Raw genomic sequence first — 40,650 nt, 5'->3', positions numbered from 1 at the left:
CGCATGGACGAACTCCGTGCGGAAGTCGGCATCGAACCCTTCGACGAGTACGTCGCCAAGTTCTCCATGGCGTGACGCCCGTTTCCCGTCGCGTCCGGTGGATCACTGCCCGGGCTCACCTGCCGCGGGCAATGATCCGCCGGACAGGACCTAGGCAGCGGCTCGATCGCGGGCAACTGCGGATCCTTCGGCACCCTCGTCCCCGGTAAGCGTGTTCTCTACGATCTGTCCATGACCTCTGAGTTGGACGTCGCGTTCGGATCGTTGGACGGCACTGCGCTAACGGGGACGCTGACGGTGCCCGAGCGCACGGCGGTGGGTGTGGCTGTCCTCGTGCACGGTGCCGGGGTGACCCGGCAGGAGGGCGGGTTCTTCACCCGGCTCGCCGCCGGGCTCGCCCGCGAGGGCGTGCAATGCCTTCGGTTCGACCTGCGTGCGCACGGCGCGAGCGGTGGCCGGGCCGAGGAGGTGACGATCGCGGGAGTCGCCAACGACATCCGGGCCGCGAGCGATCACCTGCGCACCGAGGCGGGCGTGGACCGGCCGGTGCACGTGATCGCGGCCTCGTTCTCCGGCGGGGCCGCCGCGCTCCACGCGGCCTACCGGCCGCAGGACGTCGACCGTCTGGTGCTGCTCAATCCGCGTCTGGACTACCGGGAGCGGTACGTCACCAGCCGCCCGTACTTCGACGCCGACTACATCACCGCGTCCGCCGCCCGAGACCTGGACGAGCGCGGATACACGGAGAAGTCACCGTGGGAGCTGGGCCGGGCCCTGCACAACGAGGTGTTCTACCTCGACCCGGACGTCTACCTGCGCCAAGTCCGGGTGCCAACCCTGCTCGTGCATGGGACGAAGGACACGTTCGTGCCGGTGGAGTCCTCCCGCCGCTACCTCCCGGTGTTCGGAGGGCCGGCCGAGCTGATGGAGCTGGACGGAGCGCAGCACGGCTTCGCCGTGCATGAGGATCCGCAGTACGCAGATCCGCAGACCCAGGTGTGGCAGGCCGCTGTGATCGAGAGGGTCTGCGGCTTCCTCGCCGGTTAGACCGGCAGGGCGGTCAGGGCCCGGCGCAGCTCACGTACGGCGGGCCGCCGTGAGTGAGGGCGGAGGTCCCCGGCGGTGCGCCGTAGTTCGCCGAGCGCCTGGCCGAAGCCGGGGACCGCGGCGAGCTGGAGTGCGGACAGCCCGGTGGCAGCGGCGTCATCGGGCTGTCCGGCGGCGGCCAGGGCCCCGGCGAGGTGGGCGGTGAAGAAGGCCCGATCGCGCGTGGCGAACGCGCCCTCGGCCAGGTGCTGGCGGAGCAGGGTGACTGCTTGTTGGGGCTGTCCGGCTTCGCGGTGGCAGATCGCGCTCTGGGCCATCAGCCGGTTCTCGCGGTACCCGGCGCACAGCGGGCCGGTGCAGGTCGCCGGCTCGGCCGGGGCCGCGGCGGCGAGGGCATCGTGGGCCTGGTCGAGGGTGCGGGCGACGGAGTGGGGCGGGGCGCCGGTGAGCGCGAGTGCGCGGGCTTCTTGCTGGAGGGCTTCGGCGCGGGCGCGCGGGGGGAGCCTCCAGGGTCCTTGGGCGGCGGCGTGGGCGAGGTCGAGCATGCGGGCCGCATCGCTGCGATCGGCGGCCTGGGCTTTGCGGAGCAGCACGTAGGCGTGCATCGGACCGTCGCCCGTGATGCTGGCCCACTCGATGGCCCGGTCGTGGAAGTACAGGGTGACCTGGGGCGGCGCTCCGGCGTCGCGGTGCAGGAACGCGGTGAACTCGGCGGCGCGGGCGCCGACCATGAGCAGCTCGCGGCGGACGGACGAGCGGGTGTCCCGAGCGAGTTCGTCGATGACGGCGAGAAGCTCCAGCGCGGTGGGCAGCGCCTGGCGCGGTCCGGTGCGTCCGTCGCTGCGCGCGGCTTCGTCCAGCGCGGAGCGCAGATGGCCGACCAGGGCGTGGTCGCTGTAGCGGCGGGCGTTGGCGAGAGCGGCGGCGAGCCGGCCCTGGCCGGTGGGGCCCAGGAGCGGCGCCGCGCCCACGACGAAGCCACCGAGGAAGGAACGTCGGCGCATGGACTCCTCCTCCTGGTCGACGCAGTCCTTCCCCACGGCGGGAGGAATGAAGCCGAGCTCGGCGAGCGGCACCCCGAACATCGACTCCAGGACGCGCCGGGTCATCTTCCGCTTGGGCCAACCGGGGTCAGCCAACTCCCACCGGCGGACTTGTCGCACGGTGATAGTCGTGGGTTCCCCGAGCAGCGCCGAGTGGGCCTCGTAGGCGTCGGCGACATCGCTCTGGCTGTGCCAGCCCAAGAGCCGACGAGCATCGGCGAACTTGCTGTTTCCCGGTCGGGACATGCCTACCCCCGGTCGCGGACCTCGCGGAGTACGGCGGCCGTGAGATCGCGGCCACCCAGAGTGAGAACCCTGACGTTACTCCCGTCAAATGTCCTGTGATACGTCCTCGTTGCTTCCCGCGGGCGAACCTACGGTCCTCAGTACGGCCCACCCACTCCCGTGCGACAGCCACCCCAAGGACCACGCCATGAGTCGTCCCGCCTACCCGCCGCCTGAGCCGGGCACCATCCGCAGCACTCCCGGTCCCTGGGACCTGAACATGATCGCGGCGCACGGCCCGATCACCGCCGCAGAGCAGTGGTTCGTCGCCGAGCACGCGGTCACCGGGCGAGCCGGCCGTACGGCGGTCGAAGTCGGCTGCGGGACCGGACGCTTCGCGCACTGGCTCCACCACGCGCACGGCTACCACGTGACCGGACTCGACCTCTCGCCCCACAACCTGCGCCTCGCCCGGGTCCGTGGGCAGGGGACCGGCCTGTCGTACGCGGCCCACGACGCCGAGACGGGCCCGCCCCCCGGGCTCCCCGTCGACGGAGTGGACCTCGTGGTCGCCCGCATGACCACGCGCTACCTGTGCGACCCCGAACGGCTGCTGCGCCAGGTCCGCGATCGGTGGCTTCGCCCCGGAGGATCTCTCTACCTCCAAGTGCTGGCGAGGCCGTTCCCCGGCGAACTCCAAGGCTGGGCGATACCCGAGAACCTGCCTGCCTATATGGACGGCTGGGCCGGCCGGCAGCGCATGGACGAAGGCGCCCGCGCCCATCTCGTGCTCCGCACGTCCCCCCGCTGAGCCACCGGACCAAGGACACAGCATGAACAGTCCCGCCTCGAAGAACCTCCGACCTCTCCGATCGGCGGCCACCCGCCGCGCCATGGCCGACCGTCAGCTCCCTCGCTGGCTCCGCGAGGGCGCGGTGGCCGTCGAAGACGGCGGACGTCGAGGCGTCGTCCAGTTCATCGGCGAGTGGGAGGATCCCGCCACCCACAGCATCAACCCGTGCGCGATCTTCCTGCGCCCCGAGGGCGGCGGAGTGGAGTGGATCGTCGCCGACCACGTCACCCTCACCCAGGGCTGAAAACCCCCAGACCCCCGCCCCGTTCCGGGGCGGGCGAGTGGACCCGCAGGCGACCAGCCCCAAGGCCCGCTCCAGCACCGGTGCGGACGGTTGGTCGTCCGTACCGTCCGCAACCGCAACACATGAAGAAGGAGAAAACCGTGGAGCAGTCCAAGTCCGCAGCCGCCAGTCCCGCGACGCCGGCCGAGGCGATGGAAGAGGTCGCCGAAGCCGTGGTAGTCGCCCAGGACGTCTTCGACGAGGAGTAGCCGCCCCTCGAACACCCTGAGCCGGGCGTCCCTCCCCTGTCTGTCTCCCCACGGGGCCGGGGGAGGGGCGCCTGCCCTCACCTTTCACACCCTTGCCGTCTGGAGGTCCCAAGGTGATTCACGTGTTCGTCGGGCCGACGCTCGCGAAGACCGAGCCGCAGCTCGCCGTGCCCGGCGTGCGGGTACGGCCGCCGGTCCGGCACGGCGACCTGTTCGACAGCGCCCTGCGCAGCGGCGACACGGTGGTTCTCATCGACGGCGTCTACCACCAGGCGCTGGCCTTGCGGCACAAGGAGATCCTGGCCGCCATGGGCCGGGGTATCTCCGTGATGGGCGCGGCGAGCATCGGCGCGCTGCGGGCGGCCGAGCTCGCGCCGTTCGGGATGCTCGGCGTCGGCACCATCTACACCTCCTACGTGCGCGGAGAGATCGATGGCGACGACGAGGTGGCGGTCGGGCAAGCCCCCGACGGGCAGTGGGGCGCGCTGACCTGGCCCGTCGTCAACCTCCGGCAGGTCCTGCACCTGGCCCAGGCCGCCCACGTACTCGACGAAGAGCGGGCCACTCAGCTCCTGGAGGCGTTGCGCGCGGTCTACTACCCGCAGCGCACCACGGCCGCGGTGTGGGCCGTGTGCCGCCGCCTGGGCGAGACAGACTTCGCCGCCTGGCTGGCCGGACGCCTCGACCAGAACCGGCACTTCGGCGACCTCAAACGCGCCGACGCCCTCACCGCGTTACACATCGCGCTGATCGGGTGGGCGCAGCCGGCCGAGACCCGGCCTGCTCCGGCGCTCTGGGAGACGACGTACTTCCGGCGTTGGTCCAACGCCTTCACCCGTACCGCCGTCGACGGGCTGGAGCTGGCCACGGAAGACCGCCTGGTCTACCAGCAGGTCTTCGACCCGCACTTCCGTACGAGGTGGACGGCCTATCTTGAGCACCGCTCCCTGAACTCGGCCGACGGGCCCAGTTTGCCGCTCGCCGTGCGCCTGGCCCAGCTCACGGGCGGGGACGTGCCCGCCCATCAGGTCTTTCACCCGCCGCTCGATCTGCGGGACGAAGCGAGCGTGGCCCTGCTGCTGGAAGGCGAGAGCGGCCAGGACCGCAAGGCGGTCGCCCGGTACGCCGCTGCCCTCGGGCGGATGCACCGCAGCCGGCCCGGCTTCTCCACCGACGCGGTGCGCGACCACCTCACCCGCCAGATCCTGCTGCGGGTGTGGCAGTGCCCACGAGCGGACTTCGACGCGGAGGCATCCGCGCGCGGCCTCGGCTGCGGTGCCCGCGCGGTCGAGGCGGCCAAGCGGATCGTCCCGGGCTTTCTGGAAGAGAGCAGCGAGAGGATGGAGGCCCGTCATGCGTGTTGACGAGCTGGTGGCGCTGCCGGGCACCGTGCGCGCCCGGACGCCCGAGCAGACGTGGGCGGCGGTGGCCGGGCTGCTGCCCGAGTTCGGGATCACCCGCCTCGCCGACCTCACCGGCCTTGACTGCATCGGGCTACCGGTCTGGACGGCGATCCGGCCCGCCTCCCTGACCCTTAGCACCTCCCAGGGCAAGGGCGCATCCCCGCTGCTGGCGAAGCTGTCGGCGGTCATGGAGGCCATCGAGCTGTGGCACCTTGAGCAGCCCCTGCCGATTGCGGCACGAGGCCCGTCTGTCGAGGTCGCCCCCCACTGCCCTGTGGCCGCGCTGCCGATGACCGTCCCCTACCCGGACCACACCCTGCGCCAGATGGTGTGGGAGTGGACATCGGGCACGGGCCTGGTGAGCGGACAGGAACAGCTGCTCCCGGCCGACCTCGTCCGATGCCGGGCCCGCAGGTCCGATTGGAGCCCGGACCTGCTGCGCGCCACTAGCACCGGCCTGGCCTGCGGGAACACGCGGGACGAGGCGCTATTGCACGCCCTGTTCGAGGTGGTGGAGCGCGACGTGCTGTACCGCGAGGAGGCGGACGGCGGATCCTGGCGCACCTTCATCGCACCCGGTACGGTCCAGGACCAACACGCCGTTGAGGTTCTCGACAAGCTCGCGGCCGCGAGCATGTCGCTGGAGATCGCGATGGTCAACGGCCCGTACGGGCTGCCGGTGTGCGTGGCCTACCTGTGGTCGGAAGACCTCCCAGTGGTCTTCGCGGGCGGCGGCTGCCACAGCGTTCCGGAGATCGCCCTGACCCGGGCGCTGACGGAAGCCGCGCAGTCCCGGCTGACCGCGATCTCCGGGACCCGCGACGACCTCACCAGCGCCCCCAGCAGCACCGGCACCCCGGCCTTCCGCCCCGCACGGACTTCCGGGCTCGTGCCGTGGCCGGACGCGACCGGCCACTCCGCCGCGGCCGTCGGCGGCTTCGCCGTCCAGGCCGCCGACCTGGCCGTGGAGATCGCCCACGCCACCGGGCACGAACCGGTCGCCCTGGACCTCTCCCACACGAACAGCCCGGTCCACGCCGTGAAGGTCGTCTGCCCCGGCACCCGCTCCCGGATCAGGAGGTCGATGTCCCGATGAACACCACCACCCCGGCGGTGCTTGGCGGGTGTTCCGCCCAGTACGACGCCTTCCACACCGCCCGCGCCCATACCGATCTCGTCGCCCGCCTCTACGCGAAGGCGATGGGGGAGGACTACCCGGCCGAGACCGCGGCCTCCAGCTCCTGCGACTGGCCCCTGCTCGGGCTGATGACAGCGCGCCTGCGGATGCGGCCCGGCCAGCTCCTCGTGGACGCCGGCTGCGGGAGCGGAGGTATCGGCCTGTGGCTGGCCCGCGCCCTTGCCCTGCGCTTGGAAGGCTTCGACCTCTCCCCGGTCGCCGTCGCGCAGGCCGCTGGCCGCCGCGCCCACTTCCTCGGCTCCGCCGACCGGGCCGCCTTCCGTGTAGCGGAGCTGGAGCACACCGGCCTGCCCGGCGGCCATGCCCATGGCATCGTGTGCGTGGACGCCCTCGGCACCGCCACCGACCGGACCGCCGCGGTGCGCGAACTCGGCCGGGTCCTCGCCCCGGGCGGCCGACTCCTCCTGACCCGCTCGACGAGGCGCGGCACCGACCCCACCTGGCACCAGCAGGCCCATGCGGCCGGGCTCATGGTGGAGCACGTGGACGAGCGCCCCGCCGAGCCGGCCATGTGGGACCGCCTCTACAAGCTGTGGATCGCCCACGCCGACGACCTGCGACGCGAACTCGGCGAAGTCCAGACCGAACGGATGCTCCGCGAGGCGCACCAGGTGCTGCCCAAGCTTCCCGGCCGCCGCGCCGTCCTGCTGACCCTAAGGCGCCCCGCACACGATCCCGCCGCATCCGGTACGGCCGATACGATGACCGCGCCCCGCCCTCTCGGCGGACGGCCCCCGTTCCACGAGGAGATCCCGCAGTGAGCCAGCACCGTTCCCTCCGCGCAGCGGTGCTCTCCGCCGGGTCCTGGGGCACTGCCGTCGCCAAGATCATGGCCGACGCCGGTACCGACGTCATCGTGCACGCTCGTCGCAGCGAGATCGCCGACACGATCAACACCGAGCACCGCAACCCCGGCTACTTCCCGGACATCGAGCTGCCCTTCGCTGTGAAGGCCACCACCGACCCGGCCGCCGCCCTGGACGGCGCGGACTTCCTCGTGCTGTCCATCCCCGCCCAGTCCCTGCGGACCAGCCTCGCCGCATGGGCGCCGCACATCGGGCCCGACACGGTGATCGTGTCGCTGATGAAGGGCATCGAGGCCGGTACCGGTCTACGGGCGAGCCAGGTCATCACCGACGTGACCGGCCTACCGGTGGAGCGGGTCGCGGTCCTGTCGGGCCCGAACCTGGCAGCCGAGATCATGGCGGGCCAGCCCGCCGCCGCCACCATCGCCTGCCCCGACGAAACCGCCGCCCGCCGCTTCCAAACGGCCTGCCACACCCCGTACTTCCGGCCCTACACCAGCACCGACGTCATCGGCTGCGAGCTCGGCGGCGCCGTGAAGAACGTCATCGCCCTCGCGGTCGGCATCGCCTCAGGCATGGGCCTCGGAGACAACTCGACCTCGCTGCTCATCACCCGCGGGCTGGCCGAGGCAACCCGCCTGGCCACGGCGATGGGCGCCGAGCCTGCTACCCTCGCGGGCCTGGCCGGCGTGGGCGACCTGGTCGCCACCTGTTCCTCCCCGCTCTCACGCAACCGCACCTTCGGCACCCACCTCGGCCACGGCCTGAGCGTCGCGGAGGCGACGGCCGCCACCAGGCAGACCACCGAAGGCGTCAAGAGCGCGGAGGCGATCCTCGCCATGGCCCGCGCCCACGACGTCGAGATGCCGATCACGGACGTCATGGCCGACCTGCTGAACGAGAAGATCACGCTCGACGAGGCCGCCGCCGCGCTGATGCAGCGGCCCGCCAAGCCCGAGCGCTGACCCCCGGGCGCCCCGCCCGCAGGGCCGGCCCCCCAACACCTTCACCCTCCCAACCCGGAGGCTCCCCCATGCACGGATCCGTGCTGTCCGCTGCCCAGATCGCCGTCACCGTCGCCCTCGTGGCGTGGATGATCTCGGGATTCACCCGCCTGCCCGGCCGCTTGCTGCGCTGGAAAATGTTCTGCCGGGGCAACTTCATCATCGTCACCCTCACCGGAACCAAGGACGGCCGCACCGAACCGGTCAGCGCCTACAGCCACCTGACCCCTGGCTCCTTCCTCCTCGGTCCGCCCCAGCTCGTAGCGATCGTCAACCATCTCGTCCGCAGCGGCCGGTACGACCGGATCGACGGGCACGGCCGGCTCCTGTCCGAATGGGGCGAGCAGCGGGTGGAGGTGAGCAACAGCCGTGTCGTGGTTCTTTGACGCTCTCGCCTCCGGCTTCCAGCGCCCCACCAACCCCGGACATCTCCAGCAGTTCCGCATCGTCTTCGGCACCGTCCTCGCCCTGCGGTTCGCCCTCTCCATCGGCCAAGGCGGCTGGGACCGACTCGTCCCCGGCTCCCTGAGCCTCCACCTGACCGAGCAGCGCTTCGGTCCCACCCGGACCCGTCTCCTCGCCAGCGCCTACCGGCCCATGCTGATCATCCGCACAGCCGCCGCCGTCACCCTGGCCGCCGGTCTCGCACCGAGGGCCTCACTCCTGCTGGTCCTGGCCGGAGCCGCCATGGAAATGCTCTACCTCAAGAGCCCCAACTCGATCCACTACACCCTGCTGACCGGAGCCGCCCTCCTGGCCGCCGGAGACCTCGGCCACGGCCTGCACATCGCGCACGCCCCCAGCACCGCCAACACCTGGGCGCAGTGCCTCCTCGTCCTGATCACCACCGACATCTACTGGAACTCCGCCTGGCAGAAGACACGCTCGCGCCAGTTCCGCACCGGCCTCTACCTCGCCCAATGGATCCACACCTACACCCAGGTCAAAGACCAGCTGCCCTACCGGCACGAGCACGCAATCCCCGGCTTCGTCCGCCGCCACATGGGCAACCTCACCCACCGCGACATCCGCATCTGGCGACTGCTGGCAACCACCGTCATCGCAGCGGAAATCGCGCTACCCGCCGCGCTGCTCTTCCCCAGGACGACGCCGTACGCCGCCGCCGCGGGCATCGCGATGCACATCGCCTTCACCTGCCTCAAGCCCCGGCAGCTCATCACCTTCTCCGGCCTCACCACCGGCACCTACTTCGCCTTCACAGCCTGAGAACACCCCACAGCGGCACCACTGAAAGGCGACCAGCGCCCTGGCCGCCTCAGGCTTTGAACCGGGGGTCAGCCGGTCATGCCGAGCGCGTTCTCGGGACTGCAGAACGGACACGGCTCCACACCTTCCGTGATCAGCCGCCGGGCCTCATCACGGCTGATCGCCTTCCCGTAGTCGTCGAAGGTGCAACTGCCGATGTGGACGTTCAGCGGCTTCGGGCGGTGGGCGGTCCGTATCGACGTCACTGTCCACTCCGGCCGAGCCGCCACCACGGACGGCGGCGGGGGCTGACGGGACGCGGGCTGCCGAGGTCCGGCCCGGTGGGAGGAGGCGGCGGCCAGCTGTGCCTCCAGGTCGCGGATGGCCTGATCGGCCTGGCGCTGCTGCCAGCCGAGCCAGGCCCGCACAGCACGCCACTGCTGCAGCCGGGCCTCCAGCTCGCTCACGACGACCGCGCACCCAGGACTGGCTCCCGCACCGCATCCAGGCCGGCCTCCGCCGCCTGCTGCAGCTCCACTCGGCCCGCAGTGCTCCAAGCGCGCTGCTCCCAGTACGGGTGGGCGCTGATCAGGCAGGAGAGACGGATCAGCGGCGTCAGCCCGACGGTGACCGATCCTCGTAGGAGCGGGCTGCTGCGGATACATGTGAGCACCCCGGATCCCAGTCCGGGGTGCTCACATGCGAGGCGTCACCATCGTCGTATCCGCCCTCTCCAGGGCCTCGGTGAACATCCGCGAAGACGAGAACCTGTACGTCCGGCTGGCCGGGGGTTCGACGGAGCCGGCAGGGGCCGCTGGACCGGAACAGATCAGAGTTGCGCGCCGCCGCCGCCAGGGCAGCGGGCTCACGCCCTCGGATTTCGATGGTCACCAGGCCCTCATCGTTCATGCCCGGTGAACGCCGCCCGTCCGACGTAGGTGGTTCCTCCGGGCGGCGATTTACACCAACGAGCGTCGCACCAGCTGCGGCTTACCCGTTTCGCGGGTTCAGAACGGGCATTCCGCGATCTCCCAGGGGTCGAGGGTCTGGACCGTCTTGGGTGCCGACCGCGCGCATTCCGGGGTGCAGTAGTCCGGTGGTACCTGCAAGTCGAAGCCGCGCCATCGCAGATCCTGCCCGCACGCTCGACAGGCGCTCGCAAAGTTGCGGATGCTCCGGTACTCGGATCGTGCGACGGCCAGGAGCCGCATTTCCTCCCGCTCGATCGCGTGGCGCATGTCCATCGCGGCTGTCTCCTCCATGAACATGTCGTCGATGTCCGACGGGTCCATGTAGGCCGCGTGCACGAACGCGTCACGTACCGCGTTGAATGCCCCCCCGGGCGGTGGCTGCCCGGATCAGCACGTCCGCTTCCGGCTGCCGCCCCGACGCTCCAGGGCGTCGTCAACGTCCACGCGGTCATCTGTGCCGAGATCGATGGCCATGCTGACCAGGGCTTGCGTGTCGCATCGGGCGACGTGGTACTCGCAGTAATCGATGATGCGCTCCAAGGTCGGCCGCTCGTGGCAGCCGGGCTTGCGGCAGAGCTCTTCGATCCCACCGGTCAGCATCCTGATGAGGAACCGCCGGCGACGGCTGGCAACGACAGCCTCGTCCAGCGGATCCAGGTACTCGACCCTCAGCTCATCCTTGGGCCCGTACGCGGAGAGGGCCCCAGCCAGCGCGAGTACGGAGGTGAAGGGAATGGCGCCGCCGACGATGTCCGACTCGAAGAGGTCGGGCACGTAGTCGGTGAAGATGTCCTCGCCCCAGTCGACTTCCGCCGCCGGCTTGGTTGCGCACTCCGCCAGCAGCGTGCCCAAGGGGAAGGACGGCCGATCAGTCGGCCTGGAAGCGGCCTCCAGCCGCAGAGCGGCGGTGTACCGCAACCCGGTTGCTTCCTGCACCGCGCGTGCAGCCGCCTTGCGCTTCTTTTCCTGCGTCACGATCTTCCTCACCAGGCACGCCCACGCCCATGCCGCAGCAAGGTCACAACGGATCCGTCGACTGCACGCGAGTCCGTGACCCTTGACCGCGGCCGGTGCGTGGGGGGCTGATCCGGCTGAGGTACTGGCAGGCGTGGTCTGCCACCTCAGACCCTAGCGGATTAGACGCTTCCGGTACCCGTACGCGACCGAGGGCCGGAGGGGGCGCGTGCCTTGGCGCGGTGCTGGGCGCCCAGTACGCGGCGACGCTCACCGGCGGACCCGACGAGTACCGGGCACGCATCTACGCCGTTGCCTTCCAGAACGCGCTGGCCGGAGACCTTGACCTGCTCCTGCGGCTCTGGACGACCTGGCGCTGACCGTCATGGCCGAGGCCAAGGAGAGCCGGCCCGCCGCTCGGAGAAGAGCACCGCACGCCCCGTGCAGCGCGGCCTGCGTGGCTAGTGGCCGCGGTCGCCCCTGGCGGAGCACGCATCAGGTCGAGGCGATCACGTCGCGGCGGACCTAACCTATCGGAGACCAAGATCTCTAAAAGGTGGATTAAGGGGAGTTCTTGCAGGTCAGGAGCTGTGTCGCTTTGACTTGGTGGGGGCAGGCGAAGGAATTTTGAAAGCCCGATCACCGAAGTTGACTCGGGTGGTGGGGTCCGAAGTGCCTGTTCTGTCAGGTTCGCGAGCTCGGGAGCCGGCTGGGTGCATACGGATGAGGCCGGGACCTCGGGGGAGGTTCCGGCCTCGGCGGGAGAGTTCGGGTTGAGGGGTTGGCCGTTCAGTCGTGGTTCGGGTCGAGCCTGTCGGTGGGGGCTTGCTCGGAGGTGGGGGAGGTTTCTGGCTCGGGGTCGGGAATCGTGCGGGTGGCTCCGGTGTCCAGCTCGAAGTGGAATCGGCCGTGCATGTTGATGTGGCCGAACAGGAGCGTGGAGAGCTGGGCGATATCGGTGTCCAGGACGGTGTGGCCTTGGGCGCGGAGCTTGTCGACGATCATCTGGATGTAGATCGTGTTGAAGAGGGCCACGGCGTTGAGGACGAGGCCGAGGGCGCCGAGTTGTTCTTCCAGGCCGGGGAGGTATTCCGGGTACGGACCGTCGACGGCGTGGCAGATGCGCTTGGCGAGTCGCTGGCGGGCCTCATGCAGGGCACTTTGGGCTTCGATCTGGCGACGGAACTCAGGGTTGTCGAACAGGCGGAGTAGGTGGCGTGATTTCGCGATCCGCCCGACGTCGGCGATCGCCATCCCGAGTCGGGTGGGCCGGCCGTCGCGGGTGAGGATACGCAGGGCGGTGTGTGCGCTGATGACTCCTTGGCGGATGGAGCCGATGACGCGCAGGATTTCGTCCCAGTGTTCGGTGATCCGGGCCAGGTCGATGCGTCGCCGCGTCGCGTCCTGCAGGGGGCCGTAGTCTGCCGATCCCTCGGTGCGCCACAGCTTGATGGAGGTCAGCTGCTTCGGGGTGGGCTGGTAGGAGTAGCCGGAGAGAGTCAGGAGGCCGAAGACGAGGTCCTCGTGCGTTCCGGGTTTGGCGACGATGGCGTCTGCTGCGGGGGCGGGGCTGGTTTCGGGCTCGTCGTTTCGGCCGCGCCGGCGCGCGGTGAGGGTGTCGAGTGCTTCCAGGGCGGCGCTCGGGCTTCCGCTGACCAGGCGGCCGGAGAGCTGGATGGCCCGCTCGGTGATCACGGTCATCCAGGTCACCTCCGTCTCGCCGCGCGGGGCGATGCGCAGGTTGGTGGAGCCGGGAGGGATGACGAAGCGCAGGCCGTCGACGATGGCGAGTCGTCGTCCCTCGTTCCACAGGCTGGTAACGGAATACTCGGCCTGCTTCTCCAGCATCAGGGTGTTGAAGGCATCGATAGTCTCGGGGCGGAAGTAGGTGCGGTTGACCAGGTCGAGCCGGGCGAGGGTCAAGGTCTCCCGCACCCCTTCCCGTTCTTCCTCCGCGACGGCTTGGAGTCCCAGGTTCGAGCCGAGTCCGACCATGACGGCAGCGAGGGAGAGGTCGAACTCCGTGAACGGGGAGGGACTGCCGTTGAGGGTGGTGAACGCCTTGGCACCGCCGGTTCGGCTGAGGACCTCCACCACCACCTGGGACAGTTCTACGCGGGGGAGCATCTTGTTCACCTGCCGGTACAGCCTGGCCAGGCTCGCAGGCACGCCCGGCGTCTTGCGCAGGGCCAAGGTGCCGTCGTCGAGCTGCACCTTGTAGCCCTCGGGCACGCGCGAGGCGACATCGGTGAGTTCTGCGTGCAGGGTCTTGCGGGCCTCTGCCAGGTACGGCTCGGGGCTCCCGGGCAGACCGAGACTGGTGAGCAGGGCAGGGCGGGCTTCCTCCCAGGCCTCACCAGAAATTAGAGCCGCGCGTAGGTCCCCCCAGCGCGAGGCGCCGACGGCAAAAATGTTCCGCTGGCACAGCTGATGGTGGAAGGTCTCCAGCACGCAGAAGGCGTACGCCTTCGTGTCCACGGTGTCGGAAGTCGGATCCGGGTCACTTTGCACCAGACCCTTCCATGAGCCGGTCAGCAGCGTGGTGTCGATGTCGCCGAGCCGGAGGTCCTCGCGGTCGAGGAGGTCGGGCAGGGACCACAGTGCCGTCAGCGCCGGCTGGCCCGCGGGGGTGGCACCGAAGGGCACTCTGTCGACGAGTACCGGGATGAGGGAGCGCAGGGCCGGGTACCGCTCCAGCATCTTGGCGCGGCGACCGGCGTGGGTGTCGGAGCCGGGAGAGGGCGTGTTCGCGGCCAGGATCTCGGCCGCCGCCTCGACGGTGTACCGGCTGGCGAACCCCTCGATGAGAGCCCGCATGGAGTACGTGTCGGTGTGAGGGTCGGTGATCTCTCCGGTCTCGGGGTCGACCTGTTCCTTCACCGCGTTCAGCACGGCGAGCATGACCTGCGCGACCAAGGCGCCTGCCGGGGCGAACGTCGGGTAGGCGGCGATGATGTCGTTGTCGGCCAGCCGTTTGGGGCGGTTGAGGAACTGCTGGGTGATCAGTTTGTCGAGCATGTCCATCGCGTCGTCCAGGGCGTGCTTCTCCATGTCCTTGATCGCTGCCAGAACGGCGGCCCGCTTGCCGCTCTGGTTTGCAAGTCGGGACACCCGCTCGGTCATGGCGTGGGTTGCCAGCTGCGCCAGCTTGCGATCGGGGACAGCGGAGACATCCACATCGACGAACCCGAGACCCATGATCGCGTCCACACGAGACAGCGCCTTCTCAAACGCCGACCACGACGGTTCCGCGACCCCGCGGCGCAGCTGCTCCAGTCCGCTGATGCCCTTTCCGGCGGAGACCTTCATCAGTCCGTCGATCACCCTGATCTGCTCAGCGGTCAACTTCCCACACAGCGTCTTCGACAGCTTCTCATCGACCTGGTCACGGACCTTCACCACCTTTGCCCGCAGAGTTGTGTAGCTGGGCAGGAGGACCTGCTCCTTGCGCAGCCTCTCCACCGCAAAGACCATCAGAGCTGTCGGGCCGTCCGTCGTGATCTTCAGGTGGGCTTCCAGCTGCTCGACGAGCCAAGCCTTGCCAGCCGAGTACGAAGTCCATCCGTACTCCTCCGCGATCTCTCGGGCATGTACTCGAACCTGCTCGCGGTTCTGCCCATAGAGCCTGATCGCGGCCAGCGGATCCTCTGTCATGCCGAGCTGCTCGGCCACACGCAGGACCAGCTCCTCGGGGACTCTGTCCAGGTCGGTCTCGAAGCGGCCGAGGAACCGCACCACCGCCACCAGCACGCCGAACCCGAGCCGGCTATGCGCCCCCCGCTTCTTCCCGACCAGCTTGAGGTCCTCCTCGTCGAGACGGAGACGCCCCCACTCCCTCTCCCACATCCCGCCGACGAACGACGGGTATCCGACGCTCTGTTCCTGCTGTACCTCTGCGGACTCCACTGCCTCTCCTCCGAAGATCGGATTACAACGCAGGGCAGCCTCAGGCCCCCGATCCGGCCGGGTCAAACCACCTTCTCGGGCACCGAGGGCCTTAATCCGGGTTTTCGAGATCTTGGTCGTGGAGGCTTGTTCGGCAGCCACCGTTCGAGTGGCCCGTGTACGGTGCGAACCCCTTGGCGATCTAGCGTCCTCGCCCATGGACAACGTGTGGATCCAGCCGGGCGGCAGCGCCGACCCCGGTTACACCGACCAACAGCTCGAACACGCGAGAGCCCTCGCCGAGCAGGACCTTCAGGCGTCACGGACACAACTCGCGGCCCGCTTCGGCCTCGGCTCCATCTGCACCGAAATCGTCGAGCAATCCGCCCTGAGCGGGATCAACGCCCTTGAGCCGCTGGCGAAGCAACTCGGCTACTCCGCACACACCCTCGACAAGTACCGCCGCGTGACGACGGCGGCAGCCGACTCGCTTCGTGAGCGCCTCATCACATCGCCCATCGTCGTCCCGTGGAAGTGCGTGACCACGGCCTGCATCACCGACCTCGCCGAGCGCGCCCACCGCGTCGGGCTGCTGCTGGGCCGACTGGGCAGCGCGGAACGGGCAGGGTGGCCGACCGTGCTGGACGCCGCGGAGTACTGCCGGGCCCTGGGCCTGGCAGACGGATCAGCCGACACCCCAGAGCAGACCCCCAGCGCGATCGTCGCCCAGCTCGACCGCGACGACGTCCGCGAGGCCGTACTCGCCGAACTGACCAAGACCCCGACCGCGGCCCTGGCCGTACTCCAGGCCCCAGCCGTACGCGAGGTCCTCCAAGACCAGGACGTCGCCCGGTACGTGCGCGAGCAGATGCGCCCGGTACCCGACCCGGACGAGGACCTGCTCAACAAGCTGATCGGCGCCGACACACGCGATCCGCGCGCCGACTGGACCATCCGCTACTTCGACCTGGCCCACAAGTGCCGAGAGATCCTCCTCCTCGGCCCCGACGACTTCCTGGACATCGACGACCCCGATGTCTGGGAGTCCGTCGAGTCCTTCCGAGAGTCCGTCACCTCCTGGGCCGACCGCGTCCTGCAAAAGCGCCCCCACAAGATCCGCCTCGTCACCGGAAAGTAGGCAACCCATGCCCATCCCCACCAGGTCCGCCGGCCGCTACCCCAACGCCGTCCGCGACGTACTCGACCGCGAAGCCCTCCGCTCCATCCGTGAGGGCGGCACTGACACAGAACAGCTCGCCCGGATGCAGGGAACAGTCCACACGAACATCAAGGTGCTCTCCCCGGAGTACCGCCCGGTGGTCGACCGCATGGTGAAATCCCTGTGCACCACCTCGTTCCACAAAGTCCGAAAGGAACTGCTCCTCGCAGCCCTGGCCGGCCCGGCCGGCCCGATCCCGACCGGCGTCCCGACCGAGGCCCCCGGCTGCGGAACCGGCACGGCGGCCCCTGGCTGCGGAGCTGGCACGCCCGACCCTGACGGCGTCGCGGTGCCCGGCCCGCGGGCCGTCGGAGCCGACGACGAACAAGTCGTGGCGAAGGTCCTGATCGGCGAAGGCGGTGAGATCACCGAAAAGACCGCTCGCCAGCTCGTCATCGAGGACACCGACCGCATCTTCGAGGTTCTCCCCCCGCTCGCCGAGCGCTGCTACATGGAAGCCGACCGGCTCGACCATGTGGCGAAGGAAGCCTCCGAGGAGGCCAAAGCACAACGCAACCGCGGCGCCCGCATCCTCGCCCTGTTCAAGCGGTACGACCGGCTGCTCGTCGCCATCGACACCCGCCCCGGCATCTTCACCCTCGCCGACTACCTCGCCGACGTCGGCCCGGAGAACCTCGGCCTGGACGAGGACGACGCCGAACTCATCCGGTACGCGAGCGCCCTGTGACCGAGTCCGGGTGGCACAAGGAGATCAAGGGCTGGGGAGTGGAAACCGAGATCCGGATCGGGAACCGGCGGGCCGACTGCTACCTCCGCTGCGGCAAGCGGGCCGAAGCGCAGTCCAGGGGCCTCCCATCCGCAGAGGTCATGGCCCGGGAGGCGCACACAGACCTGTGGATCCTGAACTGCAGGGCAGCCCACCGAACCAACCGCCTCCCGGTGTGGGAAGACCCCGATCTCGGCGGCCTCTTCCGCTGGGACCACTCCTGGCAGGGTTTCGCTGTCGCCAAGCGTCCGGTCTACCTCAACCTGGAACTGAACATCCACACAGGCGAAGGCCGTTTCCTGAAGGTGACGGCCTGGACCTTCGACGGCTATCGCACAGTGGGTACTGGCCAGGTCCACACCGCCGCGGCCATGCGGTCCTGGATGCGCTACGACATCCCCCTCGCCGCCGAAAGGCCAACGGTGCGGTGACCCAGCCCCCGCGCCTTCCCGACGCGCAAAACAAGCACCGACCCGGCCAGAAGGAGGCTGGCCCCGTGCACCGCACGGTGGCGGTCGAACTGGACGGCATCCTCAGGCATGTCCCTGCCGACTATCACCGCACCGGCCCCCTTGCCGGGCGCATGCTGACAGCTCGGGTCTTCCACGCCGAGTCCCCGTTCGGCGATTGCCCGGTACCCGTGGCCATGCCGCTTCACCGGCCGACCGAGCGGACCGATCCACGGCTGATCGTCGTGGACGATCAGACCACGCGGTGGGTCATGGGCTTCAACGTTCAGCACGGACAGCGCGCCTACCGCATCACGGACTTCTATCCGCTGTGAACTCAAGCCCGGGGCCTCCGCCGAACACGACAGGGGCCCGGGCGCGAAGCTGTGCAGCCTCAACAACGTGAACGCCGCGCACGGCGGCCGCAAGGTGACGCAGTCGAGGGCTGGCTCAGGCGGGGTCCGCTACGAGTTCATGGACGCGACCGTCAACCTGAACGGCCGGCTCGGCTCGGTCGAGCTGGTCCCCTCACCGGCGACGTCGCGCGCCTCCCACTGAGACGTCGAGGACGTCCTGGAGCGGGGCGTCAGCCCTTCGTAGTCGGCCCGTCGTTGTAGGCGCAGACGGTTTCGGATACAGGTGTGTACCCCGGATCCCAGTCCGGGGTACACACCTGCGTGGGGCCCGGATCGAGGTATCCGCCTTGTCCGGGGGCCCGGTGAACATCCGCGTAGACGAGAACCTCTACGTCCGGCTCGCCGGGGGTCCGACGGAGCCGGCAGGGGCCGCTGGACAGGAACAGGTCCGAGATGCGGCGGGAGGCTTCGAGGGCGGCCTTCTCGTGGCCCTGGATCTCGATCGTGATCACGTTCTCGTCGCTCATGACCGAGCAACCCCCTCGTCGTGTGTCCCATTCCGCGTACGGGGCAGGTCCACCCCATCGAGTGCCACCGAGAACGTGCCAGGACGGCCGCCCCCGCCGCCGGACACTGCATTCTTCGACATCGGGGCGGGTTGTTGCGGCAGGCTGTGCCGAGGACCCGAACCCTGGAGTGTGCCGTGACCTCTGAGCTGGACCTCATCTGTGATGGCTGCCGTAGGCCCATTGCCGACGACGACGGATACCTGTGGGTGGACACGGCAGAGGTCCGCCGCACCGAAGAGGCTGTCCGCGCGTGGGAGGAAGAGCGCACGGACCGCGCTGATGGATCGCGCATCGTGGTGCGCACCGGATGGACCCGGGCGCACCACCGCACCACCGCACCGCACCGGTGCGCTCGGACCCGGTGCGATGGTGCGGTTACCGGTGCGTTCCGGGTGCTGGCTACGTAGGCGGCTTACAGGAACGGTTGTTGCTGGGTTCGGGGAACGGCCGCGGTCGTCTGGTGCGGAGAATGTCGGCGAGAAACAGGAACACTGTGTTCAGTGCGTGTCAGGCGACGGTAGCTGGCAGCGTCGCGAGCCGGCCGACACCGTCGCCCCTGAGACGGATCAGGAGAGCACCCACTGGGGTGGGTGTGCCGGGTCGGCCGGGCAGGTGAAGACGTGGAGGTCTCGGTCACGGCCGAAGTGGAGCCGGGTGGGCTGGGCGACAGATTGGCCGCCTCGGATCGAGGCCATCCCCTCTTGGGACGGATCCCGGTCTTCCAGGGGCATCCAGCTGTGCGAGTTGGGGTCCATCTCGTCGCCCCCAGCTGTCAGCAAGAGCCGCATCGGGGCCTTACAGGACGCGCACGCGATGTCCAGCGGCCCCGTCGACGCCCAGCTGGGAAAGCCTCCGACCCGCCATCCGGGCGGGATCGAGAGGGCGCCCTGGTAGTTCGGGGCGTCCCTGCCGCCTTCCGCGGTCTGGGCATCGTCCCAGGCGTCGATGCGGGCGATCAGAGCCGCAGGCAGCGTGTCGTCCTCCGCCCACGGATAGGTGTCCACCTCCTCGGGGTGCACGACACAAGGTTCGGGGAGTTCGTGCTCCCACAGGAGCGGTGGCACTTCAGGTGCGGCAGAAAGGAAGCAGCCCGTGCTCTCCGTCTGCGCGGCCAGCCTCCACCGCAGGAGGTATCTGCGCTCCAGTTGCGGGCTGTGGGTGCGCGGACAGCGGAAGAGCTGCACCAGGTCGGCGCCGCCGGGACCGGCGGCCAGCCCGGGGACGTCCCGGCAGAAGAATTGGGCGAGCCCCACGAAGGGCATCGGCCCGTCCTCATCCGGGCTGCCGGCGCCGGGCCACGGGCGGCTTCGAGGCCACACGCCCGCGGACCGGGCGGCGCGGATCTCTTCTGGTGCGTACCCCTCGGTCTCGGGCTCGTGCGGCTCGCGGCAGACCGGCCACGGCTCGTCGCTCGGCCACAGCAGCGGCCCGCCGACATGGCTGTCGTGCCGCCCGGGCTGTCCCGGCCGCGGATGCAGGCGGGTCGTCCGCCCCCGATATGCCGCCAGCTCCGGGAACACAGCCTCCACGGCAACCGGCCTCGCCGGCGTTGTCCTGGTCATACGCGGAACGTACGCGGCCGGAACCACGTCACGCGAACGGGTTACCGCGCACCATCCCGCGAGGACACCATGTCCGCTCAAACCAGCGTGCTTCGGGCCGAGCGCAACCACGGTCCTGACACAAGCACATAGGCGTTCCCGAATCTCGGCAACATCACTTCCCGGAGGAGGGGCGCGTTCCTGCCACTGAGCAACAGACGTTCTCGAAACCAACCAACAGAGCCAGCCCAGGATGCCGGCCGCGGCCGCCTTCTCGTACAGCTCTGCCTTTGTCAGCGCCATCAGCTCCCGGCCCCTGGCCGCCGGTGTGGAGCGCGCCCGCTTCTTCGCGGCCGGCGCCTTCTTCCCACCCGCCGCCCGGGAGCCGGGCGAGGCGGCCTTGTCGCCGGTGTCCTTGGGGCTTCTGGCCCGCTCGACGCTGGCGCGCAAGATGCCTCCATGAGGTCGACGGCACCGGTCGGCTCCGCCGCCGGTTCGGCCTTCTCCACCGTCTCGCCGGATGCCTTCGCCTTCACCAAGACCTCGACCTTCTCGCGGAAGGAGTCGTGGAGGGCCCCCGGCTCCCACTCCATGGCCAGAGCGTCGATCAACCGCATGGCCATCTTCACCGCCGCCGCCGTGGCCTCGACCTTCCCCGGCAGGTCGGGCACCTCGGCGTGCGGATCGCGCAGCTCATCGGCCCAGTGCAGCGTGTGGAGCGTCAGCAAGCCCTCCGCCTCCTCCGCCTTCAGGGCGACCAGGTACTCCCGCCCGCGCATCACGAAGGTGGCGATGCCGGCCTTGTTCGACTCAGCCAGGGGCGCTCCAGGAGGGCGTAGACCTTCCCGTACTGGGCTCCCCGGGGCCCGAGGAAGTACGTCTTGTCAAAGAAGACGGGGTCCACGGTGTCCAGGTCGACGAAGCCGGCGACCTCGATCGACGGGGACCGGCCGGGGGCGATCTCGTCGAGTTCCTGCGGCTCGACGATCACGTACTCGGCTCCGGTGTCGTAGCCCTTCACGATGTCCGCGAGGTCCACCTCGTCGCCGGTGCGCTCGTTCACGCGACGGTTGCGGATCCGGTCCGCGGTCCCGCGCTGGAGCTGGTGGAAGCGGATCGAGTGGCTGTCGGTGGCCGTGTAGAGGCGCCTCCTCGCCACCCGCTACGTCCCGTCGGCCCACCCAGACAGGAAGCCGGGCCCCATCTCCTCGTAGTACAGCGGCAGCGCTCATTGCCAATTTCTGATCCCCCGGGCCGACGCCTCTCGTGAGCCGAAGCACGATGGCTGTCGCATAGGCAGGGTTCCGCTGGGGTCAGCTGATGCTGATCGTCACGTACGTCTCTCCGGGGCCGGGTGGGCGGCTCCAGGAGAGTGACTCGAAGGTGTGCAGCCGGCCCTCGGTGAGGGCGAGTCGGGGCACGGTGACTCCGTGAAGCAGGGTGATGGCATCCAGGGCGCGGGCTGCCGCCGCGGCCTGGCCGTCTGCGTCGGGGGCATCGAACCCGAGCGCGGGTGAGGTCAGTTCGGCAGGTACGTCGCCGACGGTGGCTTTGAGTGTCCCGGCGCTCACGGTGAACGCGTAGCGCAGTGTGCCACCCTCGGCGGCCGACACGTGGAAGAGCGGGGTGTCCTGGCGCCACTCGTGCCAGATCACGATCGCCCGGCCGCCGCCGGCCGAGGCGTTCGGCGCGGGAGAGACGAAGCGTTCGGTGTCGAACCGGGCGGAAGGGTCCTGTTCGAAGGCGAAACACCAGCCCGGCCCGGCCCGGCCGACGCTGACCAGTGGCTTGTCGTCGTAGCTGGAGAAGACGCGCTGGTCGGGTCGGTGGTGCCGGGTGATATCCCATTGCCGCAGGGGCGGGGAGAGCACAGTGCCGGGCTCTGAGCCGAGCAGCGCGGGCAGTTCGTCCGGGGCTACGCCTTCGACGAGGATCATCCGGTAGTCGCTGGCCGATGTCTGCCAGGGGCGCAGCGCGCCGGGCCGGGCGAGCCAGGACAGTCCGTCGGGGTTCCGGTCGCCGGCGGGGGCCGGGGCCGGGCCGCTCTCGCCGCCGCGCGGGGTCCGAAGGATTTCGAGGCGTCGTTCGACGGTCAGGACCGGGGCGAGCAGGGGGTCGGCGAGCAGGCCCATCGGTGCGATGTGGCCCGGGCCGAGCGGCTCCCACGAGGGGATCGCGGCACGAAGGATCTGCCAGGCGGCGTCGGTGTCGCCCCAGCGGGCCTGCTCGCGGGCATCGTGAACGGCCTCGCCGAACGCTCCGCCGGGCTGGTAGCGGTACGTCCCCTCGCGTACGGCGTGCTGTATGTCGGCCGCGGCCCGCGCGGTGTCGGGGAAGATCTTGGGGTCGGAGTAGTGCCAGTCTTCCGCGGGCTGGCCGCTGTTGAGCAGATCGGCGGCTTTCAGGGGGAGCTGTTCGCTGAGGAAGCGGGGGTTGTCGGGGTGCGGCGGCTGGGTCCCGTACCCGCGCGACCCCTCCAGCTGCGTTATCTGGTCCAGGAGTTCGTGTGCGTACGGCCGGCCGTACTTCTGGGCTTCCGCCAGCAGGGCTGCCGCCTCTTCGTGGCGACCGCGCAGTGCGGCGGTCCGGGCCCAGGCCACGGCGGCGTCCTGGGCGCGGGTCGTGCTGTTGATGAATGCGGGGCCGTCCTCCCCGTCCCGGCCGGGCGCGTGGGTGTGGAACTCCTGGTGCATGGCGATCATGAACGCGGCGAACGACGGATACCGCTCGGGGTCCCCGTTGGCCCGCCAGGACGCCCACACCCTCACCGCCCACTCGCCGTCCGGCCCCACGTCCTGCGGGTCGAGCAGCACGAAGGTCATGTCCGACTCGACGTCCAGCTGCAGCGCCCGGGACCACAGGCCCACCTGCGCCCGCACTTCCTCGGGGTTGTCCTCCTCGGCCCAGTACTCGTCGAAATCCTCACCGAGGCCCATCGCATCGTCGTGCCAGTGCGCCTCACGCGTGCCGGCCAGCTTCCAGACGAAGGCGCCGGCGTGTGACCAGCCGTCGCTGACCCGCAGGAACTCCCGGTAGGAGGGCGGCATCGCGCGGCCGAGCCGGTCCTCCATCTCGGTGATGTCCGCCTCGGTGGCGGGATCGGTGCCGAGCCATCTGCCCCGCCGTGCTGCGACGTCGTCGGGGCTCAGCTCCTCAACGTGCCCGTGCGAGTCCGCCCACTCCTCGCTCCACTGGGTCAGGAAGTTCAGCCAGTCGCCATGTTGGATCTCCATGCCGGTGATCCTCGCAGGGGGCACCGACAACGGGGGGGCAGGCCGAAACGTCTGGCCCAGACGATGGCTCACCGAATCAGCGCGGCAGCGACCGGGATGACCGCAGCCCCCTCGGTCTCACTTTGCAAACCCGCAGCAGAGTTGCCTCCGTGCGTCCACCTCTCCTACAGGTTCCGGGCGAGAGTGCTGCGAGATTCAGAGAACCCGTCGGTTTCCGGTCGTCGGAGACAGCATGATCGACGCCGCCATCTGCGACGGCGACATCGTCACCGTCCGGCGCCAGGACTCCGCCTTCCACGGTGACATCGTGGCCGCGATGCTGGAGGGCGAAGCCACGGTCAAACGCCTGCGCCGCGAGAACGGCCGGGTCTGGCTCATGCCGCACAACGCGGCCCACGCCGCTTCTCTGGGGTTCTGAGGCTTTGGCGAGGACGACCAGCTCTGTCGGTGCAGCTCAGCGGCGCTGGATGAAAGCCTAGCCACTGCAACACCTGTGGCGGACACCCTAGGGCGTGTCCGCAATGTGGATCGGTCGTTACTCCGTTCGTGGTGCGACGTCATGAACTGACTGATCAGGCATGGGAAGTCATCGGGCCGTTGCTGGCTCCGCCCCGGATGGGCCGGCCGGTTCGGGACCGGAGGCAGGTACTGAACGGGATCCTGTGGAAGCTGTCCACGGGTGCGGCCTGGCGGGACCTGCCGGAACGCTACGGTCCGTGGAAGACGGTCTACGAACGGTTCCGCCGCTGGTCGGCGGACGGCACCTGGGACCGGCTCCTGGCCCACGTCCAGCAGCACTCGGATGCGACCGGCGAGGTCGACTGGACGATCGTCTGCGTCGACTCGACCGTCGTGCGGGCCCACCAGCACGCGGCCGGAGCCCGAAAAGGGGGCCCTGGACGGGCGAGGCGCTCGGCCGCTCCCGGGGCGGGCTGAGCACGAAGATCCACCTCGCCTGCGACGGCCGCGGACGCCCCCTCGCGTTCACGGTCACCGGCGGGAACGTCAACGACTGCACGCAGTTCGAGCCGGTCATGACCCGCATCCGTATCAAGCGGTGCGGGCCGGGCCGGCCCCGCACCCGACCGCTGCGGGTGACCGGCGACAAGGGCTACTCATCCCGCAAGATCCGCGCCTGCCTCCGCAGGCGCGGCATCGCCTGCACCATCCCCGAACGCACCGACCAGATCAGCGGACGCCTGCGCCGAGGCGAGAGCCTGTGCCGTCTCGACCGCACCGCCTACCGGCGCCGCAACGTCGTCGAACGCTGCTTCAACCGCCTCAAACAGAACAAAGCCCTCGCCACCCGCTACGACAAACGAGCCCGCCACTACCAAGCTCTCGTCACCCTCGCCTGCCTGCGGCTATGGCTCCCCACCTGACATTGCGGACACCCCCTAGAGAGTGAACTCTTCAGGATCTTGGACTTTCGGTGTGCCCGCTCAGGGCTGGCGGACTGGGCACTTGATCAAGACAGTGATCCGCTCGAAAGGGTCAAGTCTGTGTTCCTGGGCACTTCCCAAACGGTGCAGCCCTAGCCTGACCAGGAAAGTTCTGGTCGACGGTTGGAGATGATCATGCAGGTCAACATTTCCGGGCAGGACGTCGAGGTGACTGAGCCTCTGCGGGAGTACGTCCTTGAGAAGCTCGCGCGGGTCGAGGGGCACCACGACAAGATCACCAGCGCGACGGTGATCCTGAAGGTCGAGAAGCTGCAGCAGAAGGCCAAGGCGACCCTCCAGGTCCCTGGCGGCGAAGTCGTCGCAAATGCCGAGCACGAGGACATGTATGCGGCCATCGACGCGCTCGCGGACAAGCTCGACCGCCAGCTGAAGAAGCACAAGGAGAAGCAGGCGGCTCTCTGATGCGCTCTGCCGGCTAGCGGTCGCGCCGTCTAGGGCCGGTGGTTCAGGGATCGGGTGAGCTCCCGGTTCGCGGCCCGGGCTGCTTCCAGCTCCTCTGTCCGTTCTTCGAGGTCCCCGCGTGTGTCGGCCAGGTCCTGCTCAAGCAGGCTGATGCGGCGTTGGAGCTGGTCGATATCGACGGGGGCCCCGAGGCCGGACTCGGCCCAGACGCTCTCGCCGAGCTGGGAGGAGAGCCTCTTCTCCAGCTGGCGGATTCGTGCGACGAGGCGTTTGTTGGCCTCCAGCGCGTTCGCGAGGTCGGCCTGCAGCGAGGCCCGGCTGACCGCGGCCATCCGTCCGTTCTCGACGGGTGTGCTGGCGGCGGTGTGGACCCGTTCGAGCAGGTCCGGATGACGGTAGAGGAATGTGCGGTCTACTCGGGCCGCGCGAGCGAGCCCGGAGACGGTGATGTCCCCGCCGGCCTTCACCGCGGTGTCGATCGCCTTCAGGACACGTTCGCGGCGCCGGGCGGAGTCGGCCCGCTTCCCGTCGATCATGGGGTTCGTCATCCGGTGGGCCTCTCGGAACGGAGATTCGCGGGCGGCCCGATCCGGGGCAGGCCCAGGGAGACGACACGGCGGGTGCGACGGACGACTGCGACGGCCTCCGTGATCTGGATCCTGTCCTCTTCAGTGAGGTCGTCGAGGTCGTCGCGAACGCGTTTGACCAGGCGGCGGACCCGGGTGATTTCCTCGTCGGAGGGCATGGCCTCGGCCTTCGCCCAGGAGTCCGCGGCGAACGCGGCGAGCCGTTCCCGGCCGCGCAGGAGGTCGGCGAGGTATGCCTCCAGGTCGGGGAGGTAGGAGACATCGGTGCGGAAGTGCTCGCATCCGACGCAGCGGAACCGGACGGGGCAGTCGTGCCCGCCGGCCGCGACGTTGGTCGGTTCGGTGCAGAGACCGTAGGGCACCTGGACTTCGCCGAGGCCCCTGCGAGCGTGTTCGGAGTCGAGGAGGAGCTTTGCCTGGCGCCAGATTCTGTTGCCAGTCCGGTCGAACTGCATCGTGGTGACCCGTTCGACGGCCTCACGCTTCCGCTTGTCGCTGACCCTTAATGGTGCAGTCGGGTATTGGAACTGTCTGAATGCCTCCCGCCCTCGGGGTTCCGCGTGGGTTCCCGGCGTGCTGCGGACCTGTATCAGGTCAGGTCGGTGCGAGGGTCGATAGCCCAGTGGTTGGTTTGCAGAACTCGACCGGCGAAGGGCACGTCTTGCTTGCCCAGGAATCGGAAGCCGAGGGTGCGGCAGATGCCGTTGGACGGGGCGTTGGCTGTTGCGGGGAATGCGTGTATCAGCCCCCACCGGCCGTCGTCGCGGGCCAGCTCAAGCAGCGTGCGGACGCCCTGCTTTGCGAGTCCCCGTCCCTGGTACTCCGGCAGCACCATCCAGCCGATCTCGGAGATGCGCTCGCCGTCTGCGTCGTGGGGCCACAAGGTCACGGTTCCCGCGACCACATCCAGCTCGGCCTCATCGGGCACGATCATCTTTGTCCAGTCGGTGCCCGCTGCTACCCGTTGAACATCACGCTGGACCTTCGCCTCCATGCCCTCGCGAGGCAGCGGCCCGCCCAGCTCGGCCATCATAACCGGGTCGCATCGCATCCGGACGTAGGCGTCGACGTCGCCGTACTCAACATCACGTAGCAGCATCTGTGTTGCTCCCTTGCCTTTGGATTCAGACGTCATGATGGCGGCGGCTAACCTCGGCCGCGTAGGCGCCCCAGTCCCCGGCGGCGGCTCGCTGCCATTTGACGGCGACGGTGATGTCGATGCCGATAGTGCGGGCGAGGACGGCGGCGGGCAGCTCGGTGGCGAGCTGGAAGAGCGCGGTCGAGCGGGCTTCCGCGAGCCGGATGCCGAGTTTGCGGAGTCGTTCGCCCATGGCCCAGGCACTGATCGGACGGCCGGGCTGACCGCCGGGAAAGAGCCAGGGTGACTCTGTCCGGCCGAGGACAGCATGGCTGCGGCGGGCCGCGACCTGTTGCAGGGCCAGGTCAGCGACGGGTGCGGGAAGCTCGACCGGGACGGCGCCGAGGCGGATGCGGACGGATCCGTCCGTCTCCTCGACGTGGTCGATGGTGAGGCGGGAGATCGCCGCGGGCCACTGGGCATAGAGGAGCAACAGCATTCCGGCTAGGCGGCCTTCGGGCCTGAGGGTGTCGTCGTGCAGCAGGCGGCGGGCGGTGTCCCAGCGGGCTTCGTCGTCCATGGCCTGGGAGGGGCCGTTCCATCGCTCGGCCGGGAAGCTGAGATCGCGGGCGATCTTCTGGGCCAGGGCCCAGCGCACGAAGTGGCCTGCCTCCCGGCGGTGGCGGACGTCGTCGCTGGTCATCCAGCGTTCAAGGTCGGCCTGGCGGCAGGTGGCCAGGGTGAGGTTGTGCTCTTCGAGCCAGTCCAGGAGGTGGACTGCCGCCCGCAGATGTTGCCGTGCGCCCGCGAGCTGGTAGTGCGTGATCTTCTTGCCGCGGCTGCGTCGGCGGAGCCGGCGCAGGAGATGCCACGTCGCGTACCGCTGCAGGATTTTCCGTCCCTCGGTCGTCGCATGGGAGGAGACGAGGTCCTTCACGTGCCGTTCGAGACGGACCATCTGCTCATCTCGCTGTGGCAGGACTCCGGTGGCGACGAGGACACTGCGGATGTGCTCGACGACCTTGCCTTCAGGAAGCTCGTCCAGGGCCTCGTGGGCGAGAGGTCGGCGACCGGAACCAAGATCGGACAGGACGGTGGAGACGATGCCCTTGGAGAGCCAGCGCCTCGCGGTGCCGGCCCGCTCGGTGTCAGCCAGGACGTCGTGAAGGGACTGCAGCTTCAGGTTTATGGAACCTGTGTCATCGGCGAGGAGTTCGTGGAGCCGCTGCTTGAGGCTGCAACGGGGGCACGGTCCCGGCGCATGCAGCCGTTCGGCTTGTCCGCAGGTGGGACAGGGGCGCCAGAGCTCGGCATCCGGCGTGGTGCAGGGGCCGCAGACGGGGGCGTCCGCGGTGCCGGAGTGAATGCCGCGCATTCGTCCGCAGACGGTGCAGTGACCTTGGCGCCTGTCACAGCCGCCGCAGCGAGGCAGGCCGGTGAGCTTCGAGAGCATGCAGGGTGCGGTGCGACCGCAGATCGAGCAGAGCAGGATGGGCAGGGGACGGCAGTTCGGGCAGATCGGCCCGTCCGCGGTGCGGTTGCTGACCATGCGTGACTCGCCGCAGACGATGCATGTCTCCAGGTTCGCCTGGTCCTTGACCAGGCAGCTCGGACACAGCGGTCGCCCGCCGGCGTCGCGGGTGGCCGGCTCGCGCCGGGCGCCGCAGCGTACGCATTCTTCGAAGCGGGACTTGGCGATGCAGTTGCGGCAGACGCGCTGCCCGTCCAGTGGCTTGTCGATGCGGACGACCCGGTGGCAGCGAGGGCAGGCGGGCCGGACGATCCCGGCGACCCCGGCCTCGTGCAGCAGGTCGATGAACCGCAGGATGGCGCGATGCGGCGCCAGGAATCCCTCCCCGGTCAGCAGACGAGGATTCTCCTCCAGAGCCCAGACCAGTCTCTGCCGGTAGGTGGGACGGTTGGGTGCCGTGCGGCGAAGGGCTTTAGCGATCACATCGCGGTCGGCGCCAGGGGCGATCGCGGTGATCAGTTCGTGGACGACCGCGGCAGGATCACGGTCGTCGTTGTCGGGACACATCTTGCAGCGGGGCAGGCCCTTGCGGTCAGGATCTACGCGGTCAACCCCATGGCTGCCTCCCGCTACCGGGACCGGCACGGAGTCAGCCGCAAGAAGTCGGACCCGGGCGACGCCCTGGTCCTCGCGAACATCATCCGCACCGACGCGCCGGTGCACCGCCTACTGCCCGCCGACACCGACCTGGCCCAGGCCGTCGCAGTCCTGGCCCGCGCACAGCAGGACGCGGTCTGGAACCGGCAGCAGGTCGCCAACCAGCTGCGGTCCCTGCTCCGGGAATACTTCCCGGCGATGATCGAGGCGTTCAGGGACTGCTCTGGCCGCGAAGCTGCAGATGTGGAAGCTGACCGCCATGCTCCGGCGAGCCGGCCGTCGCCGGGGCATTGAGGCGGACGCCGAGCGGATCCAGCAGCTCTTCCGTGAGGAAGCCCCTCGGCAGCTGCCTCTCGTCGAGGACGCCATGGGCAGGCAGGCACGGGCCCTGCTGCTGCAGCTGGACGCGGCCTGCGAGGCGGTCGATGACCTGGCGCGGGCCACCGAGGAGGCCTTTCGCGCGTATCCGGACGCGGCGATCATGCTGAGCTTTCCCGGGGTCGGCCCCCAAGTTGGTGCCCGCATCTTGGGTGAGATCGGTGACGACCGGCCCCGGTTCGCCACGGCTGGAGGGCTGAAGGCGTACGCCGGCTCAGCTCCGATCACGCGGGCTTCCGGCAAGCGCCGCTATGTCGGCCGCCGGTTCGTGAAGAACAACCGGCTCGACCATGTCGGTCACCTGTGGGCCTTCGCCTCCCTGAGTGGTTCCTCCGGCGCGGACGCCCACTACCGGCGTCGCCGGGCAGGAGGGGACTGGCACATGCAGGCGCTGCGGCACCTGTTCAACCGGATGCTCGGCCAGCTCCACCACTGCCTTCTGACACGGACCCCGTTCGATGAAGCGATCGCGTTCCCCTCAGAGCCCCAGGCAGCGGCGACGGCGTGAACAGGACGGCCCTGTCTCTCCACTGCCGCCCGGCGGGCGGCAGGATGTGCGGATGGCGAAGAGCGAGATAGAACTGTTGACCCTCCTGCGCGAGCTTGACGACCCGGAGCGGCTGGAACAGCCGCTGCACTATGACCGCATGGCCACCGGCCTCAAGTTCGGCGGGCTGGTGCGCCGGCTCGAAGCAGACTTTGGGGTCCTGTGCGAGTCGGAGCGGGACACCCAGGACTCAAGTGAGTACGGGCGCGTCCGCGTGCCCGCGGATGCGACGGTCTGCGGGACGCGGATCGTGGTCTGCGTGAGCAAGTTCGGATCTCTTGCCGAGGTCTGCGCCGACAATCCGGGGGCTTTCCTCAGCACGGGCGAAGCCCACGAGGAGGGGGCGCTGGACCTCGCCGACCTCGCCACCGTGGAGCGGGCGCTGGCTGATCTCGGCTACGTGAGCATCCCCGGAGAACTGCTGGAGAGCGACTACGACGGCCCGAGCGCGCTGGAGCACTTCGCAGCACGACCCACCTGGTGGACACGGTTCTTCGGCCTCTGGTGATCCACCTGCCCGGCGGCCACCGTCAGCCGCCTCCCCGCGTGCTGGCGGGGCCCAGGGACGGACCCTCGGAGAGATCCGAAGTGGGGCCCAACATTCCACGGCTTGACGGTTTAGCTGCATGAGGTGTCTTACCCCACGCAGTAGCCGTGGGGGAGAGGTCCTCTTCACTGCCCGGGGCCGGCGGCCAGGACGCGACGCTAGCGACGGCGGTGCCCTACGTTCCCGCCCGCCCGGTGCTGCGACCGCGTCTCCACCCGGGAGACAGCCGCGGCCGGGCGGGAAGGACCCGTCACCATGACCTTCATCGAGCCTGGCCTGTACGTCCGCGACGGCTTCGCCGAAGGACCGCTCGCCGACGCCGCGCTGTCCCGCGCGGCCCGCGCCGCGCAGCTCCTCGACGAGCTCCAGGAGCAGGCGCCCACGCTGACCGACGGCCAACTGCGCGACGGCGTGAACCGGGCGCTGCGCCGCTTCGCCCAGGAGCAGCCACCCGCCCGCCAGGTCGACAGCTACACCGCGCTGATCCGCCGCGGCGCGCGCATCGACTGGGTTGTCCCCGCCCGTCTGCCCTGCGCCTGACGCCCGCCGGGTGGGAGAGACCCTCCGTCCCTTCCCGCCCGGCGGGAGGGGACGGAGTATCTGGCGCCGGCGGCCTTCCGCTGTCGGTGGTGGCTGGGAGGCTGGTCGGATGAACGACGGTGACGAGCAGTTGCTGCGCGGCCGGGTGTACGGCCGCGACCACGACGACCCCCACCCGGGCCTGCTGCCGCACCAGACGTACGCCGTGCTGGTCGGCGGACCGCTCGACGGGCTGCTGCTCTACATCACGGGCTGGCGGCCGGAAGAGGTAGACGACGGTGTCGCCTTGATGACCGAGCTGGGGCGGTGGCCCGGCGGCCGGGCGCTGTACGACCCGCTCCCCGACGCGCCGCGCCCGGCCGCCGGGCCGGGGGTGGTGTGCCGCTTCCACTATTCCGGCGACACCCCCTGACCGAAGCGGCTCAGGGTCAGGCATCGCCGATGTGGTCGAAGCCGCGGAGCATCGGCGTCAGCTCCTGCGCGCACCCGCACAGCGTGCACAGCCGCGTCCCCGGGTTCTCCGCGGCGTCCAGGGCGCGCTGCAGGTTGAGCAGCGGCGAGCCTTTGGGCGCCTCGTCGCAGTCCGGCGCGTGCAGCACACCCCGGGCCGGGCCCCGTCCTTCGTGGACCTTCGCCAGGACCCAGCCCGAAGGCCGGAGCTCGCCGAGGACCTCGCGGACCGTCGACTTCGGCGGTAGAGGTTCGGTGGGGACTTGGTCGTAGTCGACGCCGTCGACCGGCCATACGTTCTCGGGCGCCCGGACCCACACCCGGTACTCCGCAGCCTCCACGCCGCCGTCCTCGAGGTTGCGGTACGACGGCAGACCCACGAGGTACAGCCAGCCCGTCTCGGTCTGCCGCCGCCGCCACAGCCGGGCCACGGCCTCCTGCTCCGGCTGCCCAAGTAGCGGGTCGGCGGGCAGCACGACCCGCACCGGCACCGGCCTGGCCGCGTCATCGGAGGGTGTGGTCACGCCCCCACGGTAGGCACCGCCGCCGCTCGGCTGACGGACGTCACCGCTCGGGCAGCTTGCGGCGAAGCTTGTCTATCGCCGTCTTCATGTCTCGGACCTCGTCGCCCAGCACCCGCATGCGCCAGTCCGCTCGCTCCATCCGGGCCGCGACCGCCAGCGAGGCGAACGTCTGCGCCAGCTGCGCCGCGCCCGCCTCGCCCGCCATCGCCTTCTTCACGTACCGAGCAGCCATCCCCTCGTAGTGCTTCGCGCGCTCCAACGCACTTTTGCACTCGGTCGCGTCGTCGTGCTCGGTCATGCAGCCCTCCCTGGTTGATCTCTCCTCACCGTTGTACCGACCGCGCCAGACAGTCGTGGCGTCTGCGGATTTTTGGTCCGAGAGGCCGTCCACAGCTCCGTGCTCCCGGCCCAAAATCGCCGTCCCTTATCCACAGGGCCCAGCTCCTAGAAAGGGGGTGTCCGCCTCCGGGTGTGAAGTGCCTGGACGCACACCGAAGGGGCACCGCCATGGCACAAACCAAGTTCGACAAGCAGGTGGAGGAGACCGCCGAAGTCCTCGCGTTCGGCATCGGCCGGTTCCTGGCCGGCCGACCGATGGACGGCGTGAAGCGGACCGACGCGACGTTCTGGCGATCGGGCACCCGCGTCCTGCCCAAGGTCGAAGGCCACGTCTCGCGTTCCTCCTACCGCGCCGGGTGGAAGCGCCTGACCTTCCGCATCAGCACGCTGGCCGCCCTCGGCACGGGCGGCTACCAGGCCGGATGGGTCCACCGGGACGCCACCGTCGCCACCGCCCAGGAGATATGGGCCAACCCGGATTCCGCGCTCGCCGCGCTGGAGCAGCCCGGCATCGCCGCCGTGTCGACGGCGGCCGTGGGGACCGCCGCCTACCTCGCGCTGACCCGCAAGCGCCGAGAGCTGATGCGGGAGTGGGTGCTCCCGCTGCACGAAGCCCTCGCGCTGCCGCTGCGCCTGCCGGAGCAGACCGAACCGCGCCGCTACCTCCACATCCCGCGCAACTTCAGCGAGGACGACGCGGTGATCCGCGTGGACGTGCCGGGCCGGCTGGACTTTTCCAAGGACCTGGTCGCCGAGATCATCGCCACCAAGCTCGCGCTGGAGGGCGTCACCTTCTCCTGGCACCTGGCGGGCCGCGAGACGTACGTGACGGTGAAGAAGACCCGCAAGCTCCCGGCCAAGGCCGCCTTCAAGGACCCCAAGACCCGCGAGATCGTGGCCGCCGCCAAGGAGTCCGCGCCCGTCATCGGCATCGGCTCCGCCGGGCGGATCGTCACCGTCGACCTGGACGCGGAGTCCCCGCACATCCTGGTCAACGCCTCCACGGGCGGCGGCAAGTCGGTGACCCTGCGGTGCATCGCCTGCCAGATGCTCCACCACGGCTCGCTCGTGTTCGTCCTCGACACCAAGCGGATCTCCCACCCGTGGGCGTCCGGCCTGCCCGGCGTCACCTACTGCCGCGACATCGCCGACATCCACGACCAGCTCATCGCCCTCGGCCTGGAAGGCCGGCGCCGCACCCGCGTCGCCGACGACCTCGGCGTCGACGCCGACCCCAAGGACATTGGACCCCGCCTGTTGATCCTCCTCGAAGAGGTCAACGCGACGATGAAGCAGCTGGCCCGCTACTGGGAGAAGACCCGCGAGTCCGGCGACCCGAAGATCTCCCCGGCCGTCGACGCCCTCAACGAAATCCTCTACATGGGCCGCCAGCTGCGCATGCACGTCCTCCTGGTCGCCCAGTCCGCCACCGCCCGCGCCCTCGGCGGCCCCGAGGTCCGCGAGCAGTTCTCCACCCGCATCCTGGCCCGCTACAGCCTCAACGCCTGGCGCATGCTCGCCCCCGAAGTCCACCCCGCGCCGAAGTCCACCAAGCACCCCGGCCGCGCCCAGGTCGTCAGCGGCGGCAGCGCGCGAGAGACCCTTGTCCTGTTCTTCACCGAGGCCGAGGCCCGCGAGTGGGCCACCACGGGCCGTTCACCCGCGGTCCCGCGCGCGGGCCTGCCCGGACAGACGGCTTCGGTGCAGCTGGACAAGGAGCCGGCCGTCCCGCTGCCCTCCGCCCTCGACTCCGGGCCGGCGCCGGGCACTGAGCCTCCCGCCACAGAGGCGTCCCCGGCCGCGGAGCCGGACGCGACCCCGGCGACGTCGAAGGTCACCCCGGCCGACGCCGACGACCAGGCGGTGGGGCTGCGTCAGGCCGCCGAACACCACCTGCCCGGCATCACCCTGGCCGCCCTGCGCTTCGCCCGCGCCACCGACCCCGCCTTCCCGCCGGTCGCCGACAAGCGCGGCGCCGAACTCCTCTACCGCGTCGGCGACCTGAAGCGGTGGGCCCGCAACCGGCCCCGCGCCGCCACCGGCACCACCGACCTCGACTGACAGTGAGAGCTGACCCCGCGCCGGACACACCGCGGGCCTCGGGAGATCAGCCGCGACAACCCGGGCCCGCGCCGTACGTAGTGGCACGAGCTCAGGCTCGGCGTTTCTCCCGGCGGATTGCGAGTCCCAGCTCCGCCAGGGCGTCCATGACGACCGTGGCAGGGTCCCCAAGAGGTGTCAGGTCGAACCACTCCCCTCGCACCCGGTACTCCGCGAACCGCTCGTGCAGCGCAGCTTCGTAGTCACCCTCCACGTCCAGGAGTGGCATAAGCCGGGCGGGCTGGCCGGTCTGGAGCTGTGCCAACCGGGCCTTGAGCGTGACGGTGGTCCGACCGACCTTCGTCAACGGGGAGCCCTCCAACGCAACGAGGTAGGTCCGCACGCTCCCCACCGGCGCCCGGGGTACCGGCACCCCAGGAGAGGAAGGGGCGGAAGTCGCCGACTCCTTCTCGTCCTCCAGCTCGTTGGACTTCAGCCACCGCACGAGCGGGGTGCTCCCGCCCTGGATGGTGAGGGTCTTGCCTATGGGCGTGCCGTCGGCCCGGAACGTGGTCCGAACGATCTGCGTGACAAGCACGCGGCCCTCGTAACCGAGCGCCTCGAGCTCGTCCGCCGTGGCGTACCGCGAGCTGACCTCGGTCTGCTCCCGGACGGCTTCACTCGGGTAGGGCTGCACGTGGCTACGGCGCGGACGCCCAGTCGGGTTCTCCATGGCCCCGAACCTACGGGCGCCCGATGCAGCACGCAGGCGCCGCCCGGAATTCCTTCCGGGCGGCGCCTGGCTCGTGTAACGGGGAGAAAGTCCAAAGACCAGGGACTACACGCACTCCAGTGCGATGTTGCTGGCCCCGGGCGGAAAAGCCCCAGGGTCACTCAGCGCCCTGAGAGGCCCACGGCATGCGCAAAATCCGTGTTCGGCACCGCCGCGCGTTGACATCATGAACGGATGCTTGTCACACCCGTACCCGGCGCGCACCGGGAGAACGTGCTGAAGGCCCTGCGATCCGTACACATGGCCGCCGAGAACATCAACGGGGGAGCCCCGGAGTCCGCGTACGGCAGGCTGCTCTCCTACCTGGTGTGGGCGAACGACTCGATGCGGCTGCTCACCTCTCAGATCAGCGGCCGTGACATTGATCGCCTGGTTCGCACGCGGACCCACCAGACGCTCCTGGACGGGGTCGGTCATTTGGCCGGCAGCAGTCAGCAGAAGCTGGTCAACGGGCTCGTCAGCCTGGAGATCGAGCAGCGTGTCGCCGCCCTCGGAGACGCCATCGAAGCCCTGCAGGACCAGATGGCCAGGTGGCCGAGCGAGATCTCGCTCCTCGTGCCGGACACCAGCTTCTACATCCAGCACCCCACGAAGCTCCTGGACGTCGACTTCGCCGCACTCGCTGGCACCACCGGACCCGTCCGCGTGCTGTTCCCCATGGTCGTCGTCGACGAACTGGACCGGCTGAAGGAGACCAAAGACCGGCACGCGCGATGGCGCGCCGGCTACACCCTCGCCACCCTCGACAAGCTCCTCGACGACGGCGCAGGCGCGCCGCACGAGGTCGAGGTCCTTCTCGACCCGCCCGCGCACACTCGCATGCCGCTCGCCGACGACGAAATCATCGACCGAGCCCTCGCTGCCCGTGCCATCGCAGCCGGCCCTGTCCGGCTCGTCACCTATGACACCGGCCAGGCCATGCGGGCCAAGACGGCAGACATGCCGGTCTTGAAGCTGCGCACCGACGCGGGGACAGGAGAGGAACCGATCAAGTAGGGGGCCGCCCCTCGGACGGCTGGCGTGCCTGCGGCGCGAGGTGGGTGGGGCCCCACAGGGATCGAGGTGCCCCACAGTGCCGTTGTCCGCTCAAGTGACCGCGGACCGGGTGTCGGAGCGCTCCGGCATGATTGATTCAGACAGAGCGGTCGAAGATGGCGAGGCGCGTGCTCATGAGACTGGAACTGGTCCGTGAATGGGTCGTCGGCGAGCCCATCGGCGAGCGAGGCGGCTTCGGAGACGTCTACGCGGCGCAGGACCTCAACGGCTTGCCCGCCGCAGTGAAACTGGTCCCGAAACGGCCCGGCGCAGAACGGGAGCTGCTGTTCACCGAACTCGACGGCGTACGCAACATCGTGCCCATCCTCGACAACGGTGAGCACGAAGACCACTGGGTACTCGTCATGCCCCGGGCGGAGAAGTCCCTGCGGGCGCATCTGCAGCAGCACGGAACCCTCGCCCTGGCCGAGGTCGTGCGCGTCCTGACGGACATCGCCGAGACCCTGACCGACCTCGACGGCCAGGTCGTCCACCGCGATCTCAAGCCCGAGAATGTCCTGCTCCTCAACGGTCGCTGGTGCCTGGCCGACTTCGGGATTGCCCGCTACGCCGAAGCAACCACCGCCCAGCAGACCTACAAGTTCGCCGGCACCCTCGCCTACATGGCACCGGAGCGCTGGAAGAACCAACGGGCCACGAGCGCGAGCGACATCTACGCCTTGGGCGTCCTCGGCTACGAGCTCCTGGAGGGCACCACACCCTTCACCGGGCCGCACGAGCACGATTTCCAGGACCAGCACCTCCACGGCACTCCACCGCCGCTCACCACAGCGCCCGCTCTGCTGGCTGCGCTGATCACCGAATGCCTCTTCCGTGCTCCCCAGGGCCGCCCCGCAGCCGGCAATGTACTTGAGCAACTGAGCCGCATCCCCACCGCATCCCTGGCAGGCGGGCTGGCCGCACTGGCAGAGGTGAACCGGGCCGAAGCCGCACGCCGCTCCGAAGCCGACCGCCAGGCGTCAGCAGAAGCCACCGAAGCCGAGCGGCGCCGGGACCTCCTGGACGCCGCCCGCACATCACTCAGTCTTATCTCCGACCAGCTCCTGACTACGATCACGGACATCGTCTCGACGGCTGAGGTGCGCAGGGCCCCGGCAGGCTGGACCATCCGCGTGGCCGAAGCCGATCTGACCTTCAGCAGTGCCAAGGAGACCAACCCCAGTGCCTGGAACGCTGGGACGATGGCGCCGTTCGACGTGATCGCCCACGCGACCATCCGACTCACGATCCCGCAAAACCGGCTGGGCTACGGGGGGCGGAGTCACTCTCTCTGGTACGCGGACGCCCAGGCGGCCGAGCGGTACCAGTGGTTCGAGACGGCCTTCATGCACACGCCGCTGCGTAACGTGACGACGAAGATGGACCCGTTCTTCCTCAGCCCCAACCATGAGGCCCGCAGTGCGGTCGGCCGGAGCATCGCCATGCACCGGGTGGCCTGGCCCTTCACGCCGCTCTCGATCGGAGATCTGGACGAGTTCATCGATCGGTGGACCAGTTGGCTCGCCAAGGCGGCCAGCGGGGAGCTGGGACACCCCAGCCGCATGCCTGAGCGGGAACCGGAAGGATCGTGGAGGAAGTGACGAGCTGAGTACACGGGAGCCCGCCCACTCGCTGGGGGCGGGCTCCTCGGGTTCTCGTTGCTAGGCCGCCCACGCCAGCCCGAGGCCGGCGAGCGCGGTGAGCTTGTCGGCGGTCAGCTTGTCCCGGCGGCTCTTGCTGTTGCTCAGGAACACCCCGAGCTTGACCTCCGACCCGTCCTCCAGCCGCTCCACGTGGGCCCTGGGGACCTTCACGGAGCCCTCGCGGGCCTTGTACTGCGCCAGGGCCGCCACGCCCTTCTCGAAGGCGCTCACGGCCTTCCCCAGGGCCTTGGCAGGCTCCGCCTGCTCCGGGGGCAGCGGGACGACACCGACCGCCTCCAGGAGCTCGCGCTGCCCTTCCATCAGCCCGGTCCAGACCGTGTGCTGACGCTGCCTCACCAGCCACTTGCCCACGTCCATGCCGTGGACGGTGAAGCCGGGCAGGATGTCGGAGTGGTCCTCCTCGTCCGTCAGGAGCTCCCGCAGCGCGGCGTAGTGCCGCTGCCACTCCGCCGGCCACGCCGGATCCCAGTGCTCATCCACGGCCTCCAGCGCGGCCTTCCACTCCGGCCGCCCCTCCAGCGCACCTGGGCGGCGTAGGTTGGACAGCCACTGCCCCACCGGCCGGTCCAGCGCCGTCGCGGACCGGGGTGCGCACAGCGTCCAGTGGTCCGCGTGGTACGCCTTGGCGGCCTCCAGGTTCTCCTGGAACCGCTCATCGGCGACGCTCCAGACCATGCCCAGCTTCTCCAGCCGCGCGGCGCGCTTGCCGGTCATCTGCCCGGCCCCGTACGCCCGTCGCTGCTCCGCGACCCACGCCCCGAGGGGGAACGGCCCCTCCTTGAACCCGTACGGAACCCGGGCGTGAAGCTCGCGCTCCGCGTACGTCTTGAGCGCCGACCAGCCGTGCGCCCAGTCCTGGCGCTCGGTGTCGATCACGTTGAAGGACACCCAGTCCGCGACCATCACCGGATCGCGCGGAGCCGCAAAACGCAGCAGCAGCCGGGATTCTTCCTCACCGTCCTCGGGCGGCGGACCGATGTATTCGGACGGCTGGACCATGTCCTTCTGCGGTTCCTGCGGGATGGCCAGCAATTCCACGGCCTCTTCGTCGTGAGCCCGCAGACCCTCCAATACCTTCACCAAGGGCTTGTACGATCCCGAGGTGAACATATCTTCCGGCTCCTCATCTGCCTTGAGGAATACCGGCACGATCAGAGAGGCGAGTTTCCCCTGTCCCGGCTTCTGCCGCAGCGCCCGGCCGATGGCCTGCACGATGTCGTGCGGGGCGCCCTTGGGGTCCAGGAGCGCCACGGAGTCCACCGCCCTGATGTCGACGCCCTCGCCCAGGACGCGGCAGTTCGAGAGCACCGCGCGCCGCGCGGTGGAGCCGAACTCGTCCAGGACGCCCCGCCGGCGCTCGGGGACGTGCTCCCCGCACAGCCAGTCCGCCCAGATCTCCGCCGGGTACTTCTCGGGCTGGTCCGCGTGCAGCCGCTTCGCGACCCGCTCCAGGCCCTTCGCGTACGCCGACGCCTCTATGGTCCGGTGGTGGAAGGTGATGCACGTCTGGAGCTGGTGCTGCTCCATGGTGTGCAGCAGCGCGGCCTGGAGGGCGCCGATGCGCTCACCGCGGACCTTCTCGGTGTGCCGGTCCTCGCCCATCAGCCGCTCGGGCGTGACGACCGGGTCCTTCAGCTCCAGGACGATGATCTGGTACTGCGCCAGCAGCTTCCTCGACACCGCCGACGCCAGCGAGAGCTTGTACAGGACCGGCCCGAAGACCCGCTCGTCGTCCATGGAGGCCGCCATCTCGCGCGGCAGCGGGTCGCGGACCCCGTCGGCGACGTCGCGGTTCAGCCGCTCCTCCCAGATCCGCGGAGTGGCCGTCAGGTACAGCCGGCGGTGCGAGGGGATGACCCGCTGGTTGTGGACGTCGGCCCACGCCTTCCCCATCGAGCCGCTGGTCCGGTGCGCCTCATCGACCACCGTCAGGTCCATCGGGGCCAGCTGCTGCCCGTACGCGCCCTCGAATGCCTCCGCCAGGACCCCCAGCGAGGCGTACGTCCCGAAGATGGTGACCGGCCCGGAGCTGTGCCACAGCGCCAGCTGCACCGGGTTGGTGGTGGAGCGCACCTTGAGGTCCCATAGCTCCGGGTCGTCGGTGAGGCTGCACACCGCAACCGCCGGCCCCGTGTGCCCGGCCCCGCGCCACGCCTGCACCGTCTGAGTCAGGAGATCCAGCGTCGGCACCAGAACGAGAATGCGCCCCTTGGGCACAAGCCTTTTCGCGGAGGCCGCAGCGATGATGGTTTTCCCCGTCCCGCACGCGGCGTGCACCTGCCCGCGCAGGCCATTAGCGGGAATGCCGCCCGGCGGGATATCGAGACCGCGCACAATGGCGGCAACCGCCTCGATCTGATGGTCACGCAGTTTCACGGCCATTCCCGTGTTCTCCTTTTCGCGGAACTCGGCACGCAATCAGAAAAGAAAATCCGGTCGCAGCACGAGGGGCCGGGGGTGCTGGTGTCTGTACCCAGAGCCTACACAGCTAGACCTCGTGATGCATCAGTTGTGCGACATGTTCACACTGCAAGCTTATACTTGACCGAATCTTGCCCCGCACGCACGGTCCATAGGGTATGCTGGCGGGGTATTGGTGAACGTGAACTGCCAGTGTCGAGGGTGGGGGAGTGGTCAGGGTGGAGCGCAGCGGAGCCCGTCACTGCGGTGAGGCCGGCACCCGATCGGGCCGACGGCCCGCCACCCTCGCTACCAGGGTGGCGGGCAGGAACCCCAAGCCCTACACAGGATCGCGAGTGATGCACCTCCCCTCGTAGCCAGCCCCGGCGATCGCGCTTGCGCGGTCGCCTCCAATTCGCGCTTGCGCGAATTGCATTCCGTTCGGAATTCCGCTCGCGGAATTCCATTCCCCCGCTTGCGGGGGAATCCGAATTGCGCTTGCGCAATTCGCGCTCTATGCTCCGGCTTGCCGGAGCATATCCCGCGGAGCGGGA

Annotated in this window: 42 protein-coding genes and 3 pseudogenes; 27 read left to right on the top strand and 18 right to left on the bottom strand. The window is 69.6% G+C overall.

What is annotated here, in order from left to right; translation table 11 throughout:
• Positions 1-297 precede the first annotated feature (297 nt).
• A complete protein-coding gene (locus tag ABZ873_RS24320; RefSeq protein ID WP_360875678.1) occupies positions 298-1,047 on the top strand; it encodes an alpha/beta fold hydrolase in 750 nt (249 codons plus the stop codon).
• On the opposite strand, the gene ABZ873_RS24315 is transcribed toward ABZ873_RS24320, so the two are convergent.
• The gene (locus ABZ873_RS24315; protein WP_360875677.1) at positions 1,044-2,336 is read right to left on the bottom strand and encodes an XRE family transcriptional regulator; all 1,293 of its coding nucleotides are present in this window, start codon (positions 2,334-2,336) and stop codon (positions 1,044-1,046) included. The two genes, ABZ873_RS24320 and ABZ873_RS24315, sit on opposite strands and share 4 nt — an antisense overlap.
• 187 nt (positions 2,337-2,523) lie before the next feature.
• Here ABZ873_RS24315 and ABZ873_RS24310 point away from each other — a divergent pair, with 187 nt between their 5' ends.
• The 9 genes from ABZ873_RS24310 to ABZ873_RS24270 all read left to right on the top strand — a co-directional run bounded on the left by ABZ873_RS24310 (position 2,524) and on the right by ABZ873_RS24270 (position 9,298).
• Positions 2,524-3,126, top strand: a complete 603-nt coding sequence (locus ABZ873_RS24310; protein ID WP_360875675.1) for a class I SAM-dependent methyltransferase — start codon at positions 2,524-2,526, stop codon at positions 3,124-3,126.
• A 22-nt stretch (positions 3,127-3,148) separates the two neighbouring features.
• On the top strand, positions 3,149-3,412 hold the full coding sequence (locus ABZ873_RS24305) for a hypothetical protein (RefSeq protein ID WP_360875673.1): 264 nt from the start codon (positions 3,149-3,151) through the stop codon (positions 3,410-3,412).
• A 122-nt stretch (positions 3,413-3,534) separates the two neighbouring features.
• The gene (locus ABZ873_RS24300; protein ID WP_360875671.1) at positions 3,535-3,660 is read left to right on the top strand and encodes a hypothetical protein; all 126 of its coding nucleotides are present in this window, start codon (positions 3,535-3,537) and stop codon (positions 3,658-3,660) included.
• 122 nt (positions 3,661-3,782) lie between these two features.
• Complete coding sequence (locus ABZ873_RS24295) at positions 3,783-5,024, top strand: TfuA-like protein (protein ID WP_360875669.1); 1,242 nt, start codon at positions 3,783-3,785, stop codon at positions 5,022-5,024.
• The gene (locus ABZ873_RS24290) at positions 5,014-6,159 is read left to right on the top strand and encodes a YcaO-like family protein (RefSeq protein ID WP_360875667.1); all 1,146 of its coding nucleotides are present in this window, start codon (positions 5,014-5,016) and stop codon (positions 6,157-6,159) included. Before ABZ873_RS24295 ends, ABZ873_RS24290 begins: the two co-directional genes overlap by 11 nt.
• Positions 6,156-7,022: a class I SAM-dependent methyltransferase gene (locus ABZ873_RS24285; RefSeq protein WP_360875665.1), complete on the top strand. Its 867-nt coding sequence runs from the start codon at positions 6,156-6,158 to the stop codon at positions 7,020-7,022. The genes ABZ873_RS24290 and ABZ873_RS24285 overlap by 4 nt, the downstream gene beginning before the upstream one ends.
• Positions 7,019-8,032 (top strand): NAD(P)H-dependent glycerol-3-phosphate dehydrogenase, encoded by a 1,014-nt coding sequence (locus ABZ873_RS24280; RefSeq protein ID WP_360875663.1) that lies wholly within the window; start codon positions 7,019-7,021, stop codon positions 8,030-8,032. Before ABZ873_RS24285 ends, ABZ873_RS24280 begins: the two co-directional genes overlap by 4 nt.
• A gap of 68 nt (positions 8,033-8,100) precedes the next feature.
• Positions 8,101-8,457 carry a hypothetical protein gene (locus ABZ873_RS24275; protein ID WP_360875661.1) on the top strand — a complete coding sequence of 119 codons (357 nt, stop codon included), beginning with the start codon at positions 8,101-8,103 and terminating at the stop codon, positions 8,455-8,457.
• A complete protein-coding gene (locus ABZ873_RS24270) occupies positions 8,441-9,298 on the top strand; it encodes a hypothetical protein (protein ID WP_360875659.1) in 858 nt (285 codons plus the stop codon). The genes ABZ873_RS24275 and ABZ873_RS24270 overlap by 17 nt, the downstream gene beginning before the upstream one ends.
• Before the next feature lie 68 nt (positions 9,299-9,366).
• Here ABZ873_RS24270 and ABZ873_RS24265 read toward each other — a convergent pair whose 3' ends face one another.
• Positions 9,367-9,744, bottom strand: coding sequence for a DUF6233 domain-containing protein (locus ABZ873_RS24265; protein ID WP_360875657.1), 378 nt, complete (start codon positions 9,742-9,744; stop codon positions 9,367-9,369).
• Positions 9,745-9,976: 232 nt separating this feature from the next.
• Here ABZ873_RS24265 and ABZ873_RS24260 point away from each other — a divergent pair, with 232 nt between their 5' ends.
• On the top strand, positions 9,977-10,195 hold the full coding sequence (locus ABZ873_RS24260; protein ID WP_360875655.1) for a hypothetical protein: 219 nt from the start codon (positions 9,977-9,979) through the stop codon (positions 10,193-10,195).
• An 89-nt stretch (positions 10,196-10,284) separates the two neighbouring features.
• Here ABZ873_RS24260 and ABZ873_RS24255 read toward each other — a convergent pair whose 3' ends face one another.
• Both ABZ873_RS24255 and ABZ873_RS24250 read right to left on the bottom strand, forming a co-directional pair.
• Positions 10,285-10,569 (bottom strand): hypothetical protein, encoded by a 285-nt coding sequence (locus tag ABZ873_RS24255; protein ID WP_360875653.1) that lies wholly within the window; start codon positions 10,567-10,569, stop codon positions 10,285-10,287.
• A gap of 66 nt (positions 10,570-10,635) precedes the next feature.
• Entirely contained in the window at positions 10,636-11,223 is a 588-nt protein-coding gene (locus tag ABZ873_RS24250) for a hypothetical protein (RefSeq protein ID WP_360875651.1), read from the bottom strand.
• 221 nt (positions 11,224-11,444) lie between these two features.
• Here ABZ873_RS24250 and ABZ873_RS24245 point away from each other — a divergent pair, with 221 nt between their 5' ends.
• Entirely contained in the window at positions 11,445-11,582 is a 138-nt protein-coding gene (locus tag ABZ873_RS24245; RefSeq protein WP_360875649.1) for a hypothetical protein, read from the top strand.
• Positions 11,583-11,991: 409 nt separating this feature from the next.
• Here ABZ873_RS24245 and ABZ873_RS24240 read toward each other — a convergent pair whose 3' ends face one another.
• A complete protein-coding gene (locus tag ABZ873_RS24240) occupies positions 11,992-15,108 on the bottom strand; it encodes a Tn3 family transposase (protein ID WP_360875647.1) in 3,117 nt (1,038 codons plus the stop codon).
• Positions 15,109-15,304: 196 nt separating this feature from the next.
• On the opposite strand from ABZ873_RS24240, the gene ABZ873_RS24235 reads away from it, so the two are divergent.
• The 5 genes from ABZ873_RS24235 (at position 15,305) to ABZ873_RS24215 (ending at position 18,040) form a co-directional block, all read left to right on the top strand.
• Complete coding sequence (locus ABZ873_RS24235; protein WP_360875645.1) at positions 15,305-16,225, top strand: hypothetical protein; 921 nt, start codon at positions 15,305-15,307, stop codon at positions 16,223-16,225.
• A 7-nt stretch (positions 16,226-16,232) separates the two neighbouring features.
• The gene (locus ABZ873_RS24230) at positions 16,233-16,994 is read left to right on the top strand and encodes a hypothetical protein (protein ID WP_360875643.1); all 762 of its coding nucleotides are present in this window, start codon (positions 16,233-16,235) and stop codon (positions 16,992-16,994) included.
• The gene (locus ABZ873_RS24225; RefSeq protein ID WP_360875641.1) at positions 16,991-17,464 is read left to right on the top strand and encodes a hypothetical protein; all 474 of its coding nucleotides are present in this window, start codon (positions 16,991-16,993) and stop codon (positions 17,462-17,464) included. Before ABZ873_RS24230 ends, ABZ873_RS24225 begins: the two co-directional genes overlap by 4 nt.
• Before the next feature lie 65 nt (positions 17,465-17,529).
• Positions 17,530-17,817 carry a hypothetical protein gene (locus ABZ873_RS24220; RefSeq protein ID WP_360875639.1) on the top strand — a complete coding sequence of 96 codons (288 nt, stop codon included), beginning with the start codon at positions 17,530-17,532 and terminating at the stop codon, positions 17,815-17,817.
• A 67-nt stretch (positions 17,818-17,884) separates the two neighbouring features.
• Entirely contained in the window at positions 17,885-18,040 is a 156-nt protein-coding gene (locus tag ABZ873_RS24215) for a hypothetical protein (protein ID WP_360875638.1), read from the top strand.
• Positions 18,041-18,068: 28 nt separating this feature from the next.
• On the opposite strand, the gene ABZ873_RS24210 is transcribed toward ABZ873_RS24215, so the two are convergent.
• The 5 genes from ABZ873_RS24210 to ABZ873_RS24190 form a co-directional block, all read right to left on the bottom strand.
• Positions 18,069-18,365: a hypothetical protein gene (locus ABZ873_RS24210; protein ID WP_360875636.1), complete on the bottom strand. Its 297-nt coding sequence runs from the start codon at positions 18,363-18,365 to the stop codon at positions 18,069-18,071.
• 608 nt (positions 18,366-18,973) lie between these two features.
• Complete coding sequence (locus ABZ873_RS24205; RefSeq protein ID WP_360875634.1) at positions 18,974-19,969, bottom strand: hypothetical protein; 996 nt, start codon at positions 19,967-19,969, stop codon at positions 18,974-18,976.
• 281 nt (positions 19,970-20,250) lie between these two features.
• Positions 20,251-20,727 carry a hypothetical protein gene (locus ABZ873_RS24200; protein ID WP_360875632.1) on the bottom strand — a complete coding sequence of 159 codons (477 nt, stop codon included), beginning with the start codon at positions 20,725-20,727 and terminating at the stop codon, positions 20,251-20,253.
• Complete coding sequence (locus tag ABZ873_RS24195; protein ID WP_360875630.1) at positions 20,727-21,107, bottom strand: Ku protein; 381 nt, start codon at positions 21,105-21,107, stop codon at positions 20,727-20,729. The genes ABZ873_RS24200 and ABZ873_RS24195 overlap by 1 nt, the downstream gene beginning before the upstream one ends.
• A gap of 154 nt (positions 21,108-21,261) precedes the next feature.
• The gene (locus ABZ873_RS24190; RefSeq protein ID WP_360875628.1) at positions 21,262-23,181 is read right to left on the bottom strand and encodes an SMI1/KNR4 family protein; all 1,920 of its coding nucleotides are present in this window, start codon (positions 23,179-23,181) and stop codon (positions 21,262-21,264) included.
• A gap of 217 nt (positions 23,182-23,398) precedes the next feature.
• Between ABZ873_RS24190 and ABZ873_RS24185 the strand changes: the two are divergent.
• The 3 genes and pseudogenes from ABZ873_RS24185 to raiA all read left to right on the top strand — a co-directional run.
• A pseudogene (locus ABZ873_RS24185) lies at positions 23,399-23,578 on the top strand (S24 family peptidase); the annotation flags it as partial.
• A 152-nt stretch (positions 23,579-23,730) separates the two neighbouring features.
• Positions 23,731-24,563 (top strand): annotated as a pseudogene (locus ABZ873_RS24180) (IS5 family transposase).
• A gap of 195 nt (positions 24,564-24,758) precedes the next feature.
• Complete coding sequence (gene raiA, locus ABZ873_RS24175) at positions 24,759-25,046, top strand: ribosome-associated translation inhibitor RaiA (protein ID WP_360875626.1); 288 nt, start codon at positions 24,759-24,761, stop codon at positions 25,044-25,046.
• A 29-nt stretch (positions 25,047-25,075) separates the two neighbouring features.
• On the opposite strand, the gene ABZ873_RS24170 is transcribed toward raiA, so the two are convergent.
• From ABZ873_RS24170 to ABZ873_RS24155, 4 genes are all read right to left on the bottom strand, one after another.
• Positions 25,076-25,594, bottom strand: a complete 519-nt coding sequence (locus tag ABZ873_RS24170; RefSeq protein ID WP_360875624.1) for a DUF6262 family protein — start codon at positions 25,592-25,594, stop codon at positions 25,076-25,078.
• Positions 25,591-25,995, bottom strand: a complete 405-nt coding sequence (locus tag ABZ873_RS24165; RefSeq protein WP_360875622.1) for a transposase — start codon at positions 25,993-25,995, stop codon at positions 25,591-25,593. Before ABZ873_RS24165 ends, ABZ873_RS24170 begins: the two co-directional genes overlap by 4 nt.
• A 227-nt stretch (positions 25,996-26,222) precedes the next feature.
• Positions 26,223-26,732 (bottom strand): GNAT family N-acetyltransferase, encoded by a 510-nt coding sequence (locus ABZ873_RS24160; protein WP_360875682.1) that lies wholly within the window; start codon positions 26,730-26,732, stop codon positions 26,223-26,225.
• A 25-nt stretch (positions 26,733-26,757) separates the two neighbouring features.
• Positions 26,758-28,749 (bottom strand): site-specific integrase, encoded by a 1,992-nt coding sequence (locus ABZ873_RS24155; protein WP_360875620.1) that lies wholly within the window; start codon positions 28,747-28,749, stop codon positions 26,758-26,760.
• On the opposite strand from ABZ873_RS24155, the pseudogene ABZ873_RS24150 reads away from it, so the two are divergent.
• The 4 genes and pseudogenes from ABZ873_RS24150 to ABZ873_RS24135 all read left to right on the top strand — a co-directional run.
• Positions 28,750-29,725 (top strand): annotated as a pseudogene (locus ABZ873_RS24150) (transposase); the annotation flags it as partial.
• Positions 29,726-29,777: 52 nt separating this feature from the next.
• Positions 29,778-30,272 carry a hypothetical protein gene (locus tag ABZ873_RS24145; RefSeq protein WP_360875618.1) on the top strand — a complete coding sequence of 165 codons (495 nt, stop codon included), beginning with the start codon at positions 29,778-29,780 and terminating at the stop codon, positions 30,270-30,272.
• Positions 30,273-30,566: 294 nt separating this feature from the next.
• Positions 30,567-30,851 (top strand): hypothetical protein, encoded by a 285-nt coding sequence (locus ABZ873_RS24140; protein ID WP_360875616.1) that lies wholly within the window; start codon positions 30,567-30,569, stop codon positions 30,849-30,851.
• Positions 30,852-30,960: 109 nt separating this feature from the next.
• The gene (locus ABZ873_RS24135; RefSeq protein ID WP_360875614.1) at positions 30,961-31,263 is read left to right on the top strand and encodes a hypothetical protein; all 303 of its coding nucleotides are present in this window, start codon (positions 30,961-30,963) and stop codon (positions 31,261-31,263) included.
• A 16-nt stretch (positions 31,264-31,279) separates the two neighbouring features.
• On the opposite strand, the gene ABZ873_RS24130 is transcribed toward ABZ873_RS24135, so the two are convergent.
• On the bottom strand, positions 31,280-31,792 hold the full coding sequence (locus ABZ873_RS24130) for a DUF6233 domain-containing protein (RefSeq protein WP_360875680.1): 513 nt from the start codon (positions 31,790-31,792) through the stop codon (positions 31,280-31,282).
• 73 nt (positions 31,793-31,865) lie between these two features.
• Positions 31,866-32,123 (bottom strand): hypothetical protein, encoded by a 258-nt coding sequence (locus ABZ873_RS24125; protein WP_360875612.1) that lies wholly within the window; start codon positions 32,121-32,123, stop codon positions 31,866-31,868.
• A 209-nt stretch (positions 32,124-32,332) separates the two neighbouring features.
• On the opposite strand from ABZ873_RS24125, the gene ABZ873_RS24120 reads away from it, so the two are divergent.
• Positions 32,333-34,225, top strand: a complete 1,893-nt coding sequence (locus tag ABZ873_RS24120; protein WP_360875610.1) for a pRL2-11 — start codon at positions 32,333-32,335, stop codon at positions 34,223-34,225.
• A 91-nt stretch (positions 34,226-34,316) separates the two neighbouring features.
• Here ABZ873_RS24120 and ABZ873_RS24115 read toward each other — a convergent pair whose 3' ends face one another.
• Positions 34,317-34,937, bottom strand: a complete 621-nt coding sequence (locus ABZ873_RS24115) for a GIY-YIG nuclease family protein (RefSeq protein ID WP_360875608.1) — start codon at positions 34,935-34,937, stop codon at positions 34,317-34,319.
• A 234-nt stretch (positions 34,938-35,171) separates the two neighbouring features.
• On the opposite strand from ABZ873_RS24115, the gene ABZ873_RS24110 reads away from it, so the two are divergent.
• On the top strand, positions 35,172-35,993 hold the full coding sequence (locus ABZ873_RS24110; RefSeq protein ID WP_360875607.1) for a PIN domain-containing protein: 822 nt from the start codon (positions 35,172-35,174) through the stop codon (positions 35,991-35,993).
• A 173-nt stretch (positions 35,994-36,166) separates the two neighbouring features.
• Positions 36,167-37,633 (top strand): serine/threonine-protein kinase, encoded by a 1,467-nt coding sequence (locus ABZ873_RS24105; RefSeq protein ID WP_360875605.1) that lies wholly within the window; start codon positions 36,167-36,169, stop codon positions 37,631-37,633.
• A 60-nt stretch (positions 37,634-37,693) separates the two neighbouring features.
• On the opposite strand, the gene ABZ873_RS24100 is transcribed toward ABZ873_RS24105, so the two are convergent.
• Positions 37,694-40,078 (bottom strand): Helicase associated domain protein, encoded by a 2,385-nt coding sequence (locus ABZ873_RS24100; protein WP_360875603.1) that lies wholly within the window; start codon positions 40,076-40,078, stop codon positions 37,694-37,696.
• Positions 40,079-40,650: the final 572 nt, after the last annotated feature.

It is taken from the genome of Streptomyces sp. NPDC047014, from assembly GCF_040644195.1.
Lineage (GTDB): Bacteria > Actinomycetota > Actinomycetes > Streptomycetales > Streptomycetaceae > Streptomyces.
Note: the sequence above shows the minus strand (reverse complement) of the source record. Positions and strands in the feature narration are given on the sequence as shown.

Bases quoted from the DNA above. Each gene is read 5' to 3' on its own strand.
- ABZ873_RS24315 (WP_360875677.1), bottom strand. From the start codon at position 2,336: ATGTCCCGACCGGGAAACAGCAAGTTCGCCGATGCTCGTCGGCTCTTG.
- ABZ873_RS24310 (WP_360875675.1), top strand. From the start codon at position 2,524: ATGAGTCGTCCCGCCTACCCGCCGCCTGAGCCGGGCACCATCCGCAGC.
- ABZ873_RS24305 (WP_360875673.1), top strand. From the start codon at position 3,149: ATGAACAGTCCCGCCTCGAAGAACCTCCGACCTCTCCGATCGGCGGCC.
- ABZ873_RS24300 (WP_360875671.1), top strand. From the start codon at position 3,535: ATGAAGAAGGAGAAAACCGTGGAGCAGTCCAAGTCCGCAGCCGCCAGT.
- ABZ873_RS24290 (WP_360875667.1), top strand. From the start codon at position 5,014: ATGCGTGTTGACGAGCTGGTGGCGCTGCCGGGCACCGTGCGCGCCCGG.
- ABZ873_RS24285 (WP_360875665.1), top strand. From the start codon at position 6,156: ATGAACACCACCACCCCGGCGGTGCTTGGCGGGTGTTCCGCCCAGTAC.
- ABZ873_RS24275 (WP_360875661.1), top strand. From the start codon at position 8,101: ATGCACGGATCCGTGCTGTCCGCTGCCCAGATCGCCGTCACCGTCGCC.
- ABZ873_RS24260 (WP_360875655.1), top strand. From the start codon at position 9,977: ATGCGAGGCGTCACCATCGTCGTATCCGCCCTCTCCAGGGCCTCGGTG.
- ABZ873_RS24255 (WP_360875653.1), bottom strand. From the start codon at position 10,569: ATGGACCCGTCGGACATCGACGACATGTTCATGGAGGAGACAGCCGCG.
- ABZ873_RS24235 (WP_360875645.1), top strand. From the start codon at position 15,305: ATGGACAACGTGTGGATCCAGCCGGGCGGCAGCGCCGACCCCGGTTAC.
- ABZ873_RS24230 (WP_360875643.1), top strand. From the start codon at position 16,233: ATGCCCATCCCCACCAGGTCCGCCGGCCGCTACCCCAACGCCGTCCGC.
- ABZ873_RS24210 (WP_360875636.1), bottom strand. From the start codon at position 18,365: ATGAGCGACGAGAACGTGATCACGATCGAGATCCAGGGCCACGAGAAG.
- ABZ873_RS24205 (WP_360875634.1), bottom strand. From the start codon at position 19,969: ATGACCAGGACAACGCCGGCGAGGCCGGTTGCCGTGGAGGCTGTGTTC.
- ABZ873_RS24200 (WP_360875632.1), bottom strand. From the start codon at position 20,727: ATGCGCGGGCGGGAGTACCTGGTCGCCCTGAAGGCGGAGGAGGCGGAG.
- ABZ873_RS24190 (WP_360875628.1), bottom strand. From the start codon at position 23,181: ATGGAGATCCAACATGGCGACTGGCTGAACTTCCTGACCCAGTGGAGC.
- raiA (WP_360875626.1), top strand. From the start codon at position 24,759: ATGCAGGTCAACATTTCCGGGCAGGACGTCGAGGTGACTGAGCCTCTG.
- ABZ873_RS24170 (WP_360875624.1), bottom strand. From the start codon at position 25,594: ATGACGAACCCCATGATCGACGGGAAGCGGGCCGACTCCGCCCGGCGC.
- ABZ873_RS24160 (WP_360875682.1), bottom strand. From the start codon at position 26,732: ATGCTGCTACGTGATGTTGAGTACGGCGACGTCGACGCCTACGTCCGG.
- ABZ873_RS24155 (WP_360875620.1), bottom strand. From the start codon at position 28,749: ATGTGTCCCGACAACGACGACCGTGATCCTGCCGCGGTCGTCCACGAA.
- ABZ873_RS24145 (WP_360875618.1), top strand. From the start codon at position 29,778: ATGGCGAAGAGCGAGATAGAACTGTTGACCCTCCTGCGCGAGCTTGAC.
- ABZ873_RS24140 (WP_360875616.1), top strand. From the start codon at position 30,567: ATGACCTTCATCGAGCCTGGCCTGTACGTCCGCGACGGCTTCGCCGAA.
- ABZ873_RS24135 (WP_360875614.1), top strand. From the start codon at position 30,961: ATGAACGACGGTGACGAGCAGTTGCTGCGCGGCCGGGTGTACGGCCGC.
- ABZ873_RS24125 (WP_360875612.1), bottom strand. From the start codon at position 32,123: ATGACCGAGCACGACGACGCGACCGAGTGCAAAAGTGCGTTGGAGCGC.
- ABZ873_RS24120 (WP_360875610.1), top strand. From the start codon at position 32,333: ATGGCACAAACCAAGTTCGACAAGCAGGTGGAGGAGACCGCCGAAGTC.
- ABZ873_RS24115 (WP_360875608.1), bottom strand. From the start codon at position 34,937: ATGGAGAACCCGACTGGGCGTCCGCGCCGTAGCCACGTGCAGCCCTAC.
- ABZ873_RS24110 (WP_360875607.1), top strand. From the start codon at position 35,172: ATGCTTGTCACACCCGTACCCGGCGCGCACCGGGAGAACGTGCTGAAG.
- ABZ873_RS24105 (WP_360875605.1), top strand. From the start codon at position 36,167: ATGAGACTGGAACTGGTCCGTGAATGGGTCGTCGGCGAGCCCATCGGC.
- ABZ873_RS24100 (WP_360875603.1), bottom strand. From the start codon at position 40,078: ATGGCCGTGAAACTGCGTGACCATCAGATCGAGGCGGTTGCCGCCATT.